Genomic DNA, 56,985 nt, shown 5'->3' with positions numbered 1-56,985 from the left:
ATGGTGCGCAGCCTGCGCGCCCTGATCAAGCACATGCAGGACGGCATCGTCCAGATCGGCGCCGCCTCGTCGGATATCGAGGGCCTGGCCGAGCAGCAGACCGCCAGCTCCGTCGATCAGGCGGTGTCGGTGGAGGAGGTTACCTCGTCCCTGGAGGAGCTCGCCGCCTCCGCCGCCGGGATCGCCGACCGCTCGGAGTCGGTGGTGACCACCGCCGAGGAAACGGTGGCGGCCGCCATCGGCGGTCAGCACACCGTCAGCGCCGCCCTCGAGGGCATGGACCGCATCCGCGAGACGGTGCAGAACATCGCCGCCTCCTCGGTGCGCCTGGGCGACCGCTCGCAGAAGATCGGCGATGTCCTCAACATCATCCAGGAGATCGCCTCCGAGACCCACCTGCTGGCGGTCAACGCCGCCATCGAAAGCGCGGCTGCCGGCGAGCACGGGCGGCGCTTCGCGGTAGTGGCGGGCGAGGTGCGCCGCCTGGCCGAGCGCTCTCGCGCCTCCGCCGAGGAAATCGCGTCTCTGGTCGCCGAGATCCAGGGCGCCATCAGCGCCTCGGTCATGGCCACCGAGCAGGGCACCAAGGAAGTCGGCGTGGGGGTCGAGCTCGCCCGCGGCGTGGACAGCGCACTCCAGGAGATCGTCGCCCTGATCGAGAAGACCACTCGTACCGCACGCGAGATCTCGCTCGCCACCCAACAGCAGCGCGCCGCCAGCGACCAGGTGGTGGCGGTCATCCGCGGCATCGCCGATAACGCCCGCGACGCCGCCGAGGGCATGCGAAAGGCCTCCGGCCTCGTCAATCAGTTGACCTCCCTCGCCGCCGGCTTCGAGGAGGAATCCAGTCGCTTCGTCTTCAACGGCGAGCACCCGCCGGCCAGCGGCCCGCCGCCCGCCCACAGCCCGCGCCTCGACCGCCAGCCGGCGGACGACGCGGCGCATTCACTTGCCTCCGAGCAGTCGTCGTAACCGGCGCGGGTGTGACCTCGAGAAGTTGGGATGAGGCTCAACCCATGGAGCATGGCCGCCCCGGTGGCTAGGTCGCAAGGCGACCGCCACGGCGGCCTTTGGGCCTAGCCGCCGTGTGGGCGACCCGCCTCGTCGGGTCGCCAGATGACACAGGCGAGGGCGCCTATGCGCCACGCGGGATGCACGGCGCCACCTCTCCGGTCAACTCCACCAACGAAAAGCGATCACACCCACCGGCGCTCGCGGCGGGGATAGGGGCACAGCGCCGCGCGGTCGAGGGGGCAGCGGGGGCACTGCGGACATCGTGCCTTGCATACCTGGCGGCCGTGGGCGATAAGGTTGAGGTGAAGGGCGCGGCGGCGGGGGGGCGGGACCAGCGGTTCCAGTTCGCCGTGGGCGCGGTCAGCGCAGACCTTGGGCCCGATCAATCCCAGACGCCGGGCCACGCGCAGCACGTGCGTATCCACCGGGAAGACCTGCCGGTCGAGGGCGAACAGCAGGACGACGTTGGCGGTCTTCAGCCCCACGCCGGGCAGCGCCAACAGGTAGTCGCGGGCCTCGCCGTCGCTCATGTGGGCGAGGAAATCGAGGCTGAGGCGGCCGCGCTCGCGCCCGATATGGCGCAGGATGTGCTTGATGCGCGGGGCCTTGACGTTGCTCAGCCCGCCGGGGCGAATGGCGGCCGCAATCGCGCGCACGTCGGCGTCCGCCACCTGGTTCCAAGACGGGAACCGCTCCCGCAGGCGCGCCCAGGCGAGGCCGCTGTTGACGTCGCTGGTGTTTTGCGACAGGATGGTGGCGATCAGCACGTCGAGCGGCTTGCCCGCCGGCGGTGCGCCCGGGCGGATCAATGTGGAGGGCTTGGCGCGCGGGGAATGCGGGAGCGCGTACTCCTTTTCCAGCGCTGCGGCGATGGCAACCACCCGCCGCCGCCGGGCCGCCGGCGACTCGCTGCCCGGCGCCGCGATCATCCCCTCACGCCTCGACGACGACGGTCTGGTCGCGGCGCGGTCCCATGCGCGCCATGAGCAGCCGCGCGCCCGCGATCTCCGCCAAGCGATCGAGGTAGGCTCTGGCGGCGCGGGGCAGCCCCGCCGGCGACGTCACCCCGGTCGTCTCCTCGCGCCAGCCCGGCATCTCCTCGTACACCGGCGTGCAGCGCGCCAGGGTCTCCAGGGAGGTGGGGAAGGTGTGACGCTGTTCGCCGTCGCAGCGATAGGCGACACAGATGGGTATGCGGTCGAACTGATCGAGGACGTCGAGGTGGGTGACGGCGAGGTGCTCGATGCCGTTGAGCATGGCGGCCTTGCGCGCGACTACCGCATCGAACCAGCCGATGCGGCGCGGGCGGCCGGTGGTGGTGCCGAACTCACGCCCCTGGACGCGGAACTTGTCCGCGAGCTCGGGCTCGCATTCGGTGGGAAACGGGCCCGCGCCGACGCGCGTGGTGTAGGCCTTGACCACGCCGACGATGCGGTGCAGCCGCTTGGGCGAGACCCCGCTGCCGACCGCGGCGGCGGCGGCAATGGGGTTGGAGCTGGTGACGAACGGATAGGTGCCGAAATCAATGTCGAGCAGCGTCCCCTGCGCCCCCTCGAACACGACTTGCTTGCCGTCGTCGAGCGCCTGATTGATGACGGTTGCGATATCGGCCACCAGCGGCGCCAACTCCTGCGCCGCCGGCGCCAGCTCGGCATAGACCTGGTCGAAGTCGAGCGGCGGCGCGCCATAGACCTTGGTCAGCAGCGCGTTCTTGTGCGCGAGGGCGGCGGCCAGCTTGTCGCGGAAGACCGCGGGCTGCGTCAGGTCAAGCGCGCGCAGGCCGCTGCGGGCGTACTTGTCGGCATAGGCCTGGCCGATACCGCGCAGGGTGGTGCCGATGGCGGCGGCGCCGCGCGCCTGCTCCTCGGCCGCGTCGAGCGCGCGATGGTAGGGCAGCACCAGGTGCGCGCTCTCGCTGATCAGCAGGTGGTCGCGCACGGCGATGCCGCGCGATTCCAGTTCGCGCATCTCGCCCAGCAGCCCCTGGAGGTCAATCACCACCCCGTTGCCCAAGAGGCACGCCTTGCCGCGCAGAATGCCGCACGGCACCAGATGCAGCGCGAAGTGCTCCTCGCCCACGAACACGGTGTGACCGGCGTTGTTGCCACCGTTGAAGCGGACCACCATATCCGCCCGCTCGGCCAAGACGTCAACCACGCCACCCTTGCCTTCGTCGCCCCACTGGGCGCCGACTACGACTGTGCTGGGCACGCTCGCACCTCCCCGCTCGCGGCGGAAAAAATAAACCCAAACGGGGGGAACCATTTGGGTTAGGGACCCTGCCCCTGGGCAGTTCCTCGCGCAATGATAGCGCGAGGGCGGGGGCTTGTCAATGTCGGGGTGAATCCCTGCCCTGGGAACGGGTCCAGCCCTCACACAAATCTTGACACTACCCGATCAGCGTTGGTACTATTACTATGGCTCACGGGAACGCCACGACGATGGCGGCGGCCACGGGGCGACCGGGTTGGCGACCTTCACCGCCGGGCGGCTCGTCGGCCAGCCATTGGAGGGCTAGGGATAGTCCGAAAGCATTCCCTTCCCGTGCCCGGGCGGCGCGCTGAGGGCCAAGTTCATCACCCCGCGCATCTGTGGCAAGAACTCCGTCGCCTACGGCGTGGACTTCCGATAATACTCCCGACCAAGGAGGCTCCCGTGAACCAATTTCCCGAGTTCATGCGGCGGCCGGCCAATGCGGTGAAGCAGACCTCGCAGGCCGGCGGCCTGGAGGGCTATGTCTTCGACGGCGCCGACGGCAGCCAAGTGGTGATCTGGCAGTGCGCGCAAGGCGGCCGCAGCGAGATGGACACCCACGACTTCGACGAGTATGCCATCGTCGCGCAGGGCACGTTCGCCGGCACCATCGGCGGCCGTGCGATCACCCTCGGGCCCGGCGACGAGTACTTCATCCCCGCCGGCGTGCCCCACGACGGCGAGTACTCGGCCGGCTATCGCGCCATTGACGCCTTCGGCGGCAAGCGCGTAGAAAGAGCATAGGCGATAGCTTGGCCGCCATCCTCTCTTTCCAATTCGACAACTCATACCAGCGCCGCGTGCCTCAAGCTCGAGTTCGAGCTGCCCGCTAGCGTCAAGGCCACCTGGCCCTTGTTCTCGAAGCTGTGCCACGATGCCAAGGAACTCGACGACATCCCCTACTACTGGCCGCAAGCCCAGGCGCTGGGGCTGCCGCTGATTCAGTACAGCGCCCGCGAGGTGAGAAGCAGCCTGACCTTCGTTGACTACGCCCAGGAGTGCCCCGCCTAGCGGGGCGTCTCCGCCGAGCGCGTCATGGCCCACCTCGTCGCCTGCGGCGTCGCGCTCGACGAGGTCGGCTTCCAGACCGACAACGGCTCGGAGTATGGTGGCGGTCAGGATCGCCGCGGCGTCCCGCATGGCTTCAAGCCGACCGTGGAAGCGCGCCGGGTGACCCACAACTTCATCCCGCCCTCGGTGCACACTTGCCAGAGCGATGTCGAAACCGCGCATCACCCTGTGGCCCACTGCTTTCCTCGAAGATCACTCCTACATCTTGTTGCCAAAGGAAATTCAACGCCTGCGGGGTAAGGATCTACCTGTTCATCCTTGGGGTGAATCCCGACCGGCTCCGCCGTGAAGGCGCTCTCTCGTCGGGCGGAGAATCCCACTCACGAGGAGGATATGATCTGATGCTTACACGCGAAGCGATGGAAGGCGTCTATTGCCTTCCCCCAACCCCATTCGACCAGAACGGCATCTTCGACGAGCAGGCCTTTCGCGAGAACGTGCGCAAGCTGGCCGCCGCCGGGATCCACGCCGTCGTCACCACCGGCAGCCTGGGCGAATTCCACACCATTTCCTGGCCCGACCACCAGCGCCTCGCAAAGGCGCTAGCCGAGGAGTGCAAGGCCGCGGGCATCGTCTCCGTCTGCGGCTGCTCCGGCGTCAACACCGACGAGGCGATCATGAAGGTCGCCGCCGCCGAGAAAGCCGGCTGCGACGCCGTCATGAACCTCAGCCCCTACTACCTGAAACTGACCCGCCAGGAACTGATCAAGTTCTGGCACGACCTCGCCGAGGCGTGCCCCAACATCGGCATCGTCATCTATAACAACCCCCAGACCTCCCAGATCCACGATGTTGAGACCTACCGCGGCATCATCGACATCAAGACCTTCTGCGGCGCCAAGGAAGCTCACTACGACTGGTCGCTGTGGTGCAACCTGCACCGCAACTTCCCGGAACTCGGCCTGTTCACTTCCACCGAGCCCGACTGGTACATCCCCACGATGAAGATGGGCGAGCGCGGCTTCTTCACGATGACCGGCGCGGGCATCCCGCACTACGCCGTCGAGATCTACGACCTGTGCAAGAAGGGCCTGTGGGACAAGGCGCTCAAGATGATTGACCGCTGGCAGGAGATGGCGCGCGACATCGCGAGCCAGCCCTTCCTGCAGGGCTATGGCCTCGGCGGCCACAAGGCGAAGATCAACGCCTTGGGTTACCTCAGGTGCGGCTACATGCGGCGGCCGTTCATATCGGTGCCCAAGCAGAACGAAGAGAAACTCGCCGAGTACCTCCACTCGAAATACGCAGATATGATACGCGGCTGAGACCGTACCGCAGCAGGGCGCGGTGAGAGCAGCCAGAGATTAGGAAATCGGGGATAGTTCCCCATTTCCGAGTACCAGATGCGCCGGGGCGTGGCGATTGGGCTTTGCGGGGCACCGGTCGTGGCGGTGACGTACGTTTGTTGCACTGAGGCTTCCCGGCGGCATCCTCCAGGCGAGTTACGACGGAGTGGGGCGCAGATGGGAGTCACCCGCACATGAGCACAAGCCACAGATATGTCCGCAGGCTTCTCCCTCGACAGTCTCCCGGCGATTCACTATACTACTGGGTGAGCTTGGCGGCGCGGGAGCGGCGCTGCCGGCGGATGCGGTCGCTGTGCCCCGGAGGAGCAGAGGTGTCATCGGATCCCATGGAGGCGGTGCAAAGGCTAATGCGCACCGCGCTGGCCGGACTGGAGGGCGCGGGGGGGGCGTTGCTGCGCGCGATGCTGTCCCACCACCTGGGATGGGACGAGACCGAGGCGCAGGCGGGGGGCAAGCCCGCCACCCTACCGGCGGGCAAGCTCGTGCGCCCGCGGCTGTGCCTGCTGTCGTGCGCGGCGGTGGGTGGCGACCCGGAGGTGGCGGCTCCGGCGGCGGCGGCGATCGAGCTGGTGCATAATTTCTCCCTGATCCACGATGACATCGAGGACCGCGACGAGATGCGCCGCGGCCGGGCGACGGTGTGGAGGCGCTGGGGCGAAGCCCAGGCCATCAACGCCGGCGACGGCATGTACTCCCTCGCCTATGCCGCCCTCGGCGACCTGGGCGCCGCCGGCGCCGGGGACACCCGCCACCTGCGGGCGGTGGCGCTCCTGAGCCGGGCCTGCGTGCGGCTGTGCGAGGGGCAAGCGCACGACCTCGCGCTGCACAACCAGCCGCGGGTGTCGCCGCGCGAGTACCTGGACATGATCGGGCGCAAGACCGCGGCGCTCATGTCGTGCGCGACACAGCTCGGCGCGTTGTTTGGCGGCGCGAACGACCAGACGCAGGCGGCGTTTCGCCAATTCGGCTTCGACCTCGGCATCGCGTTCCAGATCCGCGACGACCTCTTGGGCATCTGGGGCGACCCCGATAAGACCGGCAAGTCGGTCGGCACCGATCTCAGCCGCAAGCGATGCTCCTATCCGGTCATCTGCGCGCTGGAGCGGGCGCGGGGCGAGGAACGCGAGACGATCCTCGCCGCGCAGGGCGCGTCGTCGCCGGAGCGCATCGCCGCCGTGGTGGACGCGCTCCAGCGGCTCGGCGCGCTGGCGCAGGCGGAAGACCTGGTCGCCCAGAAGCACGAGCGCGCGTGGGCCGCGCTGGGGTCGGTGCAGTTGGCGCCCGGCGCTGCGCACGCGCTGCGCGAGCTGACGGAGTTCCTGACCGTCCGCCAGCGCTAGCCTGCCGAGCCGTGACCCCGCCATGGAGCGCCGCCTGGCGCGCGTTCGTCAGCGGGGGAACGCCGGGGCCCGCGCGAGCGTCAGAAGGGTTGACAGTGCCGGGGGCGTGTGATAGATTGAGGCACGCTATCCCCGGGGTGTAGAAATGGCGCACAGGAGGCTTGGTATGGTCAGGCGCCTCACGGTACTCGCGATCGCGGCTGCGGCGCTTGCGTTGGCGCCGCGGGCCTACGCGATCGAGGCACAGTTGGGCGGCATCCGGCTCGACCAGCCGGCCATGGATCTCCTCGATGAACCGCTCTACGGCCCGCCGGACTTTTTCGGTCCGGCGGGGGCCGTGGTAACCTACGGGCTCACGGCTCCGACGCGACTAGCGGCGGTCGGAGCGCCCGCAGGGGTGGGGTTCGCACCGCTTGCGCCGGCGAGAGGTTTCGTCCCGAGTAGAGGTGGCGGCCGCGGTAGTGAGGTAGAGGAGGCCGCTCCCGCACCGCTGCCGGCGGCCAGCAGCTTCGCTCCCCCCGCGGCGATCCCCACCGTGCCGGTGGTGGTCGAGGACGACAGCACCGCAACCTATTGGCTCTACAACATGCCCGGCCCAGTGCAGGTCGTCGTCGGGCTCAACGCCGCCGGCCGCGTCAAGACGATCACCGTCTCCGGCAGCTGGTACCGGGGGGCGCGGACGGAGCAGGGCATAGGACTCGGCGACCAATACATTGCGGTGCTTGAGAAATACGGCTTTCCCGACTCGACCCAGGGCGCGGGGGGCAACCTGGTCTTGCGTTACGCAAACGCCGGCCTGACGCTGACGCTGACGAGTCTGCGGGTGACTACCATCGCCCTCGCCAAAGGAACGGCGGCGGCAGCAGCGCGGCCCGCCGCAGGCCCGGCGGCGGGTGTCGCTCCCACCTATGGCGGTGGCCGTGGCGGCGGCGGTGGGCGAGGTTCAGAATAGCTAGCAGCCGAAGGTGGGGAGAGAAGCAATGGGCAGGGCAAGGATGCAGCAGGTGGTGGTTGTCGCGGTGGTGGTGGCGCTGGTCGCGGCGCTGTCGTCCCCCGCGCTGTGCCTGGAGATGAAGCTGGCGGGCGTGTCACTGGGCGACACGCCGGACGATCTCCTGTCGTCGCCGTCGTTCGGCACGCCGGACGCGATGTTCGCGCCCGGCAACGCGTTCAGCTTCATCGGGACGCAGGAGTTCGAGATGCCGGTATGGGCGACCGCCGTGCGCATGGCTGCAGTCGGCGGGGACCAGATTCAGTGGATATACAACCGCGACCCGGCGGTCATCGGCGTGCTCATGACCGGCAGCGGGATAGACGCCCACGTGACCAACGTCGTCGCCAGCCAGTGGCGCACTTTCGCTTCCTCCAAGGTTGCCGAGACCGAGAAGGGGATTCGGATCGGCGATACCTTCGCCGACGTGCTGCGGACCTACGGCTGGCCCAACCGCACGGAGATCATCAGCGAAACGGGACGCCGGATCACCCCGGCCACTCCTGCAGCCGGTGCGCCCGCCGCCCCGGGAGGGGCTATCAGCTTCGGCGGTCGCGGCGGCGGGCGAGGAGGGGAGGATGATGGCGGACCTGGCGCCCTGCCGCCCGTCGGCCCCGCCTTCGGTTTCGTGCCGGCGGGGGCGGCCCCGGGCGACGCGCTGACGGCCACGGCGAATGCGGGCCCGGCCGGAATGGTCGGTTTCACCAATAGCTGCATCTTGAGCTACCCCTCCGTTGACTTCGTCCTCTACCGCATGCGCGTTTTCCGTATCCACATCTACGGGCTCTGACCGGGTCGCCGCCGACGCCGGCCGGGAGTGGCGGCCGGCAGCGGCGTGGTTTGCCTGCCCCCCGCCCCATGGAATAATCCCGGCAGGGATGTCCCGCCGCGCGCACTGGCGCGCGTGACGCACACATATAGAATTGAGAGGCAGCAGGCTCATGCAACGCAGACATCGCATCGCCCTGACCATCGCCCTGCTGGTGGTCATGGTCGCGTCCTTCATGGCCGGCCGTCAGTTTCAGATCCTGGCTGACAGCACCACCGGCGGGCTGGAGGCGGTCCGCGCGCTGAGAGCGACCCGCGTCGCGAGCGCAGCCGGCGCCTCCGGCGCCCAGGGGCGCGACGAGGTGGACCTGCAACCGCTGGAGACGTTCGGCCAAGTGCTGGAGAATATTGATCGGTTCTTCGTATCGCCGGTTGGGGACCGCCGCCAGCTGACCTACGGCGCGATACGCGGCATGCTGGCGGCGCTCGACGATCCCTACACGCGCTTCATGGACCCCCAGGAGTACCAGTCGTTCCAGGAGGAGAACCAGGGACGCTTCGAGGGTATCGGCGCCACCATCGGCCTGACCGAAGTCAAGGGCGACGACGAGACGGCCAAGGTCACGCCGGGGCTGCGCTGTCCCGCGTGCGGATCGGAGATTCCCCTCCGCTCCTTCCGGCTGACGATCGTTGCGCCGTTGCCCGGGAGTCCCGCCGCCAAGGCGGGGGTGGAGGCTGGGGACCTGGTGCTGAAGATCGACGGCGCGCCCACCGACGGCATGACCGTCAGCGAAGCGGCCAAGCGAATTCGCGGCGAGCGGGGGACCACGGTTAAACTCCTGCTCGGTCGCGAGGGGGCCACCGCCCCCGTGCCCAAAGAGATCGTGCGCGGCCCCATCGAGCTGGCGACGGTCGAAACCAAGCTGCTGGATGACGGGATCGGGCTGATGCGGGTGAACTACTTCCACGACGACACCGGGCGCGCGGTAGCCGCGGGGCTGCGCAAGCTGCGAGCGCAGCACATGCGCGGGCTGGTGCTCGACATTCGCGACAACCCCGGCGGTCTGCTCAATCGCTGCCTCGAGGTAGTGCACCAGTTCGTCGCCGCAGAGCCGGTCGTCTATGTGCAGGAGCGCGGCCAACCCATGCGCCCGTTCTACGACGAGAACGGCAAGGGCAGCAAGTTCGATCTCCCGCTGGTGGCGCTCATCAACCGGGGCAGCGCCAGCGCCTCGGAGATCCTCGCCGGCGCGATCCAGGATGCGAAGGTCGGCCGGCTCGTCGGCACCCCCACCTACGGCAAAGGATCGGTGCAGACCATTCTGCCCCTGAGCGACGGCTCGGCGATGGCGCTGACGACCTCCAAGTGGTACACGCTGTCGCGCCGCGACATAGACCACAAGGGGGTGACGCCGGACGTGGCGGCCAAGACCGCGCCGGAGGCCGCCCGCAACGGCCCCGACGACTTGCAGTACCAGAAGGCCCTGCAACTGCTGCGGCAGCAGATTGCCGCCCGCAATTAGCGGGCGCGAGGGGACAGTTCCCCGCCGCCCAGCGCACCGCCCAGGCCCGGGGTGGGAAGGAACTGTCCCCTCCCAGCCCGGGATGTGAACGCGTGATGACGACCCCATCGCCGCGCCGCGCCGCCGGACCCGTCTTCCCGTGGATCCTGGCCGCGCTATTTCTGCTGGTGATCGCGGTTCTGTGGTGGCTGGGGCGGGCATCACGCCCTCCCGCCCCGCCGCCGTCGGCGCCCCGACCCGGCGGCGTCGGGGCGCCCGCGACCGGCGGTCGCCGCGCGCGCGCCCACGCGCGCCCGCCCGCCGTCGCCAGCCCCGCCCGGCCGATCACCGAGGGGCCGTCACCCAAGCCCCGGGAGCGCCCGCTGCTGCCCCACGATGGCGGCCGGGTGGCGATCATCGTTGACGACGTCGGCTACAACGCCGCCGTTATCCGCGAATTCACCGCGCTCCCCTATGCGTTGACTTTCTCGGTGCTGCCGGGGGTGGAGCGCTCGCGGGAACTGGCCCGCGCGTGCTCCGCGGCCGGGTTCGAGGTCATGCTGCACCTGCCGATGGAGCCCCTCAACTCGCGCCTCGACCCCGGCCCGGGGTGCATCATGGTGGAGATGACCGACGACCAGATCGCCGCCTTGGTGGAGGACGACCTGGCGGCGGTGCCGGCGGCGGTCGGGGTCAATAACCACATGGGGTCGCGCGCGACCGCCGATCCGCGAGTAATGCGGGCGGTACTGTCGGTGCTGCGGCGGCAGGGCCTGTTGTTCGTTGACAGCCGCACCACCGGGAGCAGCGTCGCCGGGCAGGTGGCTGCCGAACTGGGCGTGCTGCACGCCGCGCGCAGCGTCTTTCTGGACACCAACCTGCGGCCCGAACCCGGCACCGCCGAGGAGTTCCTGGAGCTCGCGCAGGAGCGGGTGGAGGAGCTGGGGCGCCTGGCTCAGCGCCGCGGCTGCGCCATTGGCATTTGCCACTACCGGGAGCAGACCGCGCAGATGTTGGCGCGCTTGCTGCCGTTGCTGCGGGAGGCGGGGATCGAAATCGTGAGCGTGTCGCAGCTCATCGGCACGCCCGGCGAGTCGGCCGACCCGGCGCCGGTAGCCCCGCGGACCTCGCCACGCGGCTACGCGCCGCGCTGAGACTGATGCTGCCGCGCCGCCGCGAGCATCGCCGCCCGCTCGACCGGGCGCACGTTTTCCACGATCCATTCGCGCATGTCGCGTCCGGCCGGCGTGTGCTGCGGGTACGAGATGAACTCGAGGTTGATGCCGAGCGCCCGCGCGACCGCAGCCGCCAAGAGGGGCCACACGATGCCGATATCGCCGACGATGGGCCGGCTTCCAGGCAGGCGCGCGAACCCCGACATCTCCATGCGGAAGGGGATGCCGGTGACCTTGGCCTTGGGCTTGCCCGCGGCGATGGCGTCGGCGACCGCGCCGGAGTCGCGCTCCATGTGCCACGCGCGATCGAGGTTGGGGTCGAGATCGATGCGGATGAGCTCCTTGGCGGCCAGGGAGTAGGTGGGGAGACCCTCCCAGGCGGCCCACATGCCGTGGCCGGTGAAGGTCTCGAAGGGGCCGTCGTGGATCTCCTGGGTGAGGGCGACGGCGGACTCGATGATGACGTCGGCGTCGGCGAGCAAGGCGGCGATGCGCGCGGCGCGGTCGGTGATGGAGATGCTGTCGCCGATGGCGAGGCCGACGGCGCCGCCGCCGACGAGCTGGGGGATGCTGACCAGCACCGGGGCGCCGCGTTGGTGCCCCGCGCCGATCATGGTGCGGCGGTCAGCCCCGGCACCCACGATTTCCTCGAGGGGTACGCCGGCGGCTCGCGCCAGCTCCTCGGCCTCGCGCGCCAGGCGCTCGGTGCGCAGGCCCAGGGGATAGGAGAGATTGCCCGCCGCCTTGATGATGTCGGAGCCCTGCGCATCGAGCGCGCGCTCGATAAGGGGACGATCAACCGGCATTTCGTCGGCGATGATGTCGAGCCAGCCCGGGGGCAGCACGGAGATCTCGAACCTGCCGTCCATGGGCAGCGCCGCCGGGTCGAAGCCAAGCGCGTCGCCCGCCACCCGGTGCACGCGCTCCAGCGCGCCCGCCATCTCGTGGGCGATGACGGCGGAGGAGGTGGTGACGCCGTCAACGATGCCGCGGTGGATGAGCTCGGCGAGCAGGGACGTTACGCCCTCGTGCAGGTTGGGGCCGCTGCCGGTGACGACGACGACCTTGCCGCCGCGCTCCTTCGCGCGCGCGACGGCGCCAGCGGCTTGATCAATGCGCTCGCGCACATCGCCTGCCAACCCGGCGCGCAGCGTCTCTATCATGCCCTCGTTGATTGCCATGCGCGGTTCTCCCTAATGCCCGCCTTCGCTGTCGTTGCTCCGTGCGGCCTCGGTTAGCGGTGATTATAGCAGCATTTCCGCACGCGGCCAAGCGCCGCTGGCAAACGCGGGTGGGACCGATTTTAGTGGGGGTGGTTGGGCGACGCACCGGGCGCGACCTCGTAGGGGCAAGGCATGCCTTGCCCCTACATCCGCGCCCAAGGGCGACCCCCACTTTTCGGTCACACCCCAAGCCGGGGGCGGCTTGACCCCGTGCGCGGCGCGCGGCTATAATCCTGTGGCAATCGTTCACCGCGGAGGTCGCGCCATGACGCATGTCGTCGGTATCATCCCTGCCCGCTACGGCTCCACGCGCTTTCCCGGCAAACCGCTGGCGGACCTGCTGGGCAAGCCCTTAGTGCAGCACGTGTACGAGCGCGCGCGCGAGGCGCAGACCCTGGAGCGCCTGGTGGTCGCCACCGACGACGACCGCATATTCCAGGCCGTCACCGGCTTCGGCGGGGAGGCGGTGCTGACGCGCCCTGATCATCCCACCGGTACCGACCGCCTGGCCGAGGCCGCGGCGGATATGGAGGCGGAGGTCGTCGTCAACATCCAGGGCGACGAGCCGCTGATTGAGGGGGCGGTGATTGATGCGGCGGTGCAGCCGCTGCTCGCGGACGCCTCCATCCCCATGGGCACCCTGGTGGCGCGCATCACTGATCCCGCCGACCTGCACAACCCGAATGTGGTCAAGGTGGTGATGGACCGCCAGGGCTTCGCGCTCTATTTCTCGCGGTCACTCATCCCCTACGTGCGCGGCGGGAATGGCGCGCAGACGGTCTACTACTATCATCCCGGGCTCTACGTTTACCGCAAGGAATTCTTGTTAACCTACGCCTCCCTGCCGCCGACGCCGCTGGAGCAGGTCGAGAAGCTGGAGCAGTTGCGCGCGCTGGAGCACGGCTACCGCATCAAGGTGGTGGAAACCCAGCACAACTGCATCGGCGTGGACACCCCCGCCGACCTCGAGCACGTCAAGCGCCTGCTGCAGCGGGGGCGGTAGTACCTGGTGACGAAAGTGGGCGCAGGCAACCCCATCATCCCGCTGAGCACGCGCCGGTCATCGCGAGGAGGTTGTGAGCCGCAGGCGCAGGACGGCGGTGCTACCGAGCCGGCGATGGCATGGCCGGCGAATGATGGCCGCCCGTTACCCTATTCGCGGCCGAGCCGGGTGGCTAGCGCCGGTGCGGATGCTCATGCCCCGCCTCGTGCAGGTGGGGGTGAACGTGCACCAGCTCGCCGTGCGCGTGCGCGTGCGCGTGGATGAGGTTGACGGACAGCAGCAGGTCGAGGTCGCCCAGCACCTGCGCGACGGGAGCATCGCCCACCAGGCGGTGATCCTCGGACAGCACCAGCGCGCGGTCGGCGACCTCCGGCACCAGCGCCAGGTCGTGGCTGGCGGTGACCAGCGTCACCCCTGAGTGATGCAGGACCTCAAGGAACTCCCGCAACCACTGCTGGCTGCGCGGGTCGAGGCCGGCGCTGGGCTCGTCCAACAGGAGCACCCGCGGGGCCACGGTCAGCAGGCTCCCCAGGGCGACCTTCTGCTTTTCCCCGCCGCTGAGCCGCTGCGGTGAACGCCCGCGCAGGTGCTCGATGCCCAGCAGGCGAAGCACGTCGTCCACGCGCTGCCGCACCTGCGGCGGCGCCAAGCCGAGCTGCAGCGGGCCGAACGCCAACTCCTCGTCTACGCGCGCGTTGAAGAGCTGGGCGTCGGCATGCTGAAACAGCAAGCCCACCTGCTGCCGGAACACCCGGGAGAAGGGCGGCGTCTCTACCCGCTCCTCGCTGAGCCGCACGCCGAACGCGGTGACGCTGCCACCAGCAGCGAAGTAGAGGCCGTCGAGCAAGTGCAGGAGCGTGGACTTGCCGCTGGCGTTGGCGCCCAAGATGGCGACGCGCTCGCCGGCGCCGACGGTGAAGCTGATGTCGCGCAACGCCGGCGCGCCGTCCGGGTAGGCGTAATCTACATGCTCGACCTCGAAGACCGATGCGTTCATTGAACCCTACGTCAACCGCTCCAGCGCCAGCAGTCCGACCATCAGCCCCGCCACGGCGGTGAGAAACAGGCCATCGGCGAGCCGCAGGCGACTGCGCGCGGCGATCCGCACCTCGCCGTCCCAGCCGCGCGCCAGCATCGCCCGGTGGACGTCCTCGGCCAGCGCGCGCGTGCGCCGCAGCAGGCTGCCGATGCCGGCGGCGACCCACCGCTGCTCCGCGCGCAGCGAGCCGGGAGCGAGGCTGCGGCTGAGCTTGGCCAGATGGGTCTCCTCGGCGGCGCGCAGCAGCACCGCCAGGTAGCGCTGCATCATCGCCAGCACCATGCCGAATGCCCGCGGCATCCCCAACCGCCGCAGTCCGGCGAGCAGCGCCGCCGAGTCGCTGGTTGCCACCAGCAGCAGCGCCAACAGCACGCAGTCGGTCGAGCGCAGGAGGAAGCGCGTCGCCACCACCACGCCCGGCTGCGTGACGGCGATGACCTCGGGCAAGGCCCATGGCCCCAGCCGTAGCCCGGGAGCGAGCCGCCACAGCGTCCACATCGGCTCCCCGGGCGTCACCAAGTTGAGCGTCGCCGGCAGGATGATCGCCAGGCTGAACAACGGCACGCCCAGCCACACGCGCAGCAAGCGTCGCGCGCCCACGCGGCTCGCGACGCATACCGCCACCACCCCGCCCAGCAGCACCGCCAGGGGAACCAGCCCATGCACGAAGGTCGCGCCGAAGATGAGCAGCAGGAACCCAAGGACCTTGGCCCGGGGTTCGATGCGCGTCAGCGGCGACGCGGGTGGGGCCTGCGCTCCCGCCAGCTCGCGCGCCAGCGCCTCGCCCAGGCGCGCCAGCGCGCGGCGCGCGACCCTCCCCGCACAGCGACGGGTTCGGCGCTCGCTACCGGGCGCGGGCATCAGCGATGGAGCACAGCCGCCCTCGGCTGTGTCCGTGCCGGCTTGCGCATACCACTCAGGCAGAGTTTGACTGGTCACGGCGCGCGAGTACCCGACCGATCAATAGTGTCACGGCGACGATAACGGCCACTCCCATCACCGCCGACAGGATGTAGGACCCACTCAGCGCCGGCAGCGACGCGTTCTCCTGGCCGGGGAGCGCGTAGTCGGGCAGCGGCGCCCGCCACCGTCCGGACAGCCGCGCCATCTGCGCCGGGAGGTAGCCAACCAGGTCGCGCACCTCGTCCGCGCCCCATTCGCCCCACGCCGTCTCCGCCCCCAACTTGGCGGCGACGATGATGCCCAGCGGCGACAGCGCCACCAGCACCAGGAGCGCGATCCACAGCTTGGCCGTGGTCTTCATGGCTGCGCCTGCGGTTCCCCGGCCATCGCGCAGGTCCCGGACACAGCCGGGGGCGGCTGTGCTCCATGCCTGGTCGTCTCGGGCGCCGACGGCGCGCGCAGCAAGGCCGGCTCCGCGCGCTGCAGGTAGGCGACCACCAGGCCGGTGACCACCGCCTCGACCAAGCCGAACACCAGCAAGTGCTCGGCCGCCATCACCGGGACGGCGACGCTCAGCGGATAGGGCGCGTACAGCGCGCGCCCGGCGGCGTTGTGCGCGATCAGGGGTTGGAGGCCGAACTCGACGGCAGCGGCGAGCGCGGCCGCGTTGAGGCCGACATATCCCCCGATCGCCGCGCCGAGCCAGCGCCGCCGCGAGGTGAGGGCGGAGCGGCCCGCGATGAGCCGATACACGCCGTACCCCGCGAACGGCATGATCACCGCCATATTGAGGCAATTGGCGCCGATGGCGGTGATGCCGCCGTCGCAGAACAGCAGCGCCTGCACGATGAGGGCGACCGAGACCGCGATCACCGCCGCCCACGGCCCCAGCAGCACCGCCACCAGCACCGCCCCCACCGCGTGGCCGGTGGTGCCGCCGGGGATGGGGACGTTGAACATCATGATGACGAAGCTGAACGCCGCCCCCAGCGCCAGCAGCGGCACCTGCCGGCTGCGCAGGGTGCGGCCGACGATGCGGGACGCCGCCGCCCACAGCGGCGCCATGAGCGCGTACGCCGCGCCGTAGGTCTGCGGGCCCAGATAGCCGTCGGGAATGTGCATCGCTGCCTCTGTGGTATTACCCCGTTACTTGCTCAATCTTCCTTCAAGGGAGAGGATTAAGGAGAGGGTGAACGATACCGCCGATCTACCCTCTGGTAACACGTCTTCAACAATCATAGCACGCTGTATCACCCGCGTCAACCTCGCTGAGGGAGCGGGTGTGACCGCGAAAGGTTGGGATCACCCTGGGCGCGCCCCGACTCGTCGGGGCGCGGAGGTAGGGGCAAGGCATGCCTTGCCCCTACGAGGTCGCGCCCGGGCGTGCGCCCATCCATCCCAACGGGAAACGGTCACACCCGAGGGAGCTCCGTCTTTGGCGAGCCTTCCTCAAAACGCAATGACTGGTCGTGGTTCGCCCGGCAACCCCTCCCCCTGCAAGAGCCTGCCCCGACCGGTCCCCAGCCAGGCCGAGGGAGCCTGTCGAAGGGGGGAGGTTGGGTGAGGGTGACACGGCTGCGGGGTGCGGCTCGACCCGACTTGCGCTCACCGGTCCCGGCATGAGATCGGATCGCGGCCGGCGCCGGCGCGCCTGCGGCGTGGCGGCGCTGCCATGCGAAGCAGCGCGAGTGTGCGCCGCCGGCGGCAGGGACGGCGGGAGGTCGCGGATAATCATGGTTGCGCGCGGCAGGATTGACCCCGCCGAGGCTTGCCCGCCATGGCCCCGACCAGTCGGGACGGCGGCGGAGCGTCCCAATGCCTAATCCTCTCGCCGAGCGGGCGCGCTGGCACTTGACCCGCGAGACCGGCGCCGTCATAAAAGCAGGTGGGGGCGTGCTACGCATCGCCCTCGTCTACCCCAACACCTACTACGTGGGCATGTCCAGCCTGGCGGTGCACGCGATCTATCACCTGCTCAACGCGCGGCCCGACGTTGCCTGCGAGCGCGCCTTCATGCCCGACCGCGGTCACGATCAGGAGCGAGACCACCCGCTGGTGACCATTGAGTCGCAGACCCCGCTCGACCGCTTCGACGTTGTCGCCTTCAGCCTCGCGTTCGAGCTCGACTACCTCCATGCCGTGGACGCCTTGCGCCGCGCGCGGATGCCCGTTTTCGCGCGTGACCGCGACCACCGGCATCCGCTCGTCATCGCCGGCGGGGTGTGCGTGGGCTTCAACCCCGAGCCGTTGGCGGAGGTGGTGGACGCCTTTGTCGTGGGCGAGGCCGAGCCGGTGCTGGACGGAGTCGCGGAGGCGCTGCTGGAGGCGGAGGATCGCGGCGACGCCCTGCGCCGCCTGCAGGCGCTGCCCGGGGTCTATGTGCCGTCATCCTACGCGCCGCGGTATTCGCCGCCCGGGGCGTTCGTAAGCCTGGCGCCGGCCAAGGGCGCCCCGCGGCGCCTGCGCCGCTTGCGCGCCGACAACCTCGACCGCTGGCCGACCCACACGCGGGTCTTGACCCCGGACACGGAGTTCGGCAACATGTTCCTGATCGAGATCAGCCGCGGCTGCGCCCATGCCTGCAAGTTCTGCGTCACCGCGCCCTGCTATCACCCCTACCGCTACCGCTCGGTCAAGCACCTCCTGGAGGTCGCGGCGCGGGGGCTCGAGCACCGGCGCACCATCGGCCTGGTGGCGGCCGCCGTCTCCGACCATCCTCACCTCGATCACCTGGCGCGCGGCCTGCGCGAGATGAAGGCGCGCATCTCGCTGTCCTCCATCCGCGCCGACGGCGCCGGCACCACCATCGTCGAGGCCCTGGGCGAAGGCGGCGCACGCGCCATCACCTTCGCCCCCGAGGCCGGCAGCGACCGGCTGCGCCGTCGTCTGCGCAAGTCCATCTCCGAGGAGCAATACCTCGCCGCCGCGCGCCTGGCGGCGGCCAACGGCATCCGGCGCCTGCGCCTCTACTTCATGCTCGGTCTGCCGGGCGAAACCGCGGCCGATGTCGAGGCCATCCCCCGCCTGGTGCACCGGCTCAAGCGCGACGCCAACATGTCCCAGGTGGTGGCCAGCATCAGCACCTTTGTCCCCAAGCCCTGCACCGCTTTCGAGCGCGAAGCCATGGCCTTGCCGCGCCACATCGGCGCGCAATTGAAGGCCCTGCGCTCTCAGCTCCACACCGAACCCGGCGTCTCCATGTCCGCCGAGAGCCCCAACTGGGCCTTCATCCAGGCGGCGCTCGCCCGCGGCGACCGGCGCCTGGGCGCGGTCATCGCCCGCGCGGCGGAGGCGGGGGGGTCGCTGGCGGCGTGGCGCGGCGCCTTCGCGGCCGAGAACCTCGACCCCGAATCCTTCGCCGCCCGTCCCCGCGCCGCCGACGAGCCCCTGCCGTGGGAGCACATCGGCTAGGGAGTGGCGGTTTCTCTCTGGCAGGGCGCGGTCGCGCATTGCCACGAGCGTCCGCTTGCGCTAAACTACACGCGGCTGCATCAGTGCCAATCCGCGTCCATCCGCGGCCGCAAGCCGGGGAGCCGGCCGACCCGTGACCAAGCCCGCCGACAACGGCATAACCCCCATGCTCGCGCAGTACCAGGCGATCAAGCGCGAGCACGCCGATGTCATCCTGCTGTTCCGGCTGGGGGATTTCTACGAGATGTTCGGCGCTGACGCCGAGCTCGCCGCCGGCATCCTCAACCTGACCCTGACCTCGCGCGAGGTCGGCAAGGGGCGGCGCCTGCCCATGTGCGGGGTGCCCTATCACGCGGTCGAGCGCTACGTGGCGCGGCTGCTGGCGGCGGGGCACAAGGCCGCCATCTGCGAGCAGGTCGAGGATCCGAAAACGGCGCGCGGCCTGGTGCGCCGCGAGGTTACGCGCGTCCTCACCCCGGGGACGGTGGTCGAGGACTACCTGCTCGATGAGCGGCGCAATAACTACCTGGCGGCGGCGGTCATCGCGGAGGATGGATGGGGCGTGGCGGCGGTTGACTGCTCGACCGGCGAATTCGCGGTGACGCAGGGGACGGGCGAGGAGGCGCTGCTGGAGGAGCTGTCGCGCATCGCTCCGGCGGAGGTGCTGCTGCCGGCGGAGGCGGCGCAGGACGCGGCGTTCGCGGAACTCCTGGGCCAGGCTTGCGGCTGCCGGGTGAGCGAGTTCGCCGAGGACGATTTCGAGCTCGACACCCCCCACGAGATCCTCACCCGCCACTTCGGCACCACCTCCCTGCGCGGCTTCGGCTGCGAGGAGCTGCCGCTCGCCATCCACGCCGCCGGCATGGCGCTGTGCTACCTCCGGAAGAACCAGAAGTCCGCCCTCGAACAGATCCGCAGCCTCACCACCTACTCGCTGTCGCAGTCCATGATCCTCGACGCTGCCACCCGGCGCAACCTGGAGCTGACCCAGTCGCTGCGCGACGGCGGTCGCACCCACAGCCTGCTGTGGCTGCTCGACGAGACCGTGACCTCGATGGGGGCGCGGCAGCTCCGGCGGTGGCTGCTGTCGCCGCTGCTCGACCCGGCGGCGATCGAGCAGCGCCTGGAGGCGGTGGCGGAGCTGCGCCGCGACGCCCTGCTGCGGGCGAGCCTGCGCGACCTGCTGCGCGCCATCAGCGACCTCGAGCGCCTCACCAGCCGCGCCGCCGCCGGCACCGCCAATGCGCGCGAGCTGGCGGCCCTGCGCGACTCCCTGGCGCGTTTGCCGCAGCTTATCGCCCTGCTGGCGGCCACCGACTGCGCCCCCCTGCGCGCGCTCGCCGCGGGCGCCGATCCCCTGGCCGAGCTCGAGGCCGCCCTGCGCGCCGCCATCGCCGACGACCCCCCCATCGGCCTGCGCGACGGCGGGCTCATCCGCCCGGGCTACCACGCTGAACTGGACGAGCTGCGCGTCGCCAGCGCCGAGGGCAAAGACTGGATCGCCGCCCTCGAGCAGTCCGAGCGCGAGCGCACCGGCATCAAGTCGCTCAAGGTCGGCTATAACCAGGTCTTCGGCTACTACCTCGAGGTCACCAAGCCCAACCTGGCGGCGGTGCCCGCCGATTACATCCGCAAGCAGACGCTGGCCAACGGCGAGCGCTTCATCACCCCCGCGCTCAAGGAGTACGAGGCGAAGGTGCTGGGCGCGCACGACCAGATCGTGGAGCTGGAGTACGAGTTGTTGTGCGACCTGCGCCGGCGGGTGGCGGGGGAAGCCGCGCGCCTGCAGGCGGCGGCGGCGCTGGTGGCGACCGCCGACGTGGCGGCGACCTTCGCCGAGCTGGCGGCGCAGCGCGGCTACATCCGGCCCGAGGTGGACGACGGCGAGGCGGTCGAGATCAAGGCCGGGCGCCACCCGGTGGTGGAGAAGACGCAGGCCGGCGAGCGCTTCGTCCCCAACGACGCGCGCCTCGATTGCTCCGACCACCAGCTCCTCATCATCACCGGGCCCAACATGGCGGGCAAGTCCACCTACCTGCGCCAGGTCGCGCTGATCGTGCTCATGGCGCAGATCGGCTGCTTCGTCCCCGCGGCCGCGGCGCGCATCGGCGCGGTGGACCGCATCTTCACCCGCGTCGGCGCCAGCGACGACCTCGCCACCGGCCAGTCCACCTTCATGGTCGAGATGAACGAGACCGCCAACATCCTCCACAACGCCACCCGCCGCTCGCTCATCATCCTCGACGAGATCGGCCGCGGCACCTCGACCTTCGACGGCCTCTCCATCGCCTGGGCGGTGGCGGAGCACATCCACAACAGCCCGCGTATCGGCGCCAAGGCGCTGTTCGCCACCCATTACCATCACCTCAACGATCTGGAGAAGACCCTGCCGCGCGCGAAGAACTACCGCGTGGCGGTCAAGGAGGAAGGCGAGCGCATCATCTTCCTGCGCAAGATCGTCCCCGGCGGCACCGACCGCAGCTACGGCATCCAGGTCGCGCGCCTGGCGGGGCTGCCGCACGAGGTGGTGGAGCGCGCCAAGCAGGTGCTGTGGAGCCTGGAGCAGGCCAATTCCGTGGGCAGCCTGCCGCCGCGCGCGCCCGCGGTCAAGCCGCCCCCGGCGCCGCAGTCACAGTTGACGCTGTTCGAGGCGGTCCCCCACCCGCTGGTGGACGAACTGATGACCGTTGACGTCGAATCCATGACCCCGCTCGACGCCCTCAACAAGCTCGCGGAGCTGCAAGCCCGCGCCCGCGCGCAGGAGAAGAAGCCTAACCACGGAGAGCACAGAGACCGGAATCGCTAAGAGCCAGGCGTGACCGTTCCTAGGTGGGGATGGCTAGGTTGCGCGCCGAGACGTGGCACCGCCGCCGTCGGTGGCTAGGTCGCAAGGCGACCGCCACGGTGGCCTTTAGGTGGCTAGGGCCGACGAATCGGCCCGCCACGGTGGCCTGCAGAGCAGACCTAGCCGCTGTGTAGGGGCGCACGCCGTGCGCCCCTACGAGTTGGGCTTCCGGTTCCCACTCTTCGCGGTTATAATCCGTGAGCTGTTCTGCTTGACTCGCCGGCCTGCGAGTGGGAGACTATGGGAAGCGCCGTGAGAAGAAACGGCGGCTCATTCGCAGCCTGAGGCAAAGACTCATGACGCGCGATGAACTGCTAAGCCGCTTGCGGTCCCACCGCGCCGAGATCACCGCCCTCGGCACGAAATCGCTGGCCCTCTTCGGTTCCGCCGCCCGCGGGCAGGCGGGGCCGGACAGCGACGTTGATCTGCTCGTGGAATTCGAGGGGCGAGCGACCTTCGACCGCTACATGGCGCTCAAGGAGTATCTCGAGGAGCTCCTGGGCTGCCAGGTGGACCTGGTTACGCGCAAAGCCCTCAAGCCGCGTCTGCGGCCGCGCGTGGAGGAAGAGGCCGTCCATGTCGCGTGACTACCGGTTCTTCCTTGACGACATCCGGGCATCTTGTGACAAGATTGCGCGCTATGTCGAGGGGCTGACCTATGCCCAAGGCAACGCAAGAGCGTTACCCCGAAGTCGAATGGAAGAAGATGGCCGGCCTGCGTGACATCGTCATTCACGAGTATTTCGGGATAGACCACGAGATCGTATGGGACATCGCCCTCCATCACCTCCCGCAGTTGCTCGACCAGATCACACGCATCTTGACGGTTGAGGACGCCGAAGGACGTTGATGTTGAATCACTGACCCCGCTCGACGCCCTCAACAAGCTCGCGGAGCTGCAAGCCCGCGCCCGCGCGCAGGAGGAGAAAACCTAGCCGCGCACTGAAGAGTCTGGTGCATTACAGCAATGACTTCGCGTGCTGCGACAGCCCGGTGGCACCCCGACCGGGTGGGGTGTCGGCGCCGCGTGCGCGACGCCGAATTGAGCAGGCGAGGCTTGCCCGCCGGGGTGGGGCGCCTGTTCCACACGATCCCGAGCGGCGCCGTCCTACGGTTAGAGCGGCGCCTGCAGGGGAATCACCGCCATTGAAGCGCAGACTGCGCAGATCTCGCCGAGCTGGAGATTGAAGCGGCCGCCATGACAGCTCCGTCGGCAGAGCCGCGGCGGGAGCTCCCCCCGCCGCGCATTGTTGCCTGGGAGATCACCAAGCGCTGCGACCTGGCATGCAAGCACTGCCGCGCGAGCGCGAACACCGAGCCCGATCCCCAGGAGTTGAGCCCGGGCGAGGCGCTGGCGCTGGTGGACCAGCTCGCGCAGGCGGGGACCCGGCTGCTCATCCTCAGCGGCGGCGATCCCCTGCTGCGGGACGACTGGTCCGACATCGCGGCGCGGGCGACCGCCGCCGGCATGCGGGTGACGATGGCGCCCAACGGGCTGCACGTCACCGCCGAAGTCGTGGCCCGCATGCGCGCGTGCGGCATTCAGCGGGCCGCGATCAGCCTGGACTTCCCGACGCCCGCACTGCACGATGGGTTCCGGGGCGTACCCGGCGCGTTCGACGCGGCGATTCGCGCCCTGCGCCTGCTGCGCGAGGCGGGGATCGAATGCCAGGTGAACACCACGATAAGCGCCCTCAACGTGGACCACGTTGAGGGCGTCATTGACCTCGCATTGGCGCTGGGAGCGGCGGCCTTTCATCCCTTCCTGTTGGTGGAAACGGGGCGCGGCGAGGAGCTGGCCCCCCAGGCGCTGACGCCGGAGCGCTGCGAGGAGATGATGGTGCGCCTGCGCCGGCGGGAGGCCGAGCTGCGAGGTCGGCTGGCCTTCAAGCCCACGGACATGCCGCAGTACTGCCGGGTGGCGGCGCAGGACGGGGCCGAGCGCCGCGCGCCAGGGGAGGCGGGGGCGGTGCTGGACCACATGACCCGGGGGTGCCAGGCGGGGCGAGCGTTCTGCTTCATCTCCAGCCGCGGAGAGGTCAACCCCTGCGGCTATCTGCCGCTGCCGGCGGGCAACGTACGGGTGTCGCGGCTGGCGGAGATCTGGCGCGCATCGGCGGTGCTGCAGGCGCTGCGCGACGATGACCTCATCCAGGGCAAGTGTGGAATATGTGAGTTCAGGCGCATCTGCGGCGGCTGCCGCGCGCGCGCTTTCGCCCACAGCGGCGACTGGATGAGCCCCGAGCCGCTGTGCGCCCACCTGCCCCGAGCGGCGGGGGCGGACGCGGGTTCCGCCGCGTAAGCTCCGAGAGGAAATGCGGCCGCCCCTGCCGAATCATCGGCGATGAGCGCGAGACTAGACCGCACACCCCGGCGACATCGCGCGCCGAAACGCGCCGCCGAAGCGGGTATAATCGCAGTGTGAGCGCACCGGCGTTGACAACCTGACGCCGGCTTTTGCGCGCTTATTCGCAGCATGATTTGTCGTACGTGCAACCTGGAATTCGACAGCGCCGCTTGCCCGGGGTGCGGCGGCGCTGCCACCTCGGCGGTTGACGACCGGGTCGCAGCCGCTTCCGCGCTGCTGCAGGAAGGCCTCGCCGACCAGGCGATCGAGGCGCTGGAGCAAGCTCTCAGCAGCAGCCCCCGCAGCTACCAGGTGCATCACCTGCTCGGCGAGGCCTACCTGCGCCAAGGTGAGCTCGCGCTTGCCGGGCACCACTTCGAGCGCGCGGTGTGGCTGGACTCAGGCTGTGCCGCGGCGCGTTACAACCTGGCCCGCGCCTACCGCAGCGCCGGACGCACGGATGACGCGCTCCAGCAGGTGCGCGCAGCCCTGAGCAAGGACCCGGCTCACGCCGCCTCCAAGAGCTTGCTCAAGGAGCTGGAGCGGGCGGCGACACGGGAGCTGTCAGAGCCGCCGCCCGGAGCGGCCGAGAATCGCCCGCGCGCGGCGGCGCCCCACCTTGAAGCCGTGCACGTGCGCGCCCGGCGCCTGAGCCGGCCGGTGCAGACTGCGTTGGGTGCGCTGGCCGCGATCTTCGTGATCATCCTCGGCTCATTCGCCTACGCCGCGACGCTTCGACTGCTCACCAGCCCGCAGTTGCTGGAGCGCGACGCGGTGCTGTGGCGACAGTTGCCGTATGCGACAGCGGGGATCGCCTTCGTCGCCGGCGTCATCGCGGCGTCGTTTCAGATCCCCGGGCTGCCTTTTGCCGGCGCGCTCGCGGGGCTAATCGCGATCCCGGCAGGGGTTGCGATCCCGCTGATAGCCGAGCACGAGCCGGTGATGACCGACTTCCTGGTCCGCGCCGCGGCCTACGGCGCCCTGGGAGTGGCGGTGACGGAGGCCCTGGCGAAGTTCACGCCGCTCGGCGAGTGGAGACGGGCCCTGGTGTGGGCTTTCATCGCGGCGGCCACCGTCTACGTCGTCGCCGGCTACTTCCGACAGGGGAGTCTCGAGGGCAGCGTATTGCAGCCGGTCCCCGGCACCAGCGACCTGTCGATGACGATGCCGGTGCCGGGCGCCGAGATCACGCTTCAGGATCCGGGCAGCGGCCTCGTATATGCCACCACCGCCACCGGCACCTTCAGCGAGGAACGGCGCGAGCTTGACCCCTCCGCCGAGGGCCGCTACCGGCTGCGCGGCATGCCGGTGGGATACTACCTGCTGACCGTGCGCGACCCGCGAACCGGCGCCACCTGGCGCGACAAGGTGTTCGTGGACTACGCCGTCATCAACGGCAACAGCCACGACGTGGCCCTCGTCCCGTCCGCAGAGGAGATCGCAGCTCCCGCGCCCGCCGCACCCGCCGCGCCCGCCTCCTCTGACTGACGCCCGCTCTTGCCGTCCGCTTGCTCCGGCTGCACACCAGGGATATGCGGACATCTCCTCGAACCATGCACTGCTCGGGCATGGGGGGGACAGTTCCTTCCCGCCCCGGGCCTGGGCGCTGCCCTGGGCGACGGAGAACTGTCCCCTCGCACATGAGGAGGGACCGCGGGTTGCTTGTGGGTGGACGGCAGCGTACTGCTTGGGAAAGGAGCGGTGACATGCAGCGACTGAATGCGGGTGCTCTGGGATTGGCGCTGGGGATCATCTGGGGCGTCGGGATCTTGGCAGTCGTGGTCGCCAATCGGATCACGGGGAGCTACGGCGCGAACTGGATCGTCACGCTCGCCTCTCTCTACCCGGGGCTGAGCCTGACCCCGGTCGGCGCCGTCATCGGCTTCCTGTGGGGGTTTGTGGACGGCGTCATCTGCGGTGTGCTCGTGGGCTGGATATACAACGGCCTGCTGCCGCGACCGGCGCCGGCAAGCGCAACGCCGCCAGCGCCGTAGGCCGTCACCGAGCGCGGGCTGACACCGCCGGCAGCCGCGCGAAGTGGCGGCGAGCACTGCGGCCGGCCGCCGGAAAGCGCATGGCGGCGGCGGGGTGGTAGGTTACGAAGTAACGCCGCCCGTCGCGCTCGACTACGCGCCCGAGCACGCCCCGCAGGCGCGGGCGGCCCAGCATCGCCTCCACCGCGACCCCACCCATGAGCACCACCAGCCGCGGGGCGATGGCGGCGAGCTGACGGTCGAGGTGGGCGCGGCGGCAGGCGTCCATCTCGTCGCGGCGGGGGCGGCGGTTGCCCGGCGGTCGGCACTTGTTGACGCCGGTGACGAAAATGTCCTCGCGTCGCAGGCCGGCGCGGCGCAGCAGTTGGTCGAACTCGCGCCCCGCCATGCCCTGGAACGGCCGGCCGCTCTCATCCTCGGCGCGTCCTGGGGCCTCGCCGATGAATACGATCCGCGCGCGCGCAGCGCCTTCTCCCGGTACCGCGCGGGCGCGCGACCGCCACAGACGACAACGCCGACAGCGCCGCACGCTGCGGGCGACGGCGTTGAGTTGGCCCTCGGGGGTCATGCTCAGTCCGGCCCCTCCCTCGATCCGGGCTGGGCGCGGCCGAGCCTGATCGGCGCAGCCCCCAGCAGAACGGGGCGCGGATGGGTCCCCGCGCCCCGGTAGATTGCCTGCCCGGACCTTGACTAGCCGCAGGAGCAGCCCGGCTTAGCCGCCCCGATCTTGAACATCTTCGTCCCGCACGCCGGGCACGTGCCCTGGGTCGCGGGCTTCCCGTTCTTCATCGTGACCTGGGTCGGATTTCTCATGTCCCGCTTCGCCTTGCACTTGACGCAATAGGCCTCCATCGCTTCACCTCCCTTGCTGTGATGGTTGCTTCGGACTCGTCCAAGCACCCCGACCTGGCGGGGTGAATTCGGACCAGCGAGAGAACGCTTCTCCCTCGCATGAGGCCATCCTTCTCATGGCTGGGCGATTTTGGAAAATTGCGGAAAACAGATGTGTGCATAAATGCGAGGGTCGGCGCGGATGATAGTGCCGCCGGACGGCCTCTGGGGGCTGGCGGCCTTGACCGCTCGTGGAGCCTGGCCACCTTGGCCAGGGGCATCACGGGCGGGGGCGCCCATGCTCCTCATCCGCGGCAGGTGTGCAAGCGGCTAGGGCCGAATAGGTCCGGCGCGGGGGTGGCGCCCGGATGCAAACGGAGGGCCGGCGGATGCCTCATACCATAACCGATGACTGCACGGCGTGCGGCGCGTGCATCCAGGAATGCCCGGCGGACGCGATCAGCGAGGGCGAGGTTTACACCATAGACCCCGAGCTGTGCACCGATTGCGGACTGTGCGCGCAGGTGTGCCCCTCGGGCGCGGCCCTGCCGGCGGACGAGTGAGAGCTAACCGATGAGCGACAGACTGGTGACCCTGGTGTTTGCCCTGGCGTACTTGCCGCTGGCGGCGATGGCGCTGCTGTGGGTCATCGCGCTGGGGCTGCGGCTCGCGGGTGCGCCCGGCCTGCTGCGCTGGCTCAAAGCGCGTACCAGCGTGCCCCAGCCGGAGCCCAACCCGCCCCCCGGCGCCCGCGGCGAAGGCCAGCCGTAGTGGGCGGCTGGCAGAAGCTGTGGCAGAACCCGGCAATAGCGAAGCTCTGGCAGGAGTTTCCGCCCCTGTCCGAGGTGGTGGCGATGGCGGACCTGCTGGCCGCCGAGGGGCGCCGCCGCGTGCTCGACATCGGCTGCGGCCTGGGCCGCCACACGGTCTATCTTTCCGGACGGGGCTGCGAGGTCACCGCCACCGACAACGCGCCGGCGGCGATCTCAGCGTGCCGGCAGAACCTGGAGCAGGCGGGGCTGCGGGCGAACGTGCTGGCGCTCGACATGCGGGAGCTCCCCTTCCCCGACGGGCACTTCGACGGCGTGGTTTCGACTCAGGTCATCCACCACTGTGACCGCGCGACGCTCGGGCGCATCATCGGTCTCATCGCGCAGAAGCTGTCCTCGGGCGGCGTCTTCATGTGGGCGACGCATTCTCCCCGGCATCGCGACTGCGGCAAGGGGCGCGAAATCGAACCCGGCACCTGGGTCAACGAGGATCATCGCGAGGGGCCGGTGCCGCATCATTACTGCACGGAGGAAGAGATCCGCGAGTTGCTATGCGCTTTCGACATCGAATCCATGTCGGAACGGGAGTTTCATGAAAAGCCGGACGGCATTCGGCACTGGAACGTGCTGGCGCGGAAGGGGGGCCCCTTTGCGGGGTCGCCGTACTGAGAACCCCGACGTCGTGCCGCCGAAAGCCGCATGTGGGACGAGAAAGGGCAGGAGGCAAGGTCCTGCCCTACACGGCATTGGTGACCGCCACAAATGGGGATCGCCTCGTGGGTGCGTCCCGACCTGTCGGGGCGCACCGGCAGCAACGCGACTTCTATGGGAAGTCGCGCCCGGTGCGTCGCCCAACCATCCCCACTATAGAGGCTCGCCAAATAGGTTCACAAAGTGAGCTCTCTGGTAGCGCAGCCGTCTCGGCTGCGAAAGGTTGGCAGGCGCCTGCCCGACCAACACCAGTCGCGTCCTGTCGGCCGCTCCTATCCCCCGGACCGATGGATAGCCACGTTGAAACGCCTGGTGCGGCTGCGCTTCTCGGGCGCCCGCGGTTCCAGACCCTACACAGTTACCACGGCGACGGCCTGGCCCTGATTGGCTTCTCGTAGCAACACGCTCTCCGTGTGTGGCCAAAGCCGAGGCAAGATCACCAACGGTAATCCCACGAAACGCCAGATCCAAATTTGGATGTCCATGACCCACCAGCCGAGCCGAGGCGGGTATGGCTCCATGTGCTTCTGCGGATCATAGGGGGGAATACGGTACTGATCCAGGAGGCGCGCGTGTCCCTGCCAGTCATCCTCTGACAGAAACGGCGAGAATTGCCACAACTGCTCCATGTCTGGCCCTCTCACCGGAGGGTCAGGGCAGTATCGCACCGCCAGGGCCACCCCGATCCACATCAGGAGGAAGAGCGGCCAGTGTGTGGAGTTGCACCAGGCAAGGTACGCCACGATCAGCATAGCCAGCGAGCCGAGCGCCACGAGCTGGCCACGATGCCACGTGCGATGCACGCGTTCGGTGAGAACATAGTCGGTCGTCAGGAAGGCTAGCAGCCGTTTCAAGTACGCCCATCCTTCAGCGCTCGTGCGAACACTGTGATCCGAGAAATCGTCGTAGAAGCACCAAAGCTCGTAAGCGACCTTTGACAGGCTGCCATCTCTACCCTCACACTCATCATACATTGCATCGTCTACAACTTCGTCGAAAGCAAACGACCTCGTCTCCCCTCGCAAGTAGGCCCCGGTCGCAGCCGCAAGCCGACTTCTCGCCTCCAGATCAACATGGGAGATTAGGGACAGGTTATTCATGAAGCATCTTCCGGCGGCTTCGTGCCGCGACGAGGCGAGACGCCTGGCCTGCCAGATTTGCGGCCGGACGGGTGCTCGGCGCGCGCGCCCTCTTCGGCGCAATTGTACTCCTTTTCGGGGGCAGGCGAAAGCACGCCCGGAGCGGGGTCACGAACGTGACCTGTGGGCACCCGATTGCGTCCACGCCGTCTCGGCTGCGAATGAATTCAATTGGCGGGCGAGACGCCCGCCCCACCGGAATGCAGTTGTCCACCTGGCAGTGAACATAGTATGCGAGCCCCAATCGAGCCGCTCACACTCGCGGCACACGTCCGATTCCGGCCGTCGCGGTGCGGGAATCGCCTGGCGATCACTCGCCGATCGCGGAGGGCAGGCAGTCAGCAATCGCGGCGAGGGCGGCGCGAGCGGCCCCGAGCGCTTCCTCCGCCTCCTCGCGCGCCGGGGAATCCTGCTCATCGGGATAACGGAACCTCCAGGCGTACTCGCTCAAGGGCGAAACCCGATCCGCCAGCGGCTCCAGCGTCGGCTCAATGGCGACGCATTGTCGGCCCAGTTCTTCCAGGCTGTGCGTTTTGCGAAAAGGCACGTCGTGCCAGACCAGCAGCCCTTTCATTGCCTTCTCGATAGTCTGCTGACAGTGGAACAGAACGTCCTCCAGCAGCGGCGGAGAGGCGGCGAGGGCATGCTCCGCGCTGCGCAGGTCGGTGCGCGCCTTCGCGAGCCAGGCTCGAGTATCCGCACTCCTCGCCTCATCCGGCAGCATAGAGCAGCCTCCCCTCGGCGACGATGGTCGTGGGCAGCGACGCGCGCAGGGAAAGCCTGCTCTCGAAGGCCTCCCGCGTCCACACCAGAACATCCGCGGCGGTCCCCGTCCCGCGCAGCGCTTCATAGGCGACTCGGCTGCGGCGGCGTTCGGCCGGCGCGTCGTCCGGCACTACCACCATCAGATCGTAGTCGCTGTCCGGCCCCGTCTCCCCGCGGGCGCCGGAGCCGAAGAGATAGACCCGTTCGGGCCGGTACGCCTCCACCAGTCGGCGGACGATCTCCGTCAGCGCAGGGTCTTCCGCCGTCCCACGTCTCTGGTTGGTGTCTCGCATGTGGCTGCTCCCTCTCCCCGCGCCCACTTCACCTCACCACCACCGCCTCGCGCAGCAGCTCCAGGTAATACTGGTAGTTGGCGAGGGGGACGTCGGGCGGGACGCGGTGGTCCACGGTGGGAATGTAGCCGCCGCGCTTGGCCAGCGGCGGCACCTTCGACATCACCTCGTGCTCGATCGCCGCGCGGTCGCGGGCGAGGGCGTGCTTGTCCATGTTGCCGATCATCAGCAGCTCCGGCCCGAAGCGCTGCGCCATTTCCACCGCGTTCGTCCCCCACACCCCGACCTCGAGCGGGAACATGACGTTGACGCCTCCCTCGCGCCAGGGCAGCACCAACTCGTCAATCTTGCCATCACAATCCACGATATTCACATCTACCCCGTGCGCCGCCAGCAGCCCGGTGATCTTCTGATAGCGCGGCACCATGAACTCGCGGAACATGGCGGGTGAGATCAGCGACGCCTTGTTATACGCCATATCCTCCCAGAACAAGGCGTAGTCGAACTCCACCTCCGACAGCGCGCGCTCGATGGTGCGACACACGAAGTCGGCGATGAAGTCCATCATGTCGTGCATCAACCGGGGGTCGTCGTGGAAGCACATGCAGGTGTTCTCGACCCCCATCCACCCGCGCACCCAGCCGAAGAAGCCGCCGCCGGTGATGCCCAGCGGGTAGTCGCGGTCGCGGTAGGAGGCCGCCAGTTCGCCCCAATTGTCCGGGTAGCGGGCGGGGTCGTCGGGGTCGTAGCGCTCCCGCATCGCCTCGAAGTCGGCGCGGTTCTTCACCGGGAACTCGATGAAGGTGGGGATGCTGGTGCCTTGCTTGGAGCGGCGGCACAGGACGCCGTCGGTGTTGCGCAGCAGTTGGGTCTGCTCGTCCTCCTCGTAGATGATCTCCTCGAAGTGGGGGATCATGCCCAGGCTGATCGGCGCCGCGTGCCACTGCTGGTCCATGCCGAAGAACTCGTCGGTCGAGACCTCCTCGGGCAGGCCCTGCTTGTGCCATTCCTCGAGGGTTTGCGTCCAGAAGCCGAAGTCCCAGATGGGGAGGCGGTCCACCGGCTGGTAGTGCATGGTGCGCACGAAGCGCTCACGATCGGTCACGGGCTACCTCCGGGCGGGCGGTATCGGGCGCAAGCCGCGCCGCGCGAGTACGGATTATAGCGGTCCGCGCGCACCCAGTCAAACGCTACCCGGGGCGGTCCCATCGCGCGCCCGGCTCACCTGCGCGATGCCCACGGGCTGCCGCGCATCACGAATCGCCACGGCTGGTCGCAGCCCGGCTTGACGCCCACGCGGGGGCGCGCCGCGATGCGGTCGTCCGTCACCGCGCCGCCGGGCTCGATGCGCAGCGGGCCCCGGGTGAGGTCGGCGCCGTTGTGCATGATGCCGATGCCGAACGCCTGCGTCAGCTTGCCGGGTCCGCTGGCGAGGTTGCGGTCATCGCCGATCCCGCGCCGCAGGCGCATGAGCTCGATGCCCGCCACCGGCTCCACCGCGCGGATCAACACCGCCTCGGCGACGCCCTCCTCGCGGGTGACGACGTTGAGGCAATGGTGAGCGCCGTAGATGAAATAGACGTACGCGTGCCCCGGCGGGCCGAACATCTGGCGGTTGCGCGCGGTCATTTTGGCGACCCAGCGCTCGCCCTCGCGCCGCACCGCATGACACGCCGGGTCGCCCTCGAGATAGGCCTCGGTTTCGACGATGCGACCGCAGACGCGCCCCTCGGGGGTATCGTGCACCAGCACCTGCCCCAGCAGCGCGCGCGCGACCGCGATCGTGGAATCCCGGTAGAACGCGCGGAACCGGGGTGAGCGTCTATTTCCCACGCTGCGCATTTGGCTAGGCGGCTGTGCCGTCGCCACGGCGGCCCGCAGGGCCTAGCCGCCTGCGCAGGCGCCGCCGCAGTTGCGCCAGGGGCAGGGTGTTGAGGACCTGCGGCGGCTCGGCCCACCCGCGGCGCGCGGTGGCGACGCCGTAGGTGATGAGCCGCAGATGGTCGCAGTCGTGGGCGTCGGTGTTGATGACGAGCTGGACCCCCAATTCCTTGGCGCGGCAGATGTGAAGGTCGCGCAGGTCGAGGCGGTCGGGGTAGGCGTTGACCTCCAGCGCCACCCCCAGTTCGGAGGCGGCGGCGAGCAGGCGCTCGATCTCCACCGCGTAGGGATCGCGGCGGCCGATGATGCGCCCGGTGGGGTGAGCGAGCGCGTCCACGTAGGGATTGCTGATGCCGTCAATGATGCGCGCGGTCATGCTCTCGGCGTCGAGCTTGAACCCCGAGTGCACGGCGGCGATGACGAAGTCCAGTTGCGCCAATACCTCCTGGGGGTAGTCGAGGGTGCCGTCGCGGCGGATGTCGCACTCGGTGCCGGCGAGCAGGGTGATGCCTTTGATGCGGCGATTCGCCGCCCGGATGTCGGCCGCGTGTTGCAGCAGGTCCTCGTCGAACAGCCCGCCCGCCATTCCCACCGAGCGCGAGTGGTCGCAGATGGCGAGATACTTGTAGCCGCGGGCGCGGGCGCTCTCGGCCATTTCCTCGATCGTGTGATGGCCGTCGGTGCGCTTGGTGTGCACGTGCAGGTCGCCCTGGATATCCTCGACCTCGATCAGGCGCGGCAGCTCGCCGCGCTGGGCGGCCGCGATCTCGCCGCGGTCCTCGCGCAGCTCCGGCGCGATCAGCGGCAGCTCAAGGGCGGCATAGACCTGCTCCTCGGTGGCGCCGGCGATGCGCTGCTCGGTGCCGACGTCGAACACCCCGTACTCGCTGATGCGCAATCCCCGCCGCGCCGCCAGCTCGCGCAGCCGAATGTTGTGCTCCTTCGACCCGGTGAAGTACTGGAGCGCGGCGCCGAAGCTCTCCGGCTCCACCACCCGCAGGTCCATCTGCGCGCCGCTGTCGCCCACGACGCTGGTCTTGGTCGGCCCGCGGGCGAGGACGCGCTGCACCGCCGGCAGCGACGCGAAAGCGGACATCACCGCCTCGGGGTCGGTGGAGGTGGCGAGCAGGTCAATATCGCCAACGGTGTCGCGCATGCGGCGGAGGCTGCCGGCAGGCTCGATCTGCTCCACCGGCGCCGCCAGTCGCAGGTGCTCGATCACTTCCATCGCCAGCGGGTGGGCCTGGGCCAGGGGCAGGCGCGCCTGGTGCACCCGCAGGCGCTCGATGCCGCGCAGGATATTGGCCTCGGTGCGCTCGCCGAAGCCCTTGAGGCCGCGCAGGCGGCCGTCGCGCGCCGCCTGCGCCAGCTCGTCCACGCTGGTGATGCCGAGCTGATCGTGGAGTATCTTCACTGTGCGCGGCCCCACCTCGGGCACGTTCAGCAGCTCGGCCAGGCTCGCCGGGAACTGCGCCAGCAACTCCTGGTGAAGGCGGCAGGCGCCGGTGGTCAGCAGCTCCGTGATCTTGTCGGCGATGCTGGCGCCGACGCCGGGGAGGTCGGTCAGCGGGTGCTGACCGATCACGGCCGAGAGCTGGGTGGGAAGGTTTTCGATGGCCTGGGCCGCGCGCTGATAGGCGCGCACCTTGAAGGGATTCTCGCCCTTGATCTCGAGGATGTCCGCGATCTCGGCGAGCACGCCTGCGATATCGCGATTAGTGATTTGCATCAGGCGCCGCCGGCTGGCGCCGCGGCGCGGTCAGCAGTGCGGGCAGCCCGTCGAGAAAGCACCCCGCGCGCAGGCGCCGGCCCAGGTAGTATTCGATATGCGCGCGCAGGGCGCGCTCCAGCTCGGCGCCGCCGGCGCGCGTCAGGCTGATGCGCGGCAGCAGGCGCGGCGAGGCCTTGGCGCAGATGCGCGCGCTGCGCAGGGCGCCCGCCGACAGGCGCTGCCAGCCCGGCTCCGCGTCCGCGCAGCGGCGGCAGATGACGCCCCCCGACGCCGGCGAGAATCCCATCCACTCGTCGGCCAGCTCGGCGCCGCAGCGGACGCACGCGCCCAGCTGCGGGGCATAGCCGAGCGCGCTCAAGAGGCGCAGCTCGAACACCCGCGCCAGCAGCTCCAGGCGTTCGCCTTGCTCCGCCCGCGCCAGCGCCGCCAGCAACAAGTCGAAGATGCGTTCGCCGCCGTCGTGCTCCTCGACGAAGGCATCCACCAGGTCGGCGAAGTAGCTGGCATAGGACAGGCGGCGCAGATCCTCGCGCAGGCCGTAGAACCCGCAGCGCAACTCGCACTGGGTGATGAGATCGAGGTTGGCGCCGGCGGCCAGTTGCAGGTCGGAGCAGCACAGGAGTTGGGCGCCGGCGGCCAGCTTGCTGCGAGAGCGGCGCACGCCTTTGGCCACCACCCGCAGCTTGCCGCGCTCCCGGGTGAGCAAGGTCAGGATGCGGTCGGCCTCGCGCAGGTCGCGCTGGCGCAGGACGAGGGCGCTGACGCGATAGAGGCGAGGGCGAGGCATGAACGAAGGCGGCGCGCGCGGCGCGCGCGCTTACTCCCTTCCCAGGGCTTCCTCGGCGATGGGCTCTTCCGCCCGGTCGTAGCCCTCGAGCAGGGCGAGACCGGCGCTGGTGCCGATGCGGTCGGCGCCGGCGTTGACGAGGGCGCGCGCCTGCTCGTAGGTGCGCACGCCGCCGGCGGCCTTGATGCCGGTGTCGCGCCCCAGCGCCTGCCGCAGGAACTTGATGTCATCCACCGTCACCCCGCGGGGGCCGAAGCCGGTGCAGGTCTTGACGAAATCCGCACGCACCTCCTGCACCATGCGGCACGCCTTCTCCTGCTCGGCGCGGGTGGTGAGGCCGGTCTCAACGATGATCTTGACCAAGACCCCCTCGCCGTCGGCGGTGAGTCCCGCCATCTGCGCGGCGGTCACCACTTCCTCGAGGTCGCGGCTCACCACCTCCAGGTTGCCGGACTTGAGGGCGCCGATGTTGATCGCCACGTCCAGTTCGGTCGCGCACAGGCTCAGCGCCTGCTTGGTCTCGAAGACCTTGCAGGCGGTGGTGGTGGCGCCGGAGGGGAACCCGATCACCGTGCCCAGCTTGACGTCCGAATCGCGCAAGCAGCGCTCCGCCACCGCCAGCCAGCAGGGATAGACGACGACCGTTGCGAAGTGCTCCCGCCGGCTGTCCTCGCAGAAGGCGACGATCTCCTCCTCCGTGGCATCCGGTCGCAGGAGGGATTGATCTATCATCTTGGCGAGGGCGATCCTAGAGAACATGCCGTCTCCTGTGCCCGAACCTGGAGCCGATCTCAGTGCGCCACCCCCACCCGTCGAGCTGACTTGGCGACCGAAGGTCGGGGCCTGCACACGCAGCAGCCAAGACTGTTGTAAACTTATTCGCGGGGCTTGTCAAGACGCGGAGGGCGCGGTCATGAGCGCGCCGCGGCGATGGTGCAAGACCTGCGCTCCCCCCGGCGCACCGGGGGCGGCCCGGCGCAAACGATCTCCACACTACGCCCCCGGCGTGTTATGATATGGCGAAGTTGGAGGGGCGCACGACCATGCGCCCCTACTACGCGCCAGGAGGATCAACAGCCCGCTATGGAGAGGTTCTACTCAGCGCCGGCGACCGCGATCAAGATCGTGGACACGACCCTGCGCGACGGGGAGCAGACGGCGGGGGTGGTGTTCTCCCACCAGGAGAAGCTCGACATCGCCAAGATGCTGGACGAGATCGGCGTGCACCAGATCGAGGCCGGCATCCCCGAGATGGGGGGCAGCGAGCAGTCGGCGATCGAGAAGATGGCGCACATGGGCCTGCAGGCGAGCGTGCTGGGGTGGTGCCGCGCGGTGCGCGGGAGCGTGGAGGCGGCGCTCGCGTGCGGGGTGGATGCGGTCGCCATCTCCATCTCCACCTCCGATATCCATATCGAGCACAAGCTCGGCAAGTCGCGCGCATGGGTGATCGAGGCGATGACGCAGAACGTCGCCTTCGCCCGCGAGCACGGGATCCGCCACATCTCGGTCAACGCCGAGGACGCCTCGCGCTCGAACATGGAGTACCTGGTGGAGTTCGGCCTCGCCGCCAAAGAAGCGGGGGCGGATCGCCTGCGCTACTGCGACACCGTCGGCATCATGGAGCCCTTCGCCGTCCACGACCAGGTGCAGGAGCTGATCGCGCGCGCCGGCCTGCCGGTCGAGATGCATACCCACAACGACTTCGGCCTAGCCACCGCCAACGCGCTGGCCGGCATCCGCGCCGGGGCGACCTTCGTCAACACCACCGTCAACGGCCTGGGCGAGCGCGCCGGCAACGCCGCCCTGGAAGAAGTGACGATGGCGCTCAAGCACCTGCACAAGCTCGATTTGTCGGTTGATACCGCCCGTTTCCGCCGCCTCAGCGAGCTGGTGGCCAAGGCCTCGGCTCGCGACATCCCCATCTGGAAGGCGATCGTCGGCGCCAACGTCTTCGCCGCCGAAAGCGGCATCCACGCCGACGGCATCCTCAAGAACCCCATGAATTACGAGGCCTTCGCCCCCGAGGAGGTCGGCCTGCAGCGCCAGATTCTCATCGGCAAGCACTCGGGCACCCACGCCATCAAGAACAAGTTCCAAGAGTACGGCGTTCCCCTCAGCGACGACCTGGCGGCGCTGGTGCTGGCGCGCGTGCGCCAGTACTCCGAGGAGCGCAAGCGCTCGCTCTTCGACAAGGAGCTGATGCAGCTCTACGAGGAGGTCATCGGCGCGCGGCGCGAATCACCGGAGTAGGGGCGGCGGCGCTGCATGCGGACGACCGAGGCGATGAAACGCAAAGCGGCAGCGGACAACGAGACCTACGATGTGCTGGTGGCGGGCGGCGGCCCCGCGGGGCTGGCGGCGGCGGTGGCCGCGGCTCGCGGCCGCGCCCGCACCCTGCTGGTGGAGCGCTATGGCTTTCTCGGCGGCATGGCGACGGCGGGTCTGGTCAACCCTTTCATGGGCTTCCACGTCCGCCGACAGCCCATCATCGGCGGCATCCTGGCTGAGGTCATCGAGCGCCTGCGCGCCGGCGGCGGCTGGGGCAGCCGCCGCACCCCCCTGGCCTTCGACTCCGAGGTCTTCAAGTTCGTCGGCGACGACCTGTGTCGCGAGGCGGGGGTGGAGCTGCTGCTGCACACCTGGATCGCGCGGCCGACGGTCAAGGGCGGACGCATCGAGTCGGTCGCGGTCGAGAACAAATCGGGGCGACAGGACCTGCGCGCGCGGGTGTACATTGACGCCACCGGGGACGCCGACCTCGCCGCCCGCGCCGGCGCGCCATGCGAAATGGGGCGCGCGGGGGACGGCCTGACCCAGCCCATGACCCTGTGCTTCCGCATGGCCGGGGTGACCATCGGCCGCCTGCCGTCGCGGCAGCGCATCAACCAACTCTACGACGCAGCGCGCGCAGCGGGGGAGATCACCAACCCGCGCGAGAACGTGCTGTTCTTCTTCGTGCCCGCGCCGGGGGTGGTGTTTTTCAATACCACGCGGGTGGTGGGCCGCAGCGGGGTGGACGCGCGCGACCTCACCGCCGCGGAGTTGGAGGGACGACGACAGGTGCGGGAGATGGTGGCGTTCCTCAAGTCGCGCGTGGCGGGCTTCGAGCGCGCCTACCTGCAGCGGATGGCGACGGACATCGGGGTGCGCGAGACGCGGCGGATCGTCGGCGAGTACGTCGTTAGCGGCGAGGACATCTTGCAGGCGCGCAAGTTCGAGGACGCGATCGCGCGCGGCAACTACCCGATTGACATCCACAACCCGGCGGGGACCGGGACGGTGATACGCCATCTGCCCCCGGGCGAGAGCTACGACCTGCCTTACCGCTGCCTGCTGCCGAAAAAGATCGAGAACCTGCTGGTGGCGGGGCGGTCGGTGTCGGCGACCCACGAGGCGCAGGCGTCGCTGCGCATCATGCCCACCTGCTTCGCCCTGGGACAAGCGGCGGGCATCGCGGGGGCGCTGTGCGCCCACCGCGGCATTGCGCCGCGGGCCTTGCCCTACCACGATCTGCGTCGCGCGCTGCTGCGCCAAGGCGCGAATCTGCTGCCTCTGCGATAGGACGGAAAACTTATGTCCTGGCGAGAAGGATACGAGCGCTACTCACCCCGCTACCGCTACCACGTGCGGGCGGAGACGGTGTGGTACCTGTGCAACAAGGTCGAGGTGCGGCTGGGCCCGGAGGGGATCGTGGCGCGCCTCGAGGACGTCTGCGAATACCCCTACGAGGAATACGACGAGCCGCGCTACATGCCGCGGGTGGAGCTCTACGCCACCGGCGAAGTGGCGATCGAGGAAATCCGCCCCGAGCCGCTGAACGGGGACTACCCGCCGCGCTGAGGCCACCGCCGCAGTGCCGAAAGTTCACTGCCCGGGCAAGCACAGCGGCCGGTCAAGCAGCGCGGCCCGGATGGTCATGCGTTCAACTCAGCCGTGAGCGCCCACCGGACACACGCGGTTGGCGCGGCGCCTTCGTTCACCTTGCCGGCGCCAGGAAGTCCGCGCCAAGCATGATGCCGCTGGTGGCGGCGAGGATGATCCCCGCACACACCAGCAGCCCACCGTAAACGGCGAGCAGAGTCGGCGCGAGACGCATGCCGATGAGGATGGATATCGCACTCGCCGACCAGGCGCCGGTGCCGGGGATGGGGATCGCCACCAGCAGCGCAAGCCCTATCGAACCGTAGCGGTTGACGAAGCGTTCGTGCTTGCGCGCACGAGACAGGCTCCAAGCCATGAGCCAGCGGGACCAGCGCCACCGCTCCAGGCGGCCTTGGTAAAGCTTGGCGCCGACCACCACCGGGGTGACGGCAAGGGCATTCCCAAGCAGAGCTGCGATCACCGCCTTCCACGCCGGCAGCCCCAGAAGCGCGATGCCCACCGGGATGCCGCCGCGCAACTCGATCCACGGCAGCGCGGAAATCACAACCACCGCCAGCAGCGGATCGAGCCCCGCCAGCCAGCTAAGGAAACCATGAGCGGCTTCGTTCATTTCGCGTATTGCCCGCGGTGGGCGTCGCCGGTTGGAGGCTGGAAAAACCCACTGGCAGGGATCGCGCGTACGGCGACTGCAGCAGCCATTCGCCTTCTCGCGCCCGCCTTCCTGTCCACGCCGGGCGGCGAGCAGTGGCCCCGGACCCGGCCGCACTTGCCCCCGAGGGTTGCGCGCGCGCAGCCTGCCGATGTTATTCTCGAACGTCCCCCCTCGTGAACCCGGAACCGGTGAGATTGCGTCCGCGCAGCCGGGGCGCGGAGGCTCCGGATGATCGGAAACGAGACGACCTTAACGGCGGGGCATCACGGTTCCCAGCCCGCCGCCGCCGGCCCCGCTTGCGCCAGCCCCAGGCGCAGGCCGAATTCCCCCCCCACCTTGCGCCAGGTCAGGCCGTACTCCAGGCAGTGCGCGACGCGGGTGACGCCGACGTCGAATGCCGCCAACGAACCGCGCTCGAGGTCGCGCCGCGCCAGCGCCTCCATCCGCCAGCCCGGCCCCAGGCGCGCCGTCACCCCGACCGAGAGCTCGCGCGAGAGGTCGAGGGCGTCGAAGCTGAACGGCCCCGCGCCGTGGGCGTGGCGCTTGAGGTAGCCTGCGCGCAGCCCCAGGTTGCGGCTCGGTTGCGCATCGAGGATCACGCCGTAAGCGACCGCGCTCCGGTCCTGGCCGCCGCTGCAGCGCACGCCGCGGAGACCGAACAGGGGGCTCGCGGTCATGCCCCGGGCGATAGGGAGCGGCCGCCCCCGAAGGTAGAGATCGGCGACGCCGCGCGAGGCGCTGATACCACTCGGCTCCTCGCGGTAATGCCCGGCGGCGACGCGGGCGCCGGCGGTGACCCACCGGCCGAGGGGCACCGGGCTGAGCGAGACCGCCGCCTCGGGCACGCGGTCGAGGGTGAGGTCGCTCAGCCGGGCGTCCGGGGCAAACAGACCGAGGTCGGGTTGGGATAGGTCGTCGCGGCGGCTGACGGCGAGCGCCGCCTCACCCCAGGGATGACGTGTCGCCACGCGCGCCAGCGCGCGCACGCCGCGGGAGGTGGCATAAAGCGCCTGCAGCCGGCATTCCACCGCCGGCGCGGGGTAGAGGCTATAGCGCAGGCCGGCAAAGGCGCCGTCGCGGCGGCTGAACCCCGCCAGCGGCGCTACCGGCGACGTCGCCTGCCCCCGGCGCAGGGACTGGCTCCAGTGGGGCACGGTGAGCAGCCGCCGCTTGCCGTACCACAGGCCTGCCCGGCGCGCCGTCACGCGTTCTCCCGGCCGCAGCACGATCTCGCGGGCGGTGACGCGATAGTGCGGCTGGGCGGCATCACAGGTGGTGAAGGAGCCGTCGCTGAGCGTCATCTGCTGCGGGGTCACCTCCAGCGACCGCGCGCTGAAGTAGAGCCCCTGCACCTGGCCGCGCGCGCCGGTCAGCACCCCGGCGCGATCATCAAGGTCATAGTCCGCGGCATCGGCGAACAGGCGCTCCCGGCCGCGCTGCAGACACACGTCGCCGGCGGCGGAAACCGTACGCTCGCTGAAGTCGGCGTCGAGCGCATCGGCGCGCAGCTCGAGGTCGTCGTAGGTGAGCGCGGCCTCGCCCTGCGCGTGGCTCCGGTGATGCTCCAGGTCGAGTGTCACCTCGCGCGCATGGAGGCGGTACTTGCGTTCCACCAGCAGGTCATCCGCGCGCGCCGCACCGCAGACGAAGAGCGCGAGCGCAGCGGCGGCCAGGCAGCGCGGCCACCCGCGCGCGCCGCTCGACCCCGCCGGCCGGTCGGCGGCGGTCATCGCGGCCACGGCCGCTTGGTCACCGTCAGGCGGTCAATCACATCGCCCTCGGGCGTGAGCCGCGGCCGCTCGAGGTCCACCACGCCATAGCCGCCGGTTTCTCATGCTTGCCTGCCCCCTCCGCCCCTCACGCCTCGCGCGCGGAGAACACGAACCACCCGAAACGCTCCGCGTGATGGAAGGCGTTCGGGAGCCCGGCCCGCGTGGGCGACCAGCAGCTATACTCGTCCCTCTCTCCGCGGTCAATCCGGTACAGGTTGCCGCGCCAACGCTCGCCGTCGGTCGGCGCCCGCCCCGCAACCGCGTCGAAGGGGATGGCCATCTCCACCGTCCATAGCTGATCGAGGTCCGAGCGGTCATCGAGGGTGCCGACCACGCGCACCCCGGTGAGCATCCCCTCGCAGTTCCACCTGGGGTCGGCGCGCCACTTCTCACTCGGTCTGCGATCCGGGCTGTGGACCTTGCCGTCCCAGATCACGTTGCGCGGGCTGACCTCCAACTCGAAGTAGTTGACCAGGTCGCCGCTGGGGTTGAGGAAGATCTCGACCACCTCCTGGTCGAATAGAGGCTGGTCGCGCTTGGTGTAGGTGCCCCAGATATCGTTGTCCACACAGCAGAAGGCGACGTAGAGGTAGCGGTCATCCCAGCAGAGCTTGACCTCGGTCTCGAAGTCAGGGGGGCTGCCGTCGAGCAGGGAGAACGCGGCCACCGGCTCGATGCGGCGCCACACCGCCTCGTTCAGCACGCCGTCAACCGCAATCGGCTGCGGTGTGCGCCGGATGATGTAGGTCGGCACGTCCATCTCAATGGCCTCCGCATGTGGCATCGCCCCGGCCCACTGCCGGCGGGCTAGCCCCGGCATGGCGATCACGACCGCCGCGGCAAGCGCGGCCACCAGCACCGCACGCCACCCGCTGCGCCGCGGCGCCGGCGACTCCGAACCAAAGCCGACCATGTCCAGCCTCCGGCGCGCGAGCATCCGACTCTCTGGCGGAGGTTAGCACAAACGGTGCCGGGATGACAAGGCGAGGGGGCGCTGCGACACTCAGAAGGTGCTGCCCGTCGGCACGCCCCAGGAAATGCGGGAGGAGGTCAAGCGCCGCCACGCCCCACGCGCCGTCCTGCATCACCGCCGCCGCCAAGAGGACGCGCATCGCCAAGCGGCTTCATCAGCGGCTATTCGCCAGGCGCGTAGCCCTGATCTCCGCAGGCGAAACATAACAGCATCTGGTCGGCGGCGCTGTCAGTCGCATCGCCACCGAGGTATCGGGCCAAGCACTTCAGACACTGAAGGCAGCGCGGGTGCCAGCAAGAAGCCAGGGCGCTGCTGCTGATAACTGCCCATATCTCGGCACCGGCCCACGTACAACTCTGCATACCCGGACGGCGGTCTTTCAGCATAGGGACCCGGCGAGCGGGCCCAAGTCCATTGAAGCAGACAACCCGAGGCGTATACGTCTTCACGCGGTCCTCGGCCTCGCGCACCCACCTCTTCCGGTCCTGCTCAGAGACATCGGTCTCCTTCAGGTGCCGGTTTGTCAGACGCACAAACCGGGCACTGTGCGCACACTTCAGCTATTGACATCGGCGTTCATCTGCGTTCGTCGGCGGTTTCTCTATCCGTATCTTTCCTCTGCGCTCTTGGCGGCCTCTACGGTTCTATTCCCCGCGACGTTCGTCCGCGGCCAAGGTTCCCTCCATCCCCCACACGTGCCCAGCGGTGGCGCGGACGGTGACCAAGGGGCTGTCCCCGAACGGGGACTGTCCCCTGAGTCCCTGCGGCCCGTCGAACACCATCAGCTTGTTCTGCCGCGTGCGGCCCGACAGGCGCGCGGGGTTCCTCGCGCTCGGGCCCTCCACCAGCACCTCGAAAGTGGCCCCCACCGCCGCCTGATTGATCTCCGTGCTGATCTGGTTCTGCATCGCTATCAGCTCCCCCAGCCGCCGGTGCTTCACTTCGACCGGCACGGAATCGGGCATTGCCGCCGCCGCCGTCCCCTCACGCGGGGAGTAGGCGAACATGAACGCCTGGTCGAAGCGCAGGCGCCGATAGACCTCCAGGCATGCCGCGAACTGTTCCTCGGTCTCGCCCGGGAAGCCGACGATGAGGTCGGTGGTCAGGGCCAAGTCGGGGATGATCTCCCGCGCCAGCTCCACCTTGCGCAGGTAGTCCGCGACCGTGTAGCGGCGGTTCATGGCTGCCAGCAGCGCGTCGTGGCCGGCCTGCAAGGGCAGGTGCAGTGCCTCGCACACCTGGGGCAGGCCCGCGACGGCGCGAAACAGGCGCTCGTCCGCGTTGCGCGGATGGGAGGTAGTGAAGCGCAGGCGCTCGATGCCCGCCACGTCGTGGACGAATTGAAGCAGGGCGGGGAAGTCGCGCTGGCCGGGCCGGTCGGCGCCATAGACCAGGACGTTTTGGCCGAGCAAGGTGATCTCGCGGCAGCCGCGGGCGGCCAGGTGCTCGATCTCGGCGCGGATCTCGGTTGATGGACGGGAGCGCTCCGGCCCGCGCACGTGGGGGACGATGCAGTAGGCGCAGTAGTTGGTGCAGCCTTCGATGATGGGCACGAAGGCGGTCAGGGCGGGGGGAGCTTCGGGCAGGGTCGTCTCCCCGTCCTCCAGGGCGAGGTCAACCTGCGGTTCGCCGGTGGATTGAAAGGCGGCTATCAGCTCCGGCAGGCGCCCCAGCCGGCGCGGCCCGACGAGGATGTCGGCGTTGGGGGCGCGCTGGAAGATGCGCTCGCCCTCCTTCTGCGCCATGCAGCCGCCGATGGCGATGATGGTTTGCGGCTTCTCGCGCTTGAGCTGCCGCAGCGCATCCAGGAAGCCATAGAGCTTGCGCTCGGGGCGCTGGCGGACGCAGCAGGTGTGCAGGAACACGAGGTCGGCGTCGGCGGCATCGGCGACCGGCCGCCAGCCGAGGCCGCGCAGTTGGGCGCCGATACGGTCGGCCTCGGCCTTGTTCATCTGGCAGCCCCAGACCTTGAGAAAGAATGTGCGGTCGCGGTCGTCCATGCATCACTGAGTTCGGCGCGCCGCGGAGAACGCCTGGCGGCGGCCTCGCTCCTTTCGCGGGCGGATTCGGCAGGGGCTCCCGTCGCGGTAGGCGAAGCAGGACACCGCCAACCGAGACTGTGCGTGGTGGGCGCCGCGTGCGCGGCGCCGGCTGACCCCGACCAGTCGGGGGTCCACATTCAAGTAGGGGCAAGGCATGCCTTGCCCCTACTCCTGCGCGCTGACGCCGAACCCTGTCTCGTGCGCACGGCTGCGAAATCACAAGTCTCGTTGTAGTGCTAGGAGGTTTCGGTGACCGTTCTTGCATTCGGGTGCTTGCTCGTCATCGCCGCTTCCGCGCTTTGGGCAGAGCCCACAGCGCGGCCGACCAACCCGCCTTCGATGTCGGTGGAGGTGACGGACGGCGACCGCGTGCTGCGCACGCTGCGCGTGGCGCCGCCGGAGGTGGTCGAGGTACGCGGGGAGGCGGTGGTGATCGGCGATGATGCCCCCCATGTGTGGGCGAGAGGAACCCGCTTGCCTGCGCTGGTCACTGGAACCGGCTCTGTCGTCGTCGGCGCGGTGGCGCCCGGCTCGGTGGTGGTGTGCTCCGCTCCCGGCGCGGAGCCTTACGAGCAGGGGAAGGACTACTTGCTCGACGAGCGGTGGGCGGCCCTGGGCCGCGTCGCTGAAGGCCGCATCCCGCAGGGAGCGAGGGTTTATGTTGATTACGCGTACTACCGGTCCCGCCTCGACACCCTGCAGGTGACGGCGCGCGACACGCCCAGCATCAGGCGCGGCAAACCAGCCGCGGTATGCCCCCACCCCGCAGGCGCCGCCCGCGGGCACGAAGCGATCGCCAACATCTGGGTGCGCCCGGGCCTGACCGCCGTCACCGCCGAGGACATCTACCCCATCGGCCCGCCGCCGTCATTCCCCGCGCCCGACCGCACGGGCACCGCCGCCACCCGCAAGCTGCTCGCCGCGGGGGGCAAGGCGACCATCGTCGCGCTGGGCGACAGCGTCACCGCCGGGGGCGAGGCGAGCCGGCCGGAGCTAGCCTTCCCCAACCTCTTCGCCGCCACCCTGAGCGCGCGCTACCCGCAGGCCGGTATCACCCTCATCAACGCCGGCATCGGCGGCGCCAACTCGGATCTCGGCCTCGAACGCCTCGACCGCGACGTGCTCGACCATCAGCCGCAACTGGTGGTCATCGAGTTCGTCAACGACATGCTGTGGCCGCGGGAAAAGGTGATCGCCAACTACCGCCGGCTGATCTCGCGTATCCGGGCGGCAGGGGCGGAGGCGGTGATTATCACCCCGCACTACATGTGGCCGGAGTGGATGGGCGGATTCGATGAGGCGCTCGCCGGCCTTAAGCAGGTGGCGACCGAGGAGAAAGTCGCATTGGCCGACGCCTCGGCGCGGTGGGGCGCGCTGCGGGAGACGGGGATCCCCTACGAGACGCTGCTGGTCAACAGCATCAACCACCCGGATGATCGCGGCCACCGCCTGTTCGTGGACGCGCTGATGGAGCTATTCTGAACCGGGATTCCTGACGAGGCCCGCGTCCGCAGCCGGTACCGGTTTCATCCGCAGATCTTGCGGGCCCTGGAACCTGCGAACGGATCACACCGCCGGACGCCACCAGCGCAGGTGCCGTCGGCGAGTCCTACCGCACAACTCCCAGGCGCTTGGACGGGTAATAACGCAGGGTGACCTTGCCTTTGATGGCGCTGCGCGCCAGCGTACCCCAACGGTGGCTGTCATTACTGTCGCGCCGGCGGTCGCCTAGCACGAAGTATCGCCCTGCCGGGAGCCTGATAGGGCCGAAGTCGTAGTCGGGAGTCTGCTCGGGCGCGATGTAGGGTTCTGGGAGCTTGACCCCGTCAACGTACACGCCGTCATAACTGCGGATCTCCAACAGGTCCCCGGGCAGACCGACGATGCGTTTGACGAAGTCCCTTGCGTTCCCGTCCGGCGTCGCTTGCGGCGGCGCCTTGAAGACGACTACCTCCCCGCGACGAGGGTCGCGCAACCGGTATGTCAACAGGTTGACCATGAAGCGGTCGCCCTCGGCCAGGACGGGGCGCATGGCGGTCGAGGGAATGCAATAGGCGCGCATCACGTAAGGGCGGATGACGATCACTGAGAGTAAGAACCATGCCGGCAAAGTGGAGGCGGCGGCCCAGGCGAGATAATGGCTCGGCGCGCGCACCAGGCGCACTCGCGAGCCCGCGAACACATCATGGAGCGCCCGCTTACGGCGACCAACTGCGAGCCAAATGGGATCGAGGCAGCCCACGACATACGGATAGAGCCCAATGCAGATAAGATCCGTCAGCGCTCTGAGCGACGCTCGCCACCAGGACAGCCGCCTCCCGCCAGGCCCGAAGACGGTCAGGCCGGCCAGCCTCTTTCCCCAGGTATCACCGCGCCGGGCCGTGGGGATTGTGAAGTACGCCAGGAAGACCCCGACCGAACCCACCACGACCGCCGGCCACACTACGGAGGTGGGCGCCCCTGCGGTCTCGGCAGCCGTTCCGACGATGAGGGCAAGCGCGCTGAGCGACCAGAGGACGAGATAGTCGCTCATCCTGGCGGCCAAACGGATCAGCAGTCCGGCCGGTTGTCCCTCGTCCCCATCCGCACCAGGCTCCTGCCTGCGTGCGGCGGCTTCCGCGCGCGCCGTCGCCCGCAGGGAGAGAGCCAGGACGATGCCCCCGCCGACGACCGCCAGAATCGCATTAATCCACATCATCGCGCACCTCCGTTCCTGTCGCGGCAGGGGCCGCCTGCCCAGCCGAGCCCGTGCAGCCAAGAGCGCGGGAACGCCATTCTGCCTGTCGCGCGCGGTTCCTTGCGCCGGCCCTTTGCTGTGTAACCTTCAAGACTGGACAGGTTTATGACTTCAAGTATGAACGCTTTCGGTTAGCGGATGACCGCCAGGATGCCCTGGCGCACGTACATCACGCCGATGGCGGCAATGATGATACCCATGATCCTCGCCACCACGCTCGAACCGGTGCGCCCCAGCAGCCGGTTGAGGACATCGGTGAACCACAGCACCGGCAGCGTCCCCGCGAACGCCAGCAGCACCGCCCCCAGCACGATGGGGAACCGGTGCACCCCCAGCAGCACCAGGGTGGTGGTGATCGCCCCCGGCCCCACCAGCAGCGGGCAGGCGATGGGAATGATCCCCGGGGCGCCGTCATCGCCCGTGTCGGGGTGGCCGCGGGTCACCATGCGCAGGGCGATGATGAACAGCAGCGCCCCGCCGGCGATCTCGAAGTCCGCCAGCTCGATGCCGAAGACCCGCAGCACCCAGCGCCCGCCGACGACGAAAACCATGAGGATGATGAGCGCGACCACCCACGCCAGGAAGAGCACGCGGCGGCGCTCGGCGGGGGTGCGCTCCCGGGTGAGGGCGACGAAAACCGGCACGTTGCCCAGCGGGTCCATCACGATCCACAGGGCAAGCGCGCCCTTGAGGAGGGGTACGAGAATCGCCGCTGCTTCAGACACGGGCCGCCTCCTGTCGCCGGCACGTTCGCCGGGCGCACCAGTTGCGTGTATGCCGAACTACGACCGCGCCCGAGAGGCGGGCCGCGGCGTCTGCGCGGGCGCGAGGATGCCGGCGAGCTCGACGTACATGGCCTCGAGCGCCGGGTCGAGATTGACGTAGCTGCGGATGTAGGCCGCGGTGCGCGTGATGGCGTCAATCGCCTGGCGCAGCACATCGTAGCCGGCTTCCCGGGCGCGCGCCTGCGCCTGGTCGCGGTAGTCGCGGTTGATCATCAGCTCCGGGCGCCCGCTCTTGGCGACCATGATGTCGCGCAGCCACCCGGCCATGACCTCCAGCACCTGCGGCACCGCCCGGCGCATGGCGCGGGTGTGGCTGATCCCGAGCTTCTTCGTCTCCCCGGCTGCGTCGGCGTCCGCGGGGTCATCGTCCTGCGCCCGGTCTTGCTCGACGATGGCCGCGTACTCCAGCTCCCACAGGCTGGCGGCGACCTGTAGCGTCCGTGACGCCAGCGCCAGCGCCGCCTGCACCGGGGCCGAGAACAGCTCCTCCGCCAAGGCGATCGCTTGCGCCCGCAGCTCCAGCAGGTAGGGGCGCTGCGCCATCGCAATCGCGCGCCCGGGGCGGCCGTCGGCGAGGCCCGCAAGCAGCCGCGCCTGATCCGGGTCAACCCCGCGCCCGTGCAGCAGCTCCTCGATGCGCTGCGGCGCGACCATGTGGAACCGCACCTGCTCGCAGCGCGACACCACCGTTTCCCGCATGGCCGCGGGGCGGCTGCTGACGAGGATGAAAACGGTCCCCGCCGGCGGGTCTTCCAGCGTTGCCAGCAGCGAATCCGCCGCCTCCTCGGTCATGCGATCCGCGGGCTCGAAGATGAAGACCTTGTAGGGCGAGAACACGGGCTTGAGCGCCGCTTCGTGCAGCACCGGGGGATGGGGCGGGCGGTCGCGCGGGTCGCCGCGGGTCTGGGCGATGGTGATCCACGCCTGGTCCTCCACCAGCTCCAGCAGGCGCGGGTCGGTGATGGGCTGCTTGCGATACATGGGGGCGATGCGCCAGATCTGGGGATGGTTGCCGTGGGCGAAGCGGCGGCAGGACTTGCACTCGCCGCAGGCGTCGGCGTCCCCCGCGCGCGCCTCGCAGTTGAGCGCCTGCGCGAACAGCAGGGCGGCGGTCAGCTTGCCCACGCCCTCGGGGCCGACGAACAGGTAGGCGTGCCCGACGCGCCCCTCGCGCAGGGCCGCGCGCAGGACGCCGACCGGGGCCTCCTGGCCCACCAGGTCGCTCAGGCTATGGAGATCGCCAGTCATGCAAGCAGCTCCGCAGCGCACCGGCATTCCGGCGCACCCGAGAAGAACCCCGTCAAGAAAAAGGGGTCTCAATGCCTTGTCGGGCGTATTGACTCTCCCTGAAAACGTGGTAATCCATAGGTAATCCAGTATTCTGGAGGTGGATAGCCCGCGTAGGGCTGGCGTGGAAGAGGCCCCGAAAGGGGTCTTTTTCATTTCGGGAAGAGGACCTGCCCATATCCTCGCACTCTTCCGTCATACAGGTGCCGGTTCCATTTGGAGCCTATCCTAAGATACACAGTCCACGGGCATGTCATTGCGAACGATTTGTCCCCCATAGCCTTGGCGAAGGGGGAAGTGAGGAATCTCGGTTCGGAACGAGATCCCTCGCTGCCGCTCGGGATGACAGTCAGCCGGTTTCTCGGATAGGCTCTTACGTTCCGCCTGCTCCAGCCCGCCCACCAGCGTGTCCGGCTCATCCGAGAGCCCGCGGATCTGGTTGCCGCCGGCGCAGGGGCTTGCCCTCACGCCGCCTTGAACTGCTCGACGTCGAGGACGAAAATGATGGCGCCGCCGACGGTGACTTTGACCGGGCTCGGCATGCAGGTGCCGATGGGCTCGATGGTGGGGGGAAAGACGTTGACGAACTGCTCGCGGCGCTTGGAGTGCTGGGCGATGAGGTCCATCGCCGCCGGTACCTGGTCGTCCCGGCAGCCGATGAGAAAGGTGACGTTGCCCTCGCGCAGGAAGCCGCCGGTGCTGGCGATGTTGGTGAACTTGTAGCTGGCTTCAAGCAGCGCGTCGGTCACCTTGCGTCGGTCCTTATCCTGTACGACGGCGATGATGAGCTTCACGATGGTCCTCCTTGGTCGGCACGCGCCGAGAGGAAGTCTTGCAGCACCTGCAGGGCGCGGGTGGAGACCTCTTCCACCGCGCCGGTCGCGTCAACCACGCGGATGCGTGCGGGGTGGGCGCGCGCGAGTTCGCGATAGCCCTGCGCCACGCGGCGATGGAAGTCCGCCGCCTCGCGCTCCAAGCGATCCGGGGTCTGCGCCAGGCGCGCGCGCGCCGCTGCCGGCGTCAGCTCCAGCAACACCGTCAAGTCGGGCTCCAGCCCCCCGGTCGCAAAGCGGTTCAGGGCCTGCACGAATTCCGCATCGAGGCCGCGCCCGCGGCCCTGGTAGGCCGCCGTCGAGTCGGCGAAGCGCTCGCAGACGACCGTTCGGCCGCTCTCCACGGCGGGGCGGATCACCTCCTCGACATGCTGGGCGCGGTCGGCGCCATAGAGCAGGAGCTCGGCGGCCGCGCCCAGCGGCGCGCGATCGTCGAGCACCAGCGCGCGCAGGCTTTCGCCCAACTCCGTGCCCCCCGGCTCGCGCGTCAGCACCACCTCGCGGCCGCGCTCCCGCAGCCACGACGCCAGCGCGCGCGCCTGGGTGGTCTTGCCGGCGCCGTCTATGCCCTCGACGCTGATGAAGATTCCGCGCGCGGGACCTGGCGCCTGTCGCGGGGCGGACATCTCGCACCTCACCTGATGGCCAGCTCGAGCTGCGCCTCGGCGGGGTCCGCCTGCACGCGCCCGTAGCGCCCGCCACCCCCCGCCGTGAGCGGCAGCGCCCCCGCCCGCGCCGCCATTATCAGTTGCGCCAGGCGCCCGCCGACCACCTGCGTTAGCTCTCCCGCCTCAACCTCGTGCAGCACCGCCATCTCGGTGCCGAAGCGATTGAGCAGCTTGCCCAGCGCCACCGGCCCGAGCTTCGGCAGAAACAGCAGCGGCACCTGGTAGCGATACGGCGGGCGGTGCGCGGGCGGCCGCGGCTGCGGGTAGTCGGCGATGTCGGTCACGCGGTCGAGCACCCCCGTTACCACCCCGTCGCCGCCACACAGCGGGCACGCCGGCACCGGCGGCGGCTCGGTCTCGATGCGGTCGCACGCCGGGCAATAGGTGCGATGGTATTTCCCCAGCCGCGGGTCGAGGCCGAAGTTGCCGATCACCCGCCGTCCGCCCTCGCGGCGCAGGGCGCGCAAGAGCTCCGCGTAGGTCGGCTCCTCGATCTCGAGGAGATTGTACTCGCGCGCGATCCGGGGCAAGCTGTGGGCGTCGGAGTTCGACAGCAGCGACAGCTCCGCGAGCTCGGCCAGCTGGTCGGCCATGAATGAATCCGCCGACAGGCCGAGCTCGAGGGCGGGGATCGCCGCCAGCGCGCGGTCGTCGAAGACCTCGCTCAGCCGCCGCGCGCAGTTGCCGTAAACGCTCTTGTGCGGGGTGAAGGCGTGGGCGGGAACCAGGACGCCGCCGCAGGCATCGGTGATCTCCCACAGCTTCTGCGCGGGCAGGCGGCAGCGCTGAGAGCTGAGGTCGAGGTTGGTGACTAGGCCCCCCATCACCTGGCTGAAGCCGCGCAGCTCGGCCAGGGTCGGAAAATAGGAGATGTGGTGGGCGCAGGCGCCCTCGGCCTCGACCGTCTCCAGCTCGCAGCCCAGGAGCATGGTGGTGCGGTCGCGAAAGCGCAGGCCGCCGCCTGCCAGCTCGACCATGTCGCCGGAGGAGATGAGGGCGCGGATGTCGGCCAGCACCGCCGGCGAGGCGCAGTCCACCACCCCCGCCATCTCGATGCCCTTGCGATCGGCGCACTCGCGGGCGATGTTGGCGAAGGTGAGGTCGCGGGCGGCGGTGATCTTGACCGGCTGGCCCGGCCGCGGCGGACCGTCAGCGTCGGCCTCGGCCAAGGGCGCCGCGTCGGTGCGCCCCCCAAACGCGCGCCCGATGTGAATGTGCAGGTCGGCGAATACCGTGCGCATGAGGCTCCCGCGCGGGGTGACACCCGCTGCGCTGCTATTCGCCGCGGGCGACGCTCAACCTGCGCCACCGGCACCCAGCCTGGGGCGCAGTTGACGCCGGTCTGCGGGAGTGATACACTCCGCTCGCAGTCGGCCCGTCGGGCGGGTCCGAGCACGACCGGCGCCGCCGACCGCACCAGTGTCATCACCAGTAGTCCCGGACGGCCGAACGCGCATGGCGCGCCGCCGCGGTGTGCATACGGCTGGGGCTGACCGCCGGCCTTCTCATTCATTTCGGCGCCGACCGGCAATAATGGAGGGTCCGCGCATGTATGAGTCGGGTTTCGTGGTCGGATTGCTGCTGCTGCTGGCGCTGTTCGTGGTCTTCCCGGTCTATGTGTTGATCCGCCTGGCGGCGCTGAATCGCGCAATGGGGGACCTCCGGGAGCTGGCGCGGCGCGTCTCCCCGCGCGAGGAGGCGCCGGCGACGGAAGCAGCGGACTTGCGCCGGCGGGTCATCGGCCCGCTCACACCGCTTGCCGCGACCCCGTCGGTCACGGTAACCGAGACCCCGCTTCCGCCGCCAACTCCGGCGTCGCCGCCCCTCATCCCGCCGCCCCCGCCGCCGCCATCCACGCCAGCGACACCGGCGGCTTCGCGCCCGGACCTGGAATCCGTCCTGGGCGCAAACTGGCTGAGCAAGCTGGGCGTGGCGGCGATCGCCATCGCCGTCGCCTTCTTTCTCAAGTACGCGTTCGATTCGAATTGGATCGGCGACACCGCCCGCGTCACCGCCGGCCTGGTCGCTGCGGCGATACTGCTTAGCCTGGGGCAGGTCTTGCTGGCCAGGCCGACCTATCGCGCCTACGCCCAAGTGCTAACCTCGGGCGGCGTGGTCATCCTGTTTCTGTCCATCTATGCCGCCCACACCTCCTATCATCTGATCGGGTGGTCGGCCGCCTTTGTCGTGCTCGCGGCGGCGGCGCTGGCCGCCTCCGCCCTGGCAATGGCGAACAACACCGAGGCGGTGGCCCTGCTGTGCCTGGCAGGCGCTTTCGCCACCCCCGTGCTGCTGCACCGCGACGGCGCCGGGGCGGGCGACCTGGTGCGCCTGTACGCCTACCTGGCCGCTCTCAACCTGTGGAGCGCCGCGCTCCTCAGGTACCGCCCCTGGCGCTCGCTCACCGCGCTGTCGTTCGGCGCGACGTGGCTGCTGTTCTTCGGCGCGGGGAATCTGCGCGGGCAGGGCCTATTGACCGAGGGATTCGCCGCAGTCTTTCTCTTCTTCGCCTGCTACGGCGGCATCGCCGCCGTGAAGGCTGCGCCCGAAGCGGCGCCTGAAACGCAGCGCTCCGGCGTGGGCATGATTCTGGCGGGCTGCGTCGCCTTCGTCATCGCCAGCGCGCTCATCCTGGTGGGGGTGGAGGCGCTGGGGCTGCCGGCGCTGGCGGGCGTTGGGGTCTTGACGGCGCTCCTGCTGGCGGTGATGGCCGCGGCCTTGCCGCCGTTGGGCGCGCAGGATCCCGTGGTGCGCCAGGTTTTCAGCTATCTCTCGGCGGTGGTCTTGGTGCTGCTGGTCGGCGCAAGCGCGGCGATGGCGCCGTCCGTGTCCCGGGCGCAAGCCCCGTACTCGTTCGCATTCGCCCTCTTCAGCTACCTGCTGTTCCTGGGCGTCGCGCTGCACATGCGCCGCGCGGACGAAGAGGGCCCGGCGGTGTTCCTGGTCGCCGTCGGCGCGGTGACCCACCTGATGGTGGTCTTTCACGCGCTTGCGCCGCTGCGAATATGGGGCGTTAATGCCGCCCCCTTGTGGCTGCCGCTCGCCGGCCTGATCATGCTCGGCGTGCTGTGGATATCCACAAGGCAAGAGCGCGAGGGGCGCTACTTCCCGATGACGGTCATGATCGCGGCGCAGGCGCTGCCGCTGGTCGCGTTCCTGGCCGCGCTCTATTTTGTCGGCCAGTGGCCGGCGCGGCCGGCGACGGCGCTTTTCCTGGGCGAGTTTCTATTGATCTCCGGCGCCTGGGTGGGGATGCGCCGCCTCACCGCGCTGCCCGCATTTCGCGGGGACCTGCTGGCGGCCTTCGGCAACGCGGCGGTGTTCTTCGGCCTGCTGGCCGCCGCTGCGCGATTGCAGTCATATCAGGGATTGGTGCTGCTGTGCGGGTGCGCGATTGCCCTGGCGGCATATCACGCGTTCGTCGGCGCGTCGGTCCTGCGCCGCCCGCAAGACGATGCGCTGCTTCGCTTCACCTATCTCGGCCTGGCGCTGACCTTCCTCACCATCGCCATTCCGCTGCAGCTGAAGGCCGCCTACATCACCCTCGCGTGGGCGGTGGAGAGCGCGCTGCTGGTATGGAGCGGGCTGGCGGCGGGTGAGCGCCGCATGCGCTGGTACGGCGTCGCCCTGTTCGCCATTACCGCCGCCAAGGCTTTGTTCGTGGATAACCTGCCCTCCGCGCACTTTCGCTTCCTGCTCAACCAGCGCATGCTGTCCGGGGCGTCGGTGGTGGCGGCGGCCTACGTCTCGGCGTGGATGATGTGGCGGCGGCGCGACGCCCTCGCCGCCCAGGAGCGCTCGGCGCCCGCGGTCCTCGCCCTGGTGGCCAACGCCTTCACCCTCATCTTCGTGAGCCTGGACTTGTGGGCTTACTTCGGCCAGCGGGGGGCGCTCGCGGGGCGCGGCAGCATTCAACAGTTGTCGCTGTCCATCTTCTGGAGCATCTACGCGCTGGCGATGATGGCGGTCGGCATCGGGCGCCGCCTGCGGCCGGTGCGGCTGTTCGCGATGGGCCTGCTCTACCTGTCCATCTTCAAGGTGTTCCTGTTCGACCTGCGTTTCCTGGAGCAGCCCTATCGCATCGTCTCTTTCTTCGGCCTGGGGGTCATCCTGCTGGTGGTGAGCCTGCTCTACACGCGCTTCGAGGGGCGGTTACATGAAGAAAGCGATCATCCTGGCGGTGGTGATGATAGCGGCGCTGCCGGCGTCGGCGGACCTGCCCCGCGGTGAATGGCCGACCGCGCGGGCGGTCATCCTGCCGCCGATGTCCGCGCCCGGGCTGGTCTATCTCCCCCTGGACGAGCAGGCGCTGGCGGTCAGGTCCCTGGCGGAGTATCGCATCGTCGGCGACGGCCGCGCCGAGACCCCCTACCGCATGGTGGTGGAGCAGGGGCGCTCCGAGACGCGGGTTCTCCCCGCGGCGGTCATTTCCCGGGGCGAAATCAGAGGGCAGCAGGCCCAGGTGACTGTGGACCTGGGGTCGGCGACGCTGCACGCCAACCAGGTTCAGTTGGGGCTGCGCGGGGACAACTTCCGCAGCCGCGTGCGGGTCGAGGGCAGCCGCGATCGCGCGCAGTGGTGGCTGCTCACAGCGCAAGGGCTGGTCTATCGTCACGAGACGCGTTTCGAGCAGACGCGGGTAGCGCTGCCCGCCAATGACTATCGCTTTCTGCGCATAACCGTATCCACGCTCCAGGGGAAGCTGCCCGCGGTGTCCGAGGCGCGGGTCGTCAGCGAGGTGCCGATCCAGCGCAAGCTGATTCCCGTTCCCGCCAAGCTCTCGCGCCGCGAGGATGCGCGACACCGCTCAACCGTCCTCACCCTGGACCTGGGGCGATTGAGCCGCGACCTGGCGCAGGCGGCATTCGAGGTGGCGGAGGCGACCTTCGACCGTCCCCTGACCATCGAGGCCGCCTTGAGCCGGCGGGACTACGGATGGGCGGGAGACGCCGCCCTGCGTCGAGCGGCGCCCGGCGCCAAGGTGATGGTGCCGCTCGAGATTCCACAGGCGCGGCGAGTGCGCATCTCCGTCTCGAACGGCGACGATCGCCCGCTCACCTTGCGCGGCGTGAACCTGTTTCGGGTGCGGCGCGGCCTGATTTTCCGGGCCGCGCCCGCGCACGCCTATGAGTTGTGGTACGGCCGGCGCGGCGCGGCCTCGCCGGTTTACGACATCCAACGCCTGCCCATCACCACCTCCCCCGCGAAGATGGCCCTGGCCGGGTTGGGGCCGGAGCGCAAGCTGCCGCTCAAGCCGCCCCCCCCGCCGCCCTGGAGTGAACGGCACCGCGCGCTCTTCTGGACCGCGTTGGCGGCGGTGATCGTCCTGCTCGCCCTGCTCATCCTGCGCGCCATGCGCGGAGTGAAGGCGCCCCCGCAGGGGTAAGCGCGCGGAGTCTAGTGGCAGCGGGCGATGGCGGTCAGACGCTCGTCACAGGCGCGGCGCCAGTGATCGGCGGTCAGCCCTTCGCTGAAGTCGAGCCACCCCGTGTGCGGCTCCCCCAGCGCGCGCAGGGCGCCCTGGAACGCTCGGCGCGCGCCCTGGGGGTCGCCGCGCGCGCAGCGGGCGACCCCCAGGTAGTAGTGCGCCGGAACCAGCCCGCAGTCACTGTAGATGGCGCGGGTAAAGTGCTCTTCGCTCTCCGCCAGTTCGCCCGCGCGGCTGGCGATGAGGCCGAGGACATAGTGAGCCGCGCCCGCCAAGGGGTCGCGCGCCAGCAGCTCCAGGCACAGCGCCGCCGCCTGCTCCCCGGCCCCGCGCATCGTCCGCACCCAGGCCAGCAACTGGCGCGCGCGCGGCGCTCGCACCTCCGTCGCGAAAGGCAGCAGCATCTGTTCCGCCTGCTCCCAGCGCTCCTCGGTCGCGGCCGCGATCGCCTGGCTGCAGGCCTCCTGCTCATGCGCGGCCGGAGGCGGTACGCTGCGCGCGGGACATGGCAGGTCGCCCCGCAGGCGCGCCGCCGCTGCGTGGTGAGCGTGCGTCGGGGTCGGGGGGTCGTGCGCCACCACGTAGGACGGGCGCAACCCAGCCAGCGCCGCCTCCACCGGCGGCTTGACATAGATGAAGACGCCCACGACTTCGATGACCTCGAAGTCGTGGCTTATGCAGCACAGGCACTCGGTCGGGCTCAGCACCAGGAACCCTCCCGGGCGCAGCACCTCCCGGAAGCGCTCGATCACCTGGCGCGTGGTCCGCGGACGGAAGTAGATGGTGACGTTGCGGCAGAAGATGATATCCCAGCCCGCGGGCGGGGGTTCG

The 56,985-nt window shown here is 69.5% G+C and carries 55 protein-coding genes (1 of these 55 only partly in view); 27 read left to right on the top strand and 28 right to left on the bottom strand.

Annotated elements, in window-relative coordinates; all coding sequences use genetic code 11:
- Positions 1–972, top strand: the 3' portion of a protein-coding gene (locus VM221_06845; GenBank protein ID HUT74537.1) for a methyl-accepting chemotaxis protein. It extends 798 nt beyond the left edge of the window; 972 of the gene's 1,770 nt are visible here — the last part of the coding sequence; its start codon lies beyond the left edge, outside the window; it ends in the stop codon at positions 970–972.
- Positions 973–1,196: 224 nt separating this feature from the next.
- On the opposite strand, the gene nth is transcribed toward VM221_06845, so the two are convergent.
- Complete coding sequence (gene nth / locus VM221_06840) at positions 1,197–1,943, bottom strand: endonuclease III (GenBank protein ID HUT74536.1); 747 nt, start codon at positions 1,941–1,943, stop codon at positions 1,197–1,199.
- A gap of 4 nt (positions 1,944–1,947) precedes the next feature.
- Positions 1,948–3,225, bottom strand: a complete 1,278-nt coding sequence (locus VM221_06835) for an adenylosuccinate synthase (GenBank protein ID HUT74535.1) — start codon at positions 3,223–3,225, stop codon at positions 1,948–1,950.
- 444 nt (positions 3,226–3,669) lie between these two features.
- Here VM221_06835 and VM221_06830 point away from each other — a divergent pair, with 444 nt between their 5' ends.
- From VM221_06830 to VM221_06790, 9 genes are all read left to right on the top strand, one after another.
- On the top strand, positions 3,670–4,011 hold the full coding sequence (locus VM221_06830) for a cupin domain-containing protein (GenBank protein HUT74534.1): 342 nt from the start codon (positions 3,670–3,672) through the stop codon (positions 4,009–4,011).
- A gap of 108 nt (positions 4,012–4,119) precedes the next feature.
- Complete coding sequence (locus tag VM221_06825) at positions 4,120–4,278, top strand: hypothetical protein (GenBank protein ID HUT74533.1); 159 nt, start codon at positions 4,120–4,122, stop codon at positions 4,276–4,278.
- Positions 4,279–4,302: 24 nt separating this feature from the next.
- Positions 4,303–4,578, top strand: a complete 276-nt coding sequence (locus tag VM221_06820; protein ID HUT74532.1) for a hypothetical protein — start codon at positions 4,303–4,305, stop codon at positions 4,576–4,578.
- Positions 4,579–4,679: 101 nt separating this feature from the next.
- Positions 4,680–5,603, top strand: a complete 924-nt coding sequence (locus VM221_06815; protein HUT74531.1) for a dihydrodipicolinate synthase family protein — start codon at positions 4,680–4,682, stop codon at positions 5,601–5,603.
- Positions 5,604–5,956: 353 nt separating this feature from the next.
- Entirely contained in the window at positions 5,957–6,985 is a 1,029-nt protein-coding gene (locus tag VM221_06810) for a polyprenyl synthetase family protein (GenBank protein HUT74530.1), read from the top strand.
- A 166-nt stretch (positions 6,986–7,151) separates the two neighbouring features.
- Positions 7,152–7,937 (top strand): hypothetical protein, encoded by a 786-nt coding sequence (locus VM221_06805; protein ID HUT74529.1) that lies wholly within the window; start codon positions 7,152–7,154, stop codon positions 7,935–7,937.
- A gap of 28 nt (positions 7,938–7,965) precedes the next feature.
- The gene (locus tag VM221_06800) at positions 7,966–8,766 is read left to right on the top strand and encodes a hypothetical protein (GenBank protein HUT74528.1); all 801 of its coding nucleotides are present in this window, start codon (positions 7,966–7,968) and stop codon (positions 8,764–8,766) included.
- A gap of 151 nt (positions 8,767–8,917) precedes the next feature.
- Positions 8,918–10,267: a S41 family peptidase gene (locus VM221_06795; GenBank protein ID HUT74527.1), complete on the top strand. Its 1,350-nt coding sequence runs from the start codon at positions 8,918–8,920 to the stop codon at positions 10,265–10,267.
- Between the two features lie 95 nt (positions 10,268–10,362).
- A complete protein-coding gene (locus VM221_06790; protein HUT74526.1) occupies positions 10,363–11,400 on the top strand; it encodes a divergent polysaccharide deacetylase family protein in 1,038 nt (345 codons plus the stop codon).
- Here the strand turns inward: VM221_06790 and VM221_06785 are convergent.
- The gene (locus tag VM221_06785) at positions 11,385–12,602 is read right to left on the bottom strand and encodes a hypothetical protein (protein HUT74525.1); all 1,218 of its coding nucleotides are present in this window, start codon (positions 12,600–12,602) and stop codon (positions 11,385–11,387) included. The two genes, VM221_06790 and VM221_06785, sit on opposite strands and share 16 nt — an antisense overlap.
- Positions 12,603–12,909: 307 nt before the next feature.
- Between VM221_06785 and kdsB the strand changes: the two genes are divergently transcribed.
- Complete coding sequence (gene kdsB, locus VM221_06780) at positions 12,910–13,647, top strand: 3-deoxy-manno-octulosonate cytidylyltransferase (GenBank protein HUT74524.1); 738 nt, start codon at positions 12,910–12,912, stop codon at positions 13,645–13,647.
- Positions 13,648–13,819: 172 nt separating this feature from the next.
- Here the strand turns inward: kdsB and VM221_06775 are convergent, their stop codons facing one another.
- From VM221_06775 to cbiM, 4 genes are read right to left on the bottom strand one after another with little or no spacing between them, the layout of a single operon-like run.
- Complete coding sequence (locus tag VM221_06775) at positions 13,820–14,644, bottom strand: ABC transporter ATP-binding protein (protein HUT74523.1); 825 nt, start codon at positions 14,642–14,644, stop codon at positions 13,820–13,822.
- A 6-nt stretch (positions 14,645–14,650) separates the two neighbouring features.
- Positions 14,651–15,625 carry a cobalt ECF transporter T component CbiQ gene (cbiQ, locus tag VM221_06770; GenBank protein HUT74522.1) on the bottom strand — a complete coding sequence of 325 codons (975 nt, stop codon included), beginning with the start codon at positions 15,623–15,625 and terminating at the stop codon, positions 14,651–14,653.
- Positions 15,603–15,950 carry a PDGLE domain-containing protein gene (locus tag VM221_06765; GenBank protein HUT74521.1) on the bottom strand — a complete coding sequence of 116 codons (348 nt, stop codon included), beginning with the start codon at positions 15,948–15,950 and terminating at the stop codon, positions 15,603–15,605. The genes cbiQ and VM221_06765 overlap by 23 nt, the downstream gene beginning before the upstream one ends.
- Positions 15,947–16,711, bottom strand: a complete 765-nt coding sequence (cbiM, locus tag VM221_06760; protein ID HUT74520.1) for a cobalt transporter CbiM — start codon at positions 16,709–16,711, stop codon at positions 15,947–15,949. The genes VM221_06765 and cbiM overlap by 4 nt, the downstream gene beginning before the upstream one ends.
- Positions 16,712–17,404: 693 nt before the next feature.
- On the opposite strand from cbiM, the gene VM221_06755 reads away from it, so the two are divergent.
- The 7 genes from VM221_06755 to VM221_06725 all read left to right on the top strand — a co-directional run bounded on the left by VM221_06755 (position 17,405) and on the right by VM221_06725 (position 26,186).
- Positions 17,405–19,000: a radical SAM protein gene (locus VM221_06755; GenBank protein HUT74519.1), complete on the top strand. Its 1,596-nt coding sequence runs from the start codon at positions 17,405–17,407 to the stop codon at positions 18,998–19,000.
- Positions 19,001–19,166: 166 nt separating this feature from the next.
- On the top strand, positions 19,167–21,806 hold the full coding sequence (mutS, locus tag VM221_06750; GenBank protein HUT74518.1) for a DNA mismatch repair protein MutS: 2,640 nt from the start codon (positions 19,167–19,169) through the stop codon (positions 21,804–21,806).
- Between the two features lie 335 nt (positions 21,807–22,141).
- Positions 22,142–22,432 (top strand): nucleotidyltransferase family protein, encoded by a 291-nt coding sequence (locus tag VM221_06745; GenBank protein HUT74517.1) that lies wholly within the window; start codon positions 22,142–22,144, stop codon positions 22,430–22,432.
- Between the two features lie 71 nt (positions 22,433–22,503).
- Entirely contained in the window at positions 22,504–22,695 is a 192-nt protein-coding gene (locus tag VM221_06740) for a HepT-like ribonuclease domain-containing protein (GenBank protein HUT74516.1), read from the top strand.
- 348 nt (positions 22,696–23,043) lie between these two features.
- Entirely contained in the window at positions 23,044–24,147 is a 1,104-nt protein-coding gene (locus VM221_06735) for a radical SAM protein (protein HUT74515.1), read from the top strand.
- 174 nt (positions 24,148–24,321) lie between these two features.
- Entirely contained in the window at positions 24,322–25,680 is a 1,359-nt protein-coding gene (locus VM221_06730; protein HUT74514.1) for a tetratricopeptide repeat protein, read from the top strand.
- A gap of 218 nt (positions 25,681–25,898) precedes the next feature.
- Positions 25,899–26,186, top strand: a complete 288-nt coding sequence (locus VM221_06725; GenBank protein ID HUT74513.1) for a bacteriophage holin — start codon at positions 25,899–25,901, stop codon at positions 26,184–26,186.
- 4 nt (positions 26,187–26,190) lie between these two features.
- On the opposite strand, the gene VM221_06720 is transcribed toward VM221_06725, so the two are convergent.
- Together VM221_06720 and VM221_06715 are read right to left on the bottom strand one after the other, a co-directional pair.
- Positions 26,191–26,754 carry a uracil-DNA glycosylase gene (locus tag VM221_06720; GenBank protein HUT74512.1) on the bottom strand — a complete coding sequence of 188 codons (564 nt, stop codon included), beginning with the start codon at positions 26,752–26,754 and terminating at the stop codon, positions 26,191–26,193.
- A 122-nt stretch (positions 26,755–26,876) separates the two neighbouring features.
- On the bottom strand, positions 26,877–27,038 hold the full coding sequence (locus tag VM221_06715) for a DUF5679 domain-containing protein (GenBank protein ID HUT74511.1): 162 nt from the start codon (positions 27,036–27,038) through the stop codon (positions 26,877–26,879).
- A 368-nt stretch (positions 27,039–27,406) separates the two neighbouring features.
- Here VM221_06715 and VM221_06710 point away from each other — a divergent pair, with 368 nt between their 5' ends.
- Genes VM221_06710 through VM221_06700 form a run of 3 tightly spaced genes read left to right on the top strand, consistent with a single transcriptional unit; the run spans position 27,407 to position 28,456 of the window.
- Positions 27,407–27,580 carry a 4Fe-4S binding protein gene (locus VM221_06710; GenBank protein ID HUT74510.1) on the top strand — a complete coding sequence of 58 codons (174 nt, stop codon included), beginning with the start codon at positions 27,407–27,409 and terminating at the stop codon, positions 27,578–27,580.
- A gap of 10 nt (positions 27,581–27,590) precedes the next feature.
- The gene (locus tag VM221_06705) at positions 27,591–27,788 is read left to right on the top strand and encodes a hypothetical protein (GenBank protein ID HUT74509.1); all 198 of its coding nucleotides are present in this window, start codon (positions 27,591–27,593) and stop codon (positions 27,786–27,788) included.
- A complete protein-coding gene (locus tag VM221_06700; GenBank protein HUT74508.1) occupies positions 27,788–28,456 on the top strand; it encodes a class I SAM-dependent methyltransferase in 669 nt (222 codons plus the stop codon). Before VM221_06705 ends, VM221_06700 begins: the two co-directional genes overlap by 1 nt.
- 392 nt (positions 28,457–28,848) lie before the next feature.
- Here the strand turns inward: VM221_06700 and VM221_06695 are convergent, their stop codons facing one another.
- From VM221_06695 to deoC, 8 genes are all read right to left on the bottom strand, one after another.
- Positions 28,849–29,352, bottom strand: coding sequence for a hypothetical protein (locus VM221_06695; GenBank protein HUT74507.1), 504 nt, complete (start codon positions 29,350–29,352; stop codon positions 28,849–28,851).
- Between the two features lie 595 nt (positions 29,353–29,947).
- The gene (locus tag VM221_06690) at positions 29,948–30,361 is read right to left on the bottom strand and encodes a HEPN domain-containing protein (protein ID HUT74506.1); all 414 of its coding nucleotides are present in this window, start codon (positions 30,359–30,361) and stop codon (positions 29,948–29,950) included.
- Positions 30,348–30,695 carry a nucleotidyltransferase domain-containing protein gene (locus tag VM221_06685; GenBank protein ID HUT74505.1) on the bottom strand — a complete coding sequence of 116 codons (348 nt, stop codon included), beginning with the start codon at positions 30,693–30,695 and terminating at the stop codon, positions 30,348–30,350. Before VM221_06685 ends, VM221_06690 begins: the two co-directional genes overlap by 14 nt.
- Before the next feature lie 28 nt (positions 30,696–30,723).
- On the bottom strand, positions 30,724–31,800 hold the full coding sequence (locus tag VM221_06680; protein ID HUT74504.1) for a uroporphyrinogen decarboxylase family protein: 1,077 nt from the start codon (positions 31,798–31,800) through the stop codon (positions 30,724–30,726).
- A 116-nt stretch (positions 31,801–31,916) separates the two neighbouring features.
- Complete coding sequence (locus VM221_06675) at positions 31,917–32,528, bottom strand: DNA-3-methyladenine glycosylase (protein ID HUT74503.1); 612 nt, start codon at positions 32,526–32,528, stop codon at positions 31,917–31,919.
- Between the two features lie 13 nt (positions 32,529–32,541).
- On the bottom strand, positions 32,542–34,305 hold the full coding sequence (gene polX / locus VM221_06670; protein HUT74502.1) for a DNA polymerase/3'-5' exonuclease PolX: 1,764 nt from the start codon (positions 34,303–34,305) through the stop codon (positions 32,542–32,544).
- Entirely contained in the window at positions 34,292–35,095 is an 804-nt protein-coding gene (gene recO, locus VM221_06665) for a DNA repair protein RecO (GenBank protein ID HUT74501.1), read from the bottom strand. Before recO ends, polX begins: the two co-directional genes overlap by 14 nt.
- 30 nt (positions 35,096–35,125) lie before the next feature.
- Complete coding sequence (gene deoC, locus VM221_06660; protein ID HUT74500.1) at positions 35,126–35,854, bottom strand: deoxyribose-phosphate aldolase; 729 nt, start codon at positions 35,852–35,854, stop codon at positions 35,126–35,128.
- A gap of 324 nt (positions 35,855–36,178) precedes the next feature.
- On the opposite strand from deoC, the gene nifV reads away from it, so the two are divergent.
- The 3 genes from nifV to VM221_06645 are packed head-to-tail and all read left to right on the top strand — an operon-like array spanning position 36,179 to position 38,935.
- Entirely contained in the window at positions 36,179–37,345 is a 1,167-nt protein-coding gene (gene nifV / locus VM221_06655; GenBank protein HUT74499.1) for a homocitrate synthase, read from the top strand.
- 33 nt (positions 37,346–37,378) lie between these two features.
- A complete protein-coding gene (locus VM221_06650; protein ID HUT74498.1) occupies positions 37,379–38,656 on the top strand; it encodes an FAD-dependent oxidoreductase in 1,278 nt (425 codons plus the stop codon).
- A gap of 12 nt (positions 38,657–38,668) precedes the next feature.
- Entirely contained in the window at positions 38,669–38,935 is a 267-nt protein-coding gene (locus VM221_06645) for a hypothetical protein (GenBank protein ID HUT74497.1), read from the top strand.
- 136 nt (positions 38,936–39,071) lie between these two features.
- Here VM221_06645 and VM221_06640 read toward each other — a convergent pair whose 3' ends face one another.
- The 4 genes from VM221_06640 to miaB form a co-directional block, all read right to left on the bottom strand.
- Positions 39,072–39,587 (bottom strand): small multi-drug export protein, encoded by a 516-nt coding sequence (locus tag VM221_06640; GenBank protein HUT74496.1) that lies wholly within the window; start codon positions 39,585–39,587, stop codon positions 39,072–39,074.
- A gap of 305 nt (positions 39,588–39,892) precedes the next feature.
- Positions 39,893–41,368 carry a hypothetical protein gene (locus VM221_06635; GenBank protein HUT74495.1) on the bottom strand — a complete coding sequence of 492 codons (1,476 nt, stop codon included), beginning with the start codon at positions 41,366–41,368 and terminating at the stop codon, positions 39,893–39,895.
- Positions 41,369–41,486: 118 nt separating this feature from the next.
- Positions 41,487–42,314, bottom strand: coding sequence for a carbohydrate-binding family 9-like protein (locus VM221_06630; protein HUT74494.1), 828 nt, complete (start codon positions 42,312–42,314; stop codon positions 41,487–41,489).
- A 704-nt stretch (positions 42,315–43,018) separates the two neighbouring features.
- On the bottom strand, positions 43,019–44,374 hold the full coding sequence (miaB, locus tag VM221_06625) for a tRNA (N6-isopentenyl adenosine(37)-C2)-methylthiotransferase MiaB (GenBank protein ID HUT74493.1): 1,356 nt from the start codon (positions 44,372–44,374) through the stop codon (positions 43,019–43,021).
- Positions 44,375–44,665: 291 nt separating this feature from the next.
- Between miaB and VM221_06620 the strand changes: the two genes are divergently transcribed.
- The gene (locus VM221_06620) at positions 44,666–45,898 is read left to right on the top strand and encodes an SGNH/GDSL hydrolase family protein (protein HUT74492.1); all 1,233 of its coding nucleotides are present in this window, start codon (positions 44,666–44,668) and stop codon (positions 45,896–45,898) included.
- A 127-nt stretch (positions 45,899–46,025) separates the two neighbouring features.
- Here VM221_06620 and lepB read toward each other — a convergent pair whose 3' ends face one another.
- The 6 genes from lepB to VM221_06590 all read right to left on the bottom strand — a co-directional run bounded on the left by lepB (position 46,026) and on the right by VM221_06590 (position 51,967).
- On the bottom strand, positions 46,026–47,114 hold the full coding sequence (lepB, locus tag VM221_06615) for a signal peptidase I (protein HUT74491.1): 1,089 nt from the start codon (positions 47,112–47,114) through the stop codon (positions 46,026–46,028).
- 170 nt (positions 47,115–47,284) lie between these two features.
- On the bottom strand, positions 47,285–47,878 hold the full coding sequence (locus VM221_06610) for a MarC family protein (GenBank protein ID HUT74490.1): 594 nt from the start codon (positions 47,876–47,878) through the stop codon (positions 47,285–47,287).
- Between the two features lie 57 nt (positions 47,879–47,935).
- Entirely contained in the window at positions 47,936–49,186 is a 1,251-nt protein-coding gene (locus VM221_06605; GenBank protein ID HUT74489.1) for a DNA polymerase III subunit, read from the bottom strand.
- Between the two features lie 503 nt (positions 49,187–49,689).
- Positions 49,690–50,019: a cyclic-di-AMP receptor gene (locus tag VM221_06600; GenBank protein ID HUT74488.1), complete on the bottom strand. Its 330-nt coding sequence runs from the start codon at positions 50,017–50,019 to the stop codon at positions 49,690–49,692.
- Positions 50,016–50,684 (bottom strand): dTMP kinase, encoded by a 669-nt coding sequence (tmk, locus tag VM221_06595; protein ID HUT74487.1) that lies wholly within the window; start codon positions 50,682–50,684, stop codon positions 50,016–50,018. The genes VM221_06600 and tmk overlap by 4 nt, the downstream gene beginning before the upstream one ends.
- An 8-nt stretch (positions 50,685–50,692) precedes the next feature.
- A complete protein-coding gene (locus VM221_06590) occupies positions 50,693–51,967 on the bottom strand; it encodes an endonuclease Q family protein (protein HUT74486.1) in 1,275 nt (424 codons plus the stop codon).
- A 307-nt stretch (positions 51,968–52,274) separates the two neighbouring features.
- On the opposite strand from VM221_06590, the gene VM221_06585 reads away from it, so the two are divergent.
- Entirely contained in the window at positions 52,275–54,956 is a 2,682-nt protein-coding gene (locus tag VM221_06585; protein ID HUT74485.1) for a DUF2339 domain-containing protein, read from the top strand.
- The gene (locus VM221_06580) at positions 54,883–56,112 is read left to right on the top strand and encodes a DUF3999 family protein (GenBank protein HUT74484.1); all 1,230 of its coding nucleotides are present in this window, start codon (positions 54,883–54,885) and stop codon (positions 56,110–56,112) included. The genes VM221_06585 and VM221_06580 overlap by 74 nt, the downstream gene beginning before the upstream one ends.
- 11 nt (positions 56,113–56,123) lie before the next feature.
- Here VM221_06580 and VM221_06575 read toward each other — a convergent pair.
- Positions 56,124–56,985, bottom strand: an 862-nt coding sequence (locus tag VM221_06575; GenBank protein HUT74483.1) for a CheR family methyltransferase, incomplete at its 5' end; no start/stop codon positions are given.

Source organism: Armatimonadota bacterium (assembly GCA_035527535.1).
Taxonomy (GTDB): Bacteria; Armatimonadota; Hebobacteria.
The sequence above is the reverse complement of the archived record's forward strand: the minus strand, read 5'-3'. Positions and strand labels throughout refer to the sequence as shown.

Coding starts and splice junctions, on each gene's coding strand:
- VM221_06580 (HUT74484.1), top strand. CDS start 54,883: ATGAAGAAAGCGATCATCCTGGCGGTGGTGATGATAGCGGCGCTGCCG.
- deoC (HUT74500.1), bottom strand. CDS start 35,854: ATGTTCTCTAGGATCGCCCTCGCCAAGATGATAGATCAATCCCTCCTG.
- VM221_06705 (HUT74509.1), top strand. CDS start 27,591: ATGAGCGACAGACTGGTGACCCTGGTGTTTGCCCTGGCGTACTTGCCG.
- VM221_06740 (HUT74516.1), top strand. CDS start 22,504: ATGCCCAAGGCAACGCAAGAGCGTTACCCCGAAGTCGAATGGAAGAAG.
- nth (HUT74536.1), bottom strand. CDS start 1,943: ATGATCGCGGCGCCGGGCAGCGAGTCGCCGGCGGCCCGGCGGCGGCGG.
- VM221_06820 (HUT74532.1), top strand. CDS start 4,303: ATGGCCCACCTCGTCGCCTGCGGCGTCGCGCTCGACGAGGTCGGCTTC.
- VM221_06710 (HUT74510.1), top strand. CDS start 27,407: ATGCCTCATACCATAACCGATGACTGCACGGCGTGCGGCGCGTGCATC.
- VM221_06735 (HUT74515.1), top strand. CDS start 23,044: ATGACAGCTCCGTCGGCAGAGCCGCGGCGGGAGCTCCCCCCGCCGCGC.
- VM221_06720 (HUT74512.1), bottom strand. CDS start 26,754: ATGACCCCCGAGGGCCAACTCAACGCCGTCGCCCGCAGCGTGCGGCGC.
- VM221_06685 (HUT74505.1), bottom strand. CDS start 30,695: ATGCGAGACACCAACCAGAGACGTGGGACGGCGGAAGACCCTGCGCTG.
- VM221_06815 (HUT74531.1), top strand. CDS start 4,680: ATGCTTACACGCGAAGCGATGGAAGGCGTCTATTGCCTTCCCCCAACC.
- VM221_06640 (HUT74496.1), bottom strand. CDS start 39,587: ATGAACGAAGCCGCTCATGGTTTCCTTAGCTGGCTGGCGGGGCTCGAT.
- VM221_06805 (HUT74529.1), top strand. CDS start 7,152: ATGGTCAGGCGCCTCACGGTACTCGCGATCGCGGCTGCGGCGCTTGCG.
- VM221_06790 (HUT74526.1), top strand. CDS start 10,363: ATGACGACCCCATCGCCGCGCCGCGCCGCCGGACCCGTCTTCCCGTGG.
- tmk (HUT74487.1), bottom strand. CDS start 50,684: ATGTCCGCCCCGCGACAGGCGCCAGGTCCCGCGCGCGGAATCTTCATC.
- mutS (HUT74518.1), top strand. CDS start 19,167: ATGCTCGCGCAGTACCAGGCGATCAAGCGCGAGCACGCCGATGTCATC.
- nifV (HUT74499.1), top strand. CDS start 36,179: ATGGAGAGGTTCTACTCAGCGCCGGCGACCGCGATCAAGATCGTGGAC.
- polX (HUT74502.1), bottom strand. CDS start 34,305: ATGCAAATCACTAATCGCGATATCGCAGGCGTGCTCGCCGAGATCGCG.
- VM221_06645 (HUT74497.1), top strand. CDS start 38,669: ATGTCCTGGCGAGAAGGATACGAGCGCTACTCACCCCGCTACCGCTAC.
- VM221_06800 (HUT74528.1), top strand. CDS start 7,966: ATGGGCAGGGCAAGGATGCAGCAGGTGGTGGTTGTCGCGGTGGTGGTG.
- VM221_06590 (HUT74486.1), bottom strand. CDS start 51,967: ATGCGCACGGTATTCGCCGACCTGCACATTCACATCGGGCGCGCGTTT.
- VM221_06715 (HUT74511.1), bottom strand. CDS start 27,038: ATGGAGGCCTATTGCGTCAAGTGCAAGGCGAAGCGGGACATGAGAAAT.
- VM221_06765 (HUT74521.1), bottom strand. CDS start 15,950: ATGAAGACCACGGCCAAGCTGTGGATCGCGCTCCTGGTGCTGGTGGCG.
- VM221_06650 (HUT74498.1), top strand. CDS start 37,379: ATGAAACGCAAAGCGGCAGCGGACAACGAGACCTACGATGTGCTGGTG.
- kdsB (HUT74524.1), top strand. CDS start 12,910: ATGACGCATGTCGTCGGTATCATCCCTGCCCGCTACGGCTCCACGCGC.
- VM221_06745 (HUT74517.1), top strand. CDS start 22,142: ATGACGCGCGATGAACTGCTAAGCCGCTTGCGGTCCCACCGCGCCGAG.
- cbiM (HUT74520.1), bottom strand. CDS start 16,711: ATGCACATTCCCGACGGCTATCTGGGCCCGCAGACCTACGGCGCGGCG.
- recO (HUT74501.1), bottom strand. CDS start 35,095: ATGCCTCGCCCTCGCCTCTATCGCGTCAGCGCCCTCGTCCTGCGCCAG.
- VM221_06775 (HUT74523.1), bottom strand. CDS start 14,644: ATGAACGCATCGGTCTTCGAGGTCGAGCATGTAGATTACGCCTACCCG.
- VM221_06785 (HUT74525.1), bottom strand. CDS start 12,602: ATGGCAATCAACGAGGGCATGATAGAGACGCTGCGCGCCGGGTTGGCA.
- VM221_06725 (HUT74513.1), top strand. CDS start 25,899: ATGCAGCGACTGAATGCGGGTGCTCTGGGATTGGCGCTGGGGATCATC.
- lepB (HUT74491.1), bottom strand. CDS start 47,114: ATGATGTGGATTAATGCGATTCTGGCGGTCGTCGGCGGGGGCATCGTC.
- VM221_06795 (HUT74527.1), top strand. CDS start 8,918: ATGCAACGCAGACATCGCATCGCCCTGACCATCGCCCTGCTGGTGGTC.
- VM221_06690 (HUT74506.1), bottom strand. CDS start 30,361: ATGCTGCCGGATGAGGCGAGGAGTGCGGATACTCGAGCCTGGCTCGCG.
- VM221_06605 (HUT74489.1), bottom strand. CDS start 49,186: ATGACTGGCGATCTCCATAGCCTGAGCGACCTGGTGGGCCAGGAGGCC.
- miaB (HUT74493.1), bottom strand. CDS start 44,374: ATGGACGACCGCGACCGCACATTCTTTCTCAAGGTCTGGGGCTGCCAG.
- VM221_06630 (HUT74494.1), bottom strand. CDS start 42,314: ATGGTCGGCTTTGGTTCGGAGTCGCCGGCGCCGCGGCGCAGCGGGTGG.
- VM221_06755 (HUT74519.1), top strand. CDS start 17,405: ATGCCTAATCCTCTCGCCGAGCGGGCGCGCTGGCACTTGACCCGCGAG.
- VM221_06730 (HUT74514.1), top strand. CDS start 24,322: ATGATTTGTCGTACGTGCAACCTGGAATTCGACAGCGCCGCTTGCCCG.
- VM221_06585 (HUT74485.1), top strand. CDS start 52,275: ATGTATGAGTCGGGTTTCGTGGTCGGATTGCTGCTGCTGCTGGCGCTG.